This is a genomic window from Sporomusa acidovorans (assembly GCF_900101845.1).
Taxonomy (GTDB): domain Bacteria; phylum Bacillota; class Negativicutes; order Sporomusales; family Sporomusaceae; genus Sporomusa; species Sporomusa acidovorans.
The window spans coordinates 1-57671 of the sequence record NZ_FNAM01000012.1 but is presented as its reverse complement, the minus strand read 5'-3'; the positions used below and the strand labels follow the sequence as shown (position 1 = coordinate 57671).

Sequence of the window (57671 nt, the reverse complement as noted above, 5' to 3'; positions counted from 1 at the left end):
TCTCCCTACACACTTCTAATGGAATTGACATCGTCTTCGATTATGGAAAATAATCACAATAGTTTTGAATCTGGCATTTCCTTTTGATTTCAGAAATAATACGCTCTCGTTTTTTCCACGCCTCTAGCATGTTTGCTCCGATAATAATCAGAGTGGCAACCCATTCTTTTTTACCTTGTGAGTAAGTTGTTAATGCTTCATCAGCTCCAAAAAAATTTGTGCATAGGCGAAGTGGCCCTGCGCTGGATAGAATGTGTTCACCTAAAACTTCAAGGTTTTCTCCATTGACATGAATGTGTTCGTAAATCACGCCTCTGTCCTCAGTGATGACAAAGTCTCCCCATGGCCTTCCCTGCGCAAAAGTCTTACCAATAATTTCCAACATATTTTTCCCAGTAGCATGATAGACCGCCGTTGGGGTTTGACTTGGAATCCTAGCATCGATTTCTAAGACTTTTAGCTGATCCTTATGTAAAATGATCTCCACATCCATAACTCCATTCAGATTCAAAAAGCTAGCTAAGCGCAAAGCAATCTGTTCGAAGCTAGTCTTTTGTTCTTTGGAAAGAGTTGTAGAACCAAGCACTCGCTTACAGTCATACTGAGCATCAAGATGGAGCTCAGTAATGTGCAGCGCTTTATACACTCCTTGATACCCAATAACCTCAATCGAATAGGAGGGTCCCTCAAGGTATTCCTCGATTACCATATCAGAAACAATTTTTTCTGCTTTCAAACATTCGAACATCTGTGCATTATCAACCTTGATTACCCCTTCACTCCCACTTGCCCCGGATGGTTTTATAATTATTGGAAAACTACACTGTGGCCATGGTGCAGGTGCAGGGATTGAAAGTCGTTTAAATATCTCATTTGAAATAATTTTTGAGGAAGAGATAGAATACGACTTGGCATCAAAGACCAGGGGAACTTGAGAGCAATTTGAGCATCTTACCAAGCTTTCTAACGCTTTTTGGTTTTCTAACGCAGGGATAACCAGATCGAATCTTTCTGAAAATGCTAGCCATTCAACGCTATTGGTTACATCCATTATCTGGAAGTAATCACAAATTATTGAAGCCGGAACCTCAGTTGTTTTATCGACAACACTAACTTCCCATCCAGCTTTCTTTGCTAGGTATGCGGCCTCAACTCCTTGGAGTTTTCCGCCGACGATTACAACTCGCATTACTATCTCCCTTCTAGAGCTTTAGTGATGTAGTACAACCCAGTCTGTATACTCTTTTTTAGCCTCCTGGATTTGCCTATAGGATGGCATAACCTTTGTCAGACGTGCTAAGATCCACTCCATATACTCTGTTGTGCTAGCCCTTATCAGTCCAAGCCCTTCTAAAATAGGAAGTATTCTCTCCACCGTTCGATTAGCATCGTCAATATCCAATTCTTGATTTGACACTCCAGCCAAACCGGAGTTTGGCGGAATGATTGATGTAACGACATTAGCTCCGGCGTCAAGGCGATCCGCTAATCCATTAATACCATCCACATCCAGAGAAGCTGGAATTAACCGATCAGGAAAGACTAATCGCATTATTGCAAGGATTAATCGCTCTCTTGTCCTGGGTATTGACGGAACATTTTGCATAGGCGTACCCTTCTGGGGAACAAAACTCATAACTCGCACCTGATCCGCTTCCAGCCTTCTCATAGCCTGCAGCGAATCAACCACATCTCCGTCTTTTTCCCCAACTCCGGTAAGTAAGCCCTCCTCAATAAGGAAGCCCATATCCTTAGCTTCTTTTTTTCGTTTCATTCTCTCATAAAAACTTTGACCTACTCTAAGCCTCGAATATAAGTGAGGATTGTGAGTTTCTTGATAGCACGCATACCATTCAGCACCAGCTTTTTTTAACTCTCTTAATACATCTTTAGGCACGACACCCGCCGAAATCATGATAGGCATCTCGCTGCCTTCTTTTATAGCCTGTACCGTTCTTATCAAAGAATCGAATCCTGATTTGTTGTCATAGTATCGTGGGTCTTCTCCCATAGTTAAATCTAGTAAATGTATTCCAGATTTCACTAACCTATATGCTATTTCCATAATCTCCCCATGGTTTTTATGATAACGGTGTAGCGAGTGGTTAGATTTCCGATATAAGCAGAAATTACACTCATTACGACAATAGGTTGAAAAATAAATAAAACCATAGAGGAAAATTTTGTTCTCAAAATAGCGAGTCCTGAGTAATCTAGCCATTTCAAATACTCTAGAAAGTTCATTTTTCTCGGAAATTTTCAACAGATGTAAAAGCTCATCTCGCCCTAGTAATTCCTCCTTAAAAGCTTTCTCTAAAATCCTATCAAGTGTAGAAGGTTGTTGCACTATCATTGTAAAATCACCTACTTATCAAGTACATTTTATTTTTTAATAATTAGCCTTTAGATATTTAATCTTACTCCGTCTAAATAACTAAGACTTCGTCCCATACTCTGAACATTTTGAGCACCTTCCTTTACCATTAGCAAACGTTCGAGACCAAAGCCTATCCCGACCCACGGCTCAGTGATCCCCCACTTTTTATCAAGAACATGCGGTCCCATAGCGCTTGAGCCTAATTCAATACCTTTAATCACGTCTAAGGTATCTCCGTATACGACTGAATTTGTCACCTCCATCTCATAATCATCGATACCAACAGCGTCCATAACTAAGGATGCTATTTCTTCTAGACGTTGTTGCCTTTCATTGAGGGGTAAACCCAATTCAGTTATATTGAGCATTGTAAACTCATTTAGATGTAATCCCCCCTGAGATTCCTTACGATAACAGGTGCCGATTTCAAAGATGCGAATCGGCGGCTTCCATAGGCGAAGCAAGTCTTTCCATAATGTGTAGAGATTCGGGGCTAGCATCGGACGAAGACACCGCTTGGAGTCGAGCCAGAAAACTTGGGAAAAGAGTGGATGGTTATCGTCGACAGACATCTTAGCCAAAGAACCTTTAGATATAATTGTTGGAGTCATTACTTGAATGAATCCTTGAAGCGTAAGAGCTTCAATAAGTCGCTGTTCAAGTACGCTTAGCAGTGGCCGCTTAGTAAGTTTCTGAAATTGCTCCAAATGTCGCCTACCCCTGGTTACCAACTGGCTCGCCAGGTCTCGAAATTCAGAATCGCGTTCGTTTGATGATTCAAAATGTCGCTCTTGCCATATTGAGCTGGCATTAAGTTCTTTTAAACGTTGCTTTTGTATTGGTGTCCAGGTAATATTCACCTAGTTACCCCCTTGAAGTTGTTGGCGGGGAGTACGGGAGTTTCACCCGCCTACGCGAATTTAGAGTCCACGCGATCAATCCGATCCACCCCCCGTGAGCTCAGCTAACTTTCTTACATATCAGTTATGCAAAATCAGTGCCAATACTTGAATCAAAATAAAGGAGCAGTCTGATTATGACTGCTCCTTTGTTATTCTCATAGTAAAATATAAGCTAATTCCTTAAAAATTTTTTAAATAAATAATCTAAGATATCGAATACTGGTTTCAACCATTTTCATGATTTTATCTTTTATGTTGGTACAAACCCTGCTAAAAGTGAAAAAAAAGATTACAGGGTGAAAAAAACTTTTACATATTTTCTCAGTTAAGACTCATTAAATGCTAGACCCCTTCTTTTAAGATTTCTATTTTATTTATTGCTTAGACAAGTATTAACCGCGCAGCAGCTAATTGGCCATAACAGTACCTAGTTTATAAATAATCCGATATTTTTTAGATTGGTACTATTCTTGCATTAGTTTGCACTAGGACACCAAATCTCAAATTCACACATTTAAATTCACTTTTCCCGTCCGGGGTGGTAAGAATGTGTGAATTTATCTTTGGCTACCCAGTATTAATTCCCGGATTATATTGCCGTCAATTAGGAGGTGATAATTAATAAACTATTTTGGTTATGGCATACAAAATGAAGAGAGGAAGTGGAGATTATGGCAAATTTTGAGAATTTAGCCCAAAGTGTTATCTCAGGACGGGAAGGTCAAGTAAAAGAACAGGTACAGGCATTGGTTGATTCTGGTGCCAGTCCGCTAGCAATTATTAGCGAAGGATTGATTGCCGGAATGAATATAGTAGGTGCCAGTTTTAAAAAAGGTGATATGTTTGTACCAGAAGTCCTGCGTTCAGCGAAAGCTATGTCTGCTGGTATTGAGATGGTTAAGCCACTCATAGCCGACAAAGATATGCCCTCCCTTGGAACAGTTGTAATCGGCGCTGTTCAAGGCGACCTCCATGATATCGGTAAAAATCTCGTCACCATGATGCTAGAAGGTGGCGGTTTTAAAGTTATTGACTTGGGTATAGACATTTCATCTGAAAAATTTATTGTTGCTGTTAAAGAACACAATGCAAAAATTGTGGCCATGGCGGCGTTGCTCACCACTACTATGCCGGCGATGAAAGAAACCATAGATCTGCTGGCTAAAGAAGGACTGCGAGACAAAGTTAAAGTAATCATCGGCGGAGCTCCGATAACGGAAGACTTTGCAAACCAAATTGGTGCTGATGGATATGCTCCGGATGCAGCCGTTGCAGTTGATTTATGTAAGGAATGGGTCGCCTAAACGCTAAACGAATAGTCATCAAAAAGGAGTGCTATATCATGAAAAGGAATCGGCCGTCAGGTCATTGCAATTGGGTCGGTTGCGGCATTCAGTTGTTTTCTGATTTCGATGTTGAAGCCATCCATTACAATACTTTAGAAGTATGTGACTCAATACAGGTAAATTTTAAAATGAATATGTTGGGGAGGCATTGGAAATGAAGCGTAACACAAGTGCTGGATATTCCTCCTTTAAAGGAGCTAGCTTAAAGATTTTTTCCGACTCAGACTTACATTCCATTCATTTAGCCACTCTTGAAGTCCTCGAAAGAACAGGACTAAACATTACCGACGAAGAAGCTCTTGAGTATTTTGATCGTAATGGTGCTCGGGTAGATTACGAGAAAAAGGTTGTGAAGATTCCAGCTTGGATGGTTGAAGATGCTCTCAAGAGTGCACCCGCCAGCGTCTTTCTTGCCGGAAAAGATGCAAAATATGACATTATCCTTGAGGACGGAAGAGTGTATGTTTGCCCATTTGGCTTAGGCATCTTAATTGAAGACCCATATACTGGAGAACTACGTGAAACCACCAAACAAGACATTGCTGATTGTGCCAGGTTAGTCGATTACCTCGATGAATACGACTTCGTATTTGATACCATGGTTGCTAGGGATGTAGACCCCAAAGTAGCCTGTATACATGGCTTTGAAGCTCCCTTAATTAACACCAACAAACATGTATTGGCTAGTCCTGAAAATAAAACTACTGCGAAAATACTCCTTGAAATGGGTGCTGTTGCCGCTGGCGGAATGGATAAACTAAGCGACCGTCCTATAATGATGTTAGGTGGTTGTACTATAAGCCCTCTAACAATGCCCGAAAGTACCGTAGCTGCTGTTATGGAAGCCGCTAGGGCCCGCGTTCCATCGATGATTTTATCAATGGCTATGTCTGGCGGAATGGCTCCCGTAACGCTAGCCGGAGCATTAGTAGTTATGAATGCCGAAATTTTGGGGGCTCTTACTCTGTCCCAATTAGTTAATAAAGGGACGCCATTTATCTACGGAAGTTCTACAGGTACGCTTGACATGCGTCATAAGGCTGCGGCTATGCTCGGTTGCCCTGAAACAGGGCTGATCAACGCTGGAGTTGCAAGTATTGCTAGAATGTACAATATACCAACGCTTGTTGCCGGTGGATAGACTGATAGCAAATTACCTGATCTGCAAGCCGGACACGAAAAAACCCTTACAGCCCTCCTACCCATGCTAGCAGGTGCTAACATGATCTACGGACCGGGCATGTGGGAAAGCGGCATCACCATGAGTCTCGGCCAAGTAGTCTCTGATGCTGATTTCGTGCGTATGATCAAGACTGTTTTGGTTGGCGTACCAGTCAATGAAGAGACTTTAGCCATCGATGTAATCCATAGTGTCGGCATTAAAGGTCAATACTTGGGAGAAGATCATACATTCGAACACTTTAGGCAAGTTCAATCTTCTCCTCTAGTTATGGACCGTAATAATCGGCAAGACTGGCTTGCAGAAGGCGGTAAAGATATGGCGGAAAAATCCGCTATATTAGCAAGAAAAATTCTCGAAACTCATAAGCCGTCTGTCTTATCTAATGAAGCAATCGAAAAAATTCATCAGATTGTCTTAGATGCCGAAAAACAATTGTTAAAATAGTACAGTATTAACACTAGTCTTTCCATACATCGCCATTAGACGCGAGCAGGGCCTCATACTCCATGGCGAAAAAATGGATTTGACTAACTAAACTTACGGGCGTGTCGCAAAACGTTTATTGAAAAAACGTGAAGGGATACGCCCTTTTTTAAAAGAGAAGAAAAAAGCAGTTGTGAGAAAAAAACTAAGTCACAGCCGTTCCGTCAGTCGCTCGCTGCGTTAATAGAAAACTTTTTTTGGACTGCTCAAACAGGAGTAGTTTTATCTGTACGCGTTAGAGCAGTTTATGGAAGAATTACATGATTATATTGATCACTATAACAATTATCGTATTAAGCAAAGATTAAAAGGAATGAGCCCTGTAAATTACAGAACTCATTCCCTAAAATCTGCTTAGTTCAATTTTGTCTAACTTTTTGGATCAATTCAAAACGAGGTCATTTTTTTATTTCATATGTTTTTATTTTATAATGTAAATCTTGTCTAGAAATGTTCAGTTCTTTTGCTGTCCTAGATATATTTCCAGCATTTCTTAGTAAAGCATCCTTAATTAATCTTTTCTCAATCTCTCGTAAAGTTCCTGAAAAAGTATTACCCGAAGATGGCAATTCTGAGTAACTTGATGTAGACTTACAATTTATTCTTTTTCTAAAATGGAGAGGTAAGTGTTTAAATTGCAATACATTCTCTTCATTCCCGACAAAATGCATTGCGCTTTCAATAACATTCTCTAACTCCCGTACATTACCTGGCCAATGATAGCTTTCAAACAAACTAAGCAATTCGTCCGATACATCAATTGTTACTAAACCGAATTTACTACTTGCCCTTTTAACAAAATGCCTGGTTAGAAATGTAACATCACCTTGCCGCTCTCTCAGGGGGGGAATAAATACAGTTACCTTAGCTAATCGATACAGCAAATCAGAACGAAGTATTTCATCATTATCTATAGAAAAAGGATCTACGTTAGTAGCACTTATAATTCGGCAGTTCACCGGTGTTTCTTTTTTACTTCCTATTCTTCTAACAATTCTGTCCTGCAGCACTCGTAGTAATTTAGCCTGGAGAAAAAGTGGCATCGAGTTTATTTCGTCTAAGAATATTGTCCCATCCTCTGCTTGTTCAAATAGGCCAGGCATGTCGCTAGCACCAGTAAAGGCACCTTTAACCGCTCCAAACAAAACGCTCTCTAATAACGTTTCAGGAATAGCCGCACAATTTATTGCTACAAAAGGTCCTTCTGCGAAAGTACTTGAATTATGAATTCCTTGAGCGAACAGTTCTTTGCCTGTTCCCGTTTCTCCTATAAGCATCACCGGAGAATTATATCTAGCAAATCTTTGTGCTGTCCAGATAGCTTCTTTAATAGCATTACTATCTCCAATGATATCACTAAGGCAAAATTTTGCTCCGGTAGTTTTGGGATTTTCCTGGTTAGTTATCCACTTATGGACCTCTAGGGTTTTAGCTATGTATTCACCCATTGTCTCCATATTACGGCCAATCACGTACATTCCGGCAACCTTATCCTTATAAAAAAAAGGATACGCATCAAACGCTATATAGGTCTTTCTCCCATCACTTAGCGTGTACTGGTATTGTTGATCATGCAATGGAATACCTGCTTTTATCACTTTTTGGCATACATCTCCGGCAAAATAATATTCTTCGAAAGATGCATACGCTTCAGCCTGAGTTTTACCTAGAACATCATTCCTTTTTAATCCTTCTGTCTTTTCAGCCCCAGAGTTATATAAGAGTATTTCATCTTTCTCGTTTACAGCAAATACCCCTTCGTTTATCGTATCAATGATACTCCTCAACAATTGATTCTCGCGTTCTAACTCTTCTATTCTAGCAATGGCTGTTATTGTCATGGACAGCCCCCCCGAATCATTCACAGTTTGCCTATCGGCTACTACCAGCTAAAATAAGGGTTTAGACTATGCTTTAGGAAATAATTTCGGATTGTTCCTATTCTAATAGTTTATTTTTCTATATTTACAATAATTTTCCTGCAATAGTATAAGCCTTTTTATGAAATATAATTATGTTTAAAATCGGGCTAAACGTAGCATCAAAGCATTTGTTATCGGCCAAAAAGTCCTTTTTCCCTAATACGAGAAAAGTGACCTTAATAGATTTGATGGACATAGAGAATACCCCGTATAAATTCCAAGTTCTCTAAGCAGCGGCAAACGACTACTCTAGCTTTGTATTTTAACTGCCGGGACACGGAACCTGTCTCCATTCTATTCTATAAATTAACAAGATCCTGCAAAATATTGGTAAAATATAGCAAATATCTTTGCTTTGGATTGCTCCCCTCCACCCCCAAAACAGCAAAAAAACCGCGAAATTCACGGGTTTTAACTATTTCCGAATTTTGGTTGATACCTTTCTCTATCTTATTTTTTTTGTATTCCCGCATACTAGATCAACCACCACCGAAACATTAATATGTTTTTTAGCTCTTTATTACGGTATTTTTCCCTATTGCCTGTGACGACATTGCCCACATAGCAAGTGATTTTTGGTTTCAGGTGTCTACGAGCACCTGAAACATGCTAAAGCACAATAAAAGGCTCAGATATCAGCTCAATATCTGAACCTTTGTCACTTTCAGGAGTTTGGTGTAATATGAGCCGCAGCCTGCTGTTTTAACGCTATCGCCAGTTGCGCCGGACAAGACGTATTTTTTGACCCGCACTTTATTCCTTCGAGTTTGTTAATAACATCTTCCACTTTCATTCCCTCAACCAAATTGCTAATACCTTTTAGATTGCCATTACAACCACCTAAAAAAAACACATCCTTAACTATACCATCCTGAATCGCAAATTGAATTTTTCTTGAACATACACCTTTAGTTTCGTATTCGACCATTATATCCTCTACCTTATACCAAATCTGCGAGCTTGTTCTGTTATCCTATTTTGCTAATTGAAACTTCAGCTTCAAGCTTCTTCAAATATACCTTAATCTCATAATGAATGTAAATATTAATAAGTTTATTAGTTACTATGAAAAATCATAGTAACTAATATAACATCGGCAAGAAGTATCTCTATCCAGACCATTTTACCGGCACAAAGGACCTATCGCTACCGGCGCTTTATCTAATATTTTTTTTCTTAATCGGTCTCCTTTACATTAATTTTTTATGAGCAAAACAGGTCAGAGTTCAGCTTTGAAAACAGTGATCTTATCTTCGCTGGTCCAAAGAACACTCTGGGCAAAGTCCAGATGCTCCTTTGTCCAAAGCCCTGGAGTACCGCCAGTGTTAATAAAGATCGCTCCTTCTTCTGCAGGAATAACTCCACTTCTCACCATGTCCACAAACCCATGGAACCCCTTGCCCGTGTAGCAGGGGTCAAGGAAGATCGCCTCCGTTCTGGCCAATAGTTGAATGTATTCCCATGTAGAAGAGTCAGGAACATTGTATTCCACGCCAAAATAACGATTATCTACTGGACCGGGAACAATTTCGACATCATCCGGAGATGCTCTAAAGCTCATTTCGTAAGTTTGGCTGATTTCATTGATGAAATTGGCAGTGTCTTCTCTGGAGGGGTAGTTAGTCAGAACTGGAATACCAATAACCTTAAATGGAACTTTGTAGTGCATAGCGCCTGCCCAAAGACCCGCAAAAGTACCTGTTGAGCCATAGCTTACGACTAAGAATTTAGCGTCGATGTCTTGTGCTTTCATCTGACGCATAATTTCGGGCACAGCTTGTATATATCCGGCAGCACCGATCACGCCTTGACCACCTATTGGTATATTGAGTACTTTTTCTCCCTTGGCTTCCTTTTCATCGATGCTTTCCTTACCTGCTGTGCAGTGCAGTTAGCGCCGTTAACATTTTTGTGTGATTGTATTTACTGACTTTGGCATGTCATTAACTATACCGGCAGTGTTTTGAATAATGTCTGCCTGCTGAGTGGAATCGCCATTGGTCATTTTATGGGCATTATCTGTCAGTCTAATAATCGAAGCGGTAATATTGCAAAAGACTCCCATAATAATTTAAAGCTACCAGACCAATCCCCAAATAGAACCCCTATGCAAACTAACAACTTTTACGAAAACAACCTTCTCTTAATTTGTTTTTATTTATTGGCTCAATATTAATTTCAAAATCTGTGTTCTTAAAATATTTTAACGCCTTGCTCTCAATAATCTGTTTTAATTCATAAAAGGTAATCCCTGTACCCAGACTTTCAAAAGCTTTTGCCGCCGTCTTCACGCACTCATACTCTACACGAGCGGTAAGTGGATTATCGTGGTCGTCTTTGACCAACTTGACATCCACATTATCTTCCCAAATCTTATTACCTGTTACGTCTCGCAGAGACACTTTCATCGTTTCTATGGAATATTTAAAAGAAATATGGTCGACATTAAATTGCCTGATACCCAAGGTCCCTAACTCAGCCGCGAGATAGCCGCTGATTGCATCTACATTTGCCTTAGGTGTATCAATTAGCAAAATATACTCTGGTCTCCCCTTTTTAGTCATCGCGCTCACCACATGGACGTTGCCGGCTCCCTTTGCCATTAATTGCTCAATTAAGTACGGAACGTGTTCAGCGTTTACATTGTCAACTGTAGTCATCAAAAGCATATCAGCATTCCTCTCTTCAATATATAAGTTGTACGCTTCGCTAATTCACTCGCCTCAGTACTCAATGGGGTAATCAAAGATCTATAATGCTGTAACTTTATCGATCCAACCGAATTGATCAGCCACATTACCATTTTGAAGATCAGTAATGTAATTGAATAACTTCTGAGTAAACTCACCGACCTTATTTTCATTAATAACGATTTTTCTGCCCTTCCAGACAAGTTGGCCCACAGGCGAAATTACTGCCGCAGTACCCGAACCGAAAACCTCTTCTAACTCGCCTCTTTCACTGGCGTAATATACTTCGTCAATTGAAATCACCCGTTCACTTACCCCAATTCCCCATGTCTTAGCCAATTCTATGACTGAGCGGCGAGTTATTCCATCAAGTATACTACCATTAAGTTTAGGCGTAACAAGTTCCCCTTTTATTTTGAAAAAGATGTTCATTGTGCCTACTTCTTCTACGTACTTTCGTTCCACAGCATCCAACCAGAGCACCTGATCAAACCCCGCCTTTTTGGCTTCTTCCTGAGCTCTGAGACTAGCGGCGTAATTGGCCGGTGTTTTGGCTTCGCCCAAGCCACCATGCACGGTGCGGACGTAGTTATCTTCCACCTTTATGCTGACAGGATTATACTCCTGACGGCGACAGGATAATAAATAACCGATATGTGTCAGACACCTTAACTCCAACACACGGGTCGGCAGCAATAATGAACGGTCGGATATACAGTGATGTTCCCATTTTTCCTGGAACCCAATGCTTTTCCATTGCAATTAGGGCGTGCAAAAATTCGTACACAGCTTCAGTATCAATAGCGGGAATACTCATGATATGGGCTGATCGGTTAAGCCGGGTTAAGTGATCTCTAGTTCGAAAAATGACTATCTCATTTTGCTTATTGCGAAAGGCTTTCATTCCCTCAAAAATTGCTTGACCATAATGCAACGCCATCGTTGACGGAAATAAGGCAACCTCCCCATAAGGAACTATGCGGGGATTATGCCAGTCCTTCCCTGCTTGATAGTCCATAACAAACATGTGATCAGAAAAATAACGGCCAAACCCTAATGAATCTTCACACGGAATTACTTTTGGCTTTACCACTTTCGTAATCGCTAAGTTAACCATATTGTTTCCTCCTCACTTTGAGGTTCTATATAACTTCGGCATACATCTACCCTGTGTACGCTCTACATCTTGCAGCAATTTTGTCAATTCATTGATATTTATAAATAGAAGTAACCGTACTTTTCACATACCGTTACTTCTATTTAAGAAAATAGTATCCTATTGAGATATTATTCTTCAATAATCTGCAACGCAAGTTTTGCAACTCGTGTTGCAGCAGCCTTTCCTCCGGGGATACCAGCAGTAACATATGCCGCCTTTTCAGCAATCGTTGCCGCATCAACGGGAGTATACAATTTCATTGCCGCGACTACGGCAGCAGGTACAACAATATTCATAATACAAACTCCCGACAAGGCAAATTCATCAGTTACCACACCGCCCAGTGAAGCGGCCCATTCAATATCAGGACATTCCCCTTTGCATATTTTCGGTATAATGTCATGGACAAATCCATGCATCACAGCGGTCTTATCTCCAAGAGTAACACTGATATCAACCAACGGATCAAAAGCCCAGTACTTTTTCGCGAGGTTAGAGGTTCTTCTTGCTCCCGGTGCTATTTTTAGTATTTTAATTTTGACATCAGCACCTGCCATGCCGCTGAGAATAATATTGGCGTGTTTCTCAACACATGCAATACGCTCATCATCCAATGTACGGACCACTTCTTCAAGAGTTTTACCTGACGATAGTTGATCGAAAGCAAACTCCGCACGAGAATGTAGGGCTTTAGCTCTTGCTGGCTCGGTAGCATTGATTAACATACGCGTGACAGTACCATTGTGAAGTTCATTAGCTTTTCTTGCTATTGTGTTTATGCTGAACATCGCCACTTCCGGATTAAATGTGGTTGCAACGCGTTCTTCAGCAATCATTTTTGCAACTTTCTCGACATCTCCGTTATTGTCAAACAATGCTTTCATCCCGATAATAGCATAAGCCCCGACATGTCCGAGTGGTGCATTGACAGGAGTTCCAGAGAATCCCGAAAGCATTTCGGCAAAGGCAGAAAAGATTTCATCAAAGGCCATCATTCCGATTACAGAGGGTCCACCGATATCCTTAATAATTAAACCGACATCACCAATAACTTTTGCGGTGTCATATTCTTCCCCGGTGACTTTTAAGTGTATCTTTTCCGGAAGCCCCGCAGTTTTGACAGCCGACTTACCAACCAAATAAGCCGAACTTGTCCGACCGTATTGCCCGCTTTCTTCCGGCACTTCAGCATCCGGATGGATGATTTCAAGAATTGCTGCGGCTCCTAGAACAGCGGCGGTAAAAGGACGTGGTTGCATAGCAGCACCGGCCATTGCATCAAGCATCGCTTGTGTGCCGATACGCGCACCATTTTGCGCCATTTCTGGCCAGATAAAATCTTCCCCTAGCGCGCTATGCCCGTATACCGGGCCGCCAGCCACAAACATGGGTATCCTTCTGCCATCAAAGGTCGTCAACTTTCCCTCCATCATGGCCTGGTTAATTGCCATAACAGCAGGAAACCCAGAGATTTTATTATTCATTTTAGACGTAGGAACTGCGGCCACACCGCTTCGATCCACATGGGCCAACATCCGGGCGGTAGCTCCTAGTTTCCTGTTTCCGGCAGGTATGCCAACCTGGGCCTTAGAGCCTGCCAAATACATAATGCATGCTACGATTAATGCGGCGTTTGCTCCATCAGCTCCGGAGTATTTTGCTGTTTTGATCGCTTTCTCCATGATATCATCGATCGGCAGCCTGCGAGCATCGGCAAATTCAATGGACAGACTGCTGCCTTTGAGCACTTCTTCTGTAATAATGTTTGCAACAGTATGAATCGCCATATTAACCATACCATGGCCACCCGCCAACGCTTCTATCCGATCGTTGGTCAAATTAGAAATGTTAGATACAGCTGCCATTTCTGCTGCTGAAATTACTCGACTTTTTACGTCTGGGTTCACGATAAACATACAATGTCCCTCCATTTAAATTATTTGTGATACTGAAATAGACAGTTGCCTGATTATTTCTTTATTGGTCTCATTCAGTGATAATTGCAACTCCTTGTCCCGAAGGACTTCTCGCAGTGCAAGGCAGCTAGAATGCTCGGAGCGCATGCGGTCCAACCAGCTGTTTTGCAGATTAAAATTAAATAATAATACTCTTCTGAAGATATTGTACATATTAATAAAAACAGTTGCAATAATGCACTTTTTTGTTATATAATAACTTTTTGGTAAGTTACGCGACAAATTGCTGCTTTTCCCATTCGAGACAGGAAGGGAAACAAAATGGCCCGGAGCCACGACACTGTCGGCTCCGGGCTGCTGATATCATTTCTGACGTATTGATTTAAATGGGAGCAACGGAAAAAGTCGCCGCTAATTATCATAGAGATCCAAACGCTGGAGTGTACTCCCTGTTTGGAATATTGCAAATGTTATGTCGAAAGCGCCTGAACGGTGTTTTTCCGAGACGGGACAGGAGTCTAACTACTCATCGTAGTATAAACGATATGCCCCACATTCCTCGCATTTTGACATGTCGACGTCTTTTAAACCATATCCCCATTTTCGTAATTCCATCATCGCCTTCAAAATACCAAGACCGCATTCAGTAAGGGAATATTCCACTCTTGGAGGAATTTCCTGAAATATTTCACGGCGTAATAACCCATCAGCCTCCATTTCACGGAGCTGTTGAGTTAAAACTTTTGCACTAACATGGGGGATATTATCGCTGATTTGATTATATCTGACAGGCTTTCCCGACGCCAATTCTCTAAAAATCATTATCTTCCACTTCCCAGATACCATTGCAAGTATCACTTCTACTGGACATTTCCATTCTTTCGCATTCTTTGATTCCATTGATTATCCTCCTTTTGTAAGGTTCACCAGTAACATTGGACGGTATAGGGAAGATCCAAAAAGATGTTATTTATTAAGGAAGTAGCGCAATATTACAAAAGGGTTTTTGAAAAATAATTATATACATCAGCGTTGCAACAACATTTTACAGTTTTGTCAAGAAAAAAGTATCCAAAAGCCACCATATCAAGTGTTCACCGAGCCGAGCCCGTTTATCTCCCGCGCGTTTTGCCGCGCGCAGATCACTAGGTATATTGTCGATTAAAGCAAAAATAACAACACTATTCTGAATATATTTTACAATATACACAAGGATATTTTCAACATGGTTTATTACTTCCAATTAATTTTTTGCTAAATCTTGTTTAACGGATAGTTCTTTTGCTTCATTTTTTGTATAGAATTTATAGGCTATATAGACGATGAACACCCATACACCCGACACTACCAGGGACATTCGCATATCCGGCAAGATAGCTATGCATATCAGTACCACAGCCATAAAGAACAGGGCGAAATAATTGCTGTACGGATAGAAAGGCATCTTGTAGGTAAGTTTATCTACTTCACCATTTTGAATTCTAACTTTTCTAAATTTCAAATGACTCACCACAATTGAAGCCCATGCACAAATTAAGCCATATACAGTTACTGAAGAAAACAATTCAAAAGCATCTTCCGGCATGAGGTAGTTCATTATAACCCCACCAAACATTACCGTGAAAACCAGCATGACCGCATTAGCTGGCACATTTCTACTGTTAACCTTCCCCAAAAATGTCGGAGCGTTCTTTTGCAAAGATAAGTTGTAAAACGTACGGCTATTAGAAAAAACGGTAGAATTTATCTCGGATAATACAGCGGTAACAACAACTACGTTCATGATTGCAGCGGCTGCCGGAATACCCATTCTGGTAAATACCTCTACGAAAGGACTCCCTTTTGAAGTTAACGAAGTCCATGGAAAGACAGTAACCAAAACAGTTATCGCTCCGATATAGAAAATCAATATCCTCCAGAACGTAGCGTTAACAGCCTTTGGCATAGTAGTCTTTACATCTTTTGCTTCCCCGGCTGCCAGTCCAAGGTTTTCAACCCCGCCAAATGCGAACGCCACCATGACAATCGACAATATAGTTGCGCTTAATCCTTTCGGGAAAAAACCGCCATTGTCTACAAGGTTGTGAAACCCGATCGCTTGGCCCCCGTTGCCAATTCCAAAAAATATCATTGCACAGCCAAAGATTATCATCGCAACAATCGCCGCAACCTTAATGAAGGAAAACCAGAATTCAGCTTCTCCGTAAAACTTTACACCAATAACATTAACTATAAACAAAATCGTTACCGCGGCTAAGGCAGTAATCCATATAGGTAGATCAGGGAACCAAAACTGTGCATATTTTCCTAAAGCATTAAGATAAGCCGAACTTCCAGCTAGCAGAAAGACAAATGCATTCCACCCATTCAAAAATCCAACAAAGCGGTGAATATAACGATTTGAATAAGAAACATACGATCCGGATACAGGTTCTTCCACAGCCATTTCGCCTAAAGCCCTCATAATGAAGTAAATCGCTACGGCGACAATCATATACATCATGATTATTGCGGGCCCCGCTTGTTTAATAGACCAGGAAGAACCATAAAAGAGACCCGTGCCGATGCACCCCCCGATGGCTATCATTTGAATATGACGGCTTTTTAGATCTCTTTTTAAATCTTCTTTCTCGTAAGCCTGATGTTGGATTTTCTCACTCATTTTTCTTCCTCCTCCTCTTTGTATTAGCCTCAAATAAGTTTTTTTGCACTTAAATCGTAAATCTCGGCTTCTTTTCCTCCATTCTCCACAGCATTCTTTTTAAACATTTCCTGACTAAAATACATGCTTTCTTATAAAGAAGAGAGTGTTGCTATGGCTTCAATTTCAATCAGAGCATCTTTAGGCAACCTAGCTACTTCTACACAGGATCTAGCCGGGGGATTTACAGGAAAATATTTTGAATAAACCTCATTGACATAGACAAAATCATTCATATCTTTAATAAAAACGGTTGTTTTTATCACTGAATTCATGGAAGAACCGGCCGCTTCCAGTACTGCTTTAAGATTGTCCAACGCCTGGGTAGCCTGAGCCTTAATACCTTCTGCTAATTCTCCCGTTTTAGGATCAACTGGAAGCTGACCTGAAGTCATAACCATACTATCCGTTTTAATGGCTTGAGAATATGGACCAATCGCGGCTGGCGCACTCTCTGTAAACACAACAAAATTCATTATTCACATCTCCTATATTATTGTATTTTTTGAAAAATTCGCCTTGCAAACAGCTATTGATCCCCCCTTCCCAATATCCCCGTTTACTGTTTGTCCTGAAAACGACGGTAGTTTTCCTTTTTACCACCTCTATTCCCGGTTTTAAGTAGCTGCTATTTTTTCTCGGTATTAACACCATTTATTGTTTTTATAATTTTCAGTTCTTTTTTAATACTATCAACGGCCTGTTTCACAAAATTAGGATGGGTTGCCACGTTCATACGGATAAAACCACGCCATTTTTCACCAAACCATTCACCATAATCACAAGCTAAACGACATTCGTCCTGTATGAATTCCTTAATCTGATCTGGTTTTATATAAGCTCGTAAGTCCATAAATAACAGATACGTTCCTTCTAATGGGCAAACATGAATTCCCGGATATTCGGTCATTTGCTCTTTGACGTAACTATAATTGCTGTAAATTACTTTTAATAAATCCTGTCGCCAAGTTTCGCCATACGTATAGGCGGCTTCTGCAGCAGTAATCCCAAATAAATTCGTTTCAGCCTGATAATAACGTTTGATAAATGCATCATAGATTGCTCGTATCACTGGAGATTGTATAATAATGTTAGCATGTAAGCAGCTGGCAAGATTAAAGGTTTTTGAAGGAGCATTTGCAGTAATGATGTTGGATGCATACTTTCCGCGTGCTACAATCGCACTTGGAATATGCCTAAAGCCGGGAGCAATTATATCCTGATGGATTTCATCAGAAATCACCAGCACTTTATGTTTCTGACAAATATCAAGCATTCTTTCCAATTCTTCTTCTGTCCAAACCCGTCCCGCAGGATTGTGCGGAGAACAAAGAATAAACAGCTTTACATCATTATCAGTGATTAATTTTTCAAAGCGTTCATAATCAACTGTAAATATTCCATCCTTATAATCCAGGTCGCAAGTAATCAACTTCCGGCCATTGTCTTTCACGGCATTGAGAAACGGATAGTAAACTGGAGTCATAACAATAACTGACTCTTGTTCTTCTGTAAACATGTTGACGAACCAATATAATGCCGGAATAATTCCAGGTGAGAATCTCACCCACTCTTTTTCTATCCTATACCCATAATGCTCTTGTTCCCATTTATTCAAAGCATCGTAATAAGAATTGGGAACATCCGAGTAGCCGTAAACTCCATGTTCTACTCTTTTTGCTAGAGCATCAATAACTGGTTGTGGCGTCTTAAACTCCATATCGGCAACCCACATAGAAAGCAAGTTTGAATCGCCAAACTTCCTCAATAACGCATCCCATTTCTGGGAATGAGTTCCTTTTCGATCTACGTAATACTGAGCGCAAAATTCTTGTACAGTCATAGTACCCCTTTCCCTTATAATATTCATTTTAGTTAAGTTGCTTAATCATTTCGAGTACATATTACCACCAAATCGTTTAATTAGTCAATATATTTCAGAAAATTATTTATTAACTTAACTTTTTTTTAAGTTTGATTTGCCGGACATTTTTGGGCTATCGTTGATAATTTACATTATTTGTGATACACTTTTACCATATAGACATAAGGAGTAATTATGAGAAACGAAGAAGATGCATTCATAAATGCTACATATCGTCACTTAAACAATCGTCATAATAACATCTATCAGTTTGTCATAAAATATAGTGATTATATTAATGCTGCACACGATTACGGAACGGGACATATTCTTTCCATGACGGAAGTGCATACTTTGACCTACATTGAAGATAATCCCGGAACTACAGTTACAGAGTTGGCACAACACTGGAGTAAGACCAAAAGCGCCTTATCTCAAACTGTAAGCAAGTTGGTTGATAAAGGGTTAGTCTACCGTCATAAGACAGAAACAAATGCAAAAACTGTGCTGTTATATGTAACAGAAGAAGGATTAAAACTAAGCAAAGCGCATAAACTATATGATACAATTACAATTTCTAAAACACTTGAAGATCTATCCAAGTATTGTACTGCTGAAGAAATTGATGCATTCTATAAAGTCATTGGAATCTTCGCTAAGCTCTTATAACTGATTGATATCACATAAAATAAAAGGCTACTGCGAACCAAATTTGGTTTCACAGTAGCCCTATTAATTTTTAGCCTAAAGCTTACATGATGGCAAACATATTATACATTTTCATTATGCGGATATCCTCTTTCGATACACGCAATTGCTCGATTAGATCCTTATCTTCTTTCAATTGTTTCTTGGAAAAGAGCATCTTCACAGCTATTGGCATAACCGGCCGAGATGAGATTCCAAACATTAATCCCCATTTAGTCGGTGAGTCAAGGAATGAGGCAAGTACACTAATCGTGATCTGTTCAACCGGAGATGCCTGATTTTTCAAGATAATGTTGGTCAGAACATCATAATGTTCGATATACCCCCAATATGTGTTTTCACAGTTTTGATAATTTTCGTAACTGTCAATATTCATATAGAGCATCACTTTGTAACTGGATTCATCTGTTTTAGATAAAACATCGAACACACAACGAATTAATTTATTCGTTCTCCCATCATAGATATAAGAGTAAAACTGGGAAGAATTACGAAAAAATGCTGGTTTAATACCGTCAGATTGAATTTGAGCTTGGCTTGGAGGACAATAAAGTAACTGTTCCACATGAACACCTAATGCCGTTGCTATATCGTACAAAGTAACGATATCGATAACAATTTCACCTTTTTCGTATTTAGAAACAGTAGCTTTGCTCTTACATATCTTATCTGAAAGTTCTTGAATGGTAATGTCTTTGCCTTTTCGAAAATTACGGATTCTATTCCCAATTTCTACAGCAACTTCATTCATTTCACCACCCCTTTCTAGTTTCATATGAATATATTATTTGAGTAAATTAATCGTCAAATCATGCTATCTTTATATATTCTAACGCAAATTTACCCAAAATTCTACTTTAAAGAAACACTTTGATCAAATTAGTCTATTTTAACGAAACTCAATCCGTTTTGATTAATTTCATCATTTATATTTTAATAACTTATAAAGTAAAGCTACAAAATAACAAAGGGGATTAAAACTATGACTTATAATTTTGATGAAATTATTGATCGAAAGAACTCGAATGCCATGAATACTGAAGGCTTCCGTGAATATATCTTTCATGCGGATTCAACCATGAGATTCCCTTATGCGGATGATGAGTTTATAAGAATGTGGGTTGCAGATATGGAATTTGCAACACCGCAAGTCATTATTGACGCTATAAAGACCAGACTGGACCGCCGTATTTTTGGATATACCAGAGTATTTGATCCTGAATATTACAACACGTTTGTTCGTTGGACAGAAAAACGTTATCAATGGCATTTTGAAAAAGAACACTTAGTAACATCTAACGGAGTCATTCCGGCGCTTTACGAAATGGTTGGATATATCTGTAAACCGGATGAAAAAGTATTGTTTGTCACCCCGTCCTATGCATATTTTAAATATGCTGCTGACTTTAATAATCGCGAATCTATTTGTTCAAACTTAATTAATAATGATGGGTATTATACTATAGATTTTGACGATTTTGAAGCCAAAGCAAGTGACGAGAAAACTGCCTTGTGTATTTTTTGTAATCCTCATAACCCAAGTGGCCGCGTCTGGACTCCAGAAGAATTAAAACGTGTCGGTGATATTTGCATTCGTCACAATCTTTGGATTATTTCAGATGAAATCCACTGCGACCTTCTAAGAGTAGGCATGGTGCATACACCTTTAGCCAAATTGTTTCCTAATTACGACAAGCTCATTACTTGTATGGCACCAAGTAAAACATTTAACATGGCCGGATTCATGATGTCCAATATTATCATTCCAAATAGTGATTTAAGAAGTATCTGGAAGGAACGTCATTATAACTTCGATAATCCACTCAGTATCGCAGCTACTCAAGCCGCCTATGCTTATGGCGCTGATTGGCTGGATCAAATGCGCGCTTATCTAGACGAAAATTTCAAAATCACCGGTGAATATCTAGCTGAGCATCTACCAAAAGCTAAATACCGCATCTCAGAAGCTACCTATTTAGCCTGGGTTAATGTTGGGAACTATCTGCCTGATGAAAAAAGTCTCCCGCTATTTTTCGCTAACAAGGCCGGTGTTCTGCTTGAAGGTGGGAACATGTTTGTTGCCAATTCAGATGGTTATATTCGCCTCAATCTTGCCTGCCCGCGTTCAATTGTAAAAGAAGGACTCCGCCGTATCTGCGAAGCCATCAATAATCGTCGATAGTTCGCTATCTATGGAGGTAGTCCCAAAAGTTTTTTTTAACTTTGGGACTACCTCTTTCATACTCGGTAATTACTAGTCGCACTATATCCAAGCCATATTAAAACCTCCAAGTTGCCGTCTCCATTTTACGCCAACTTGGAGGTTTACACAGATTTTTTCCACAAATTTTACTTGGCCAAAAGAATAATGCAGTACGTAGTCTTTAGATTACTTTCTTTCCTATTTTATAGCAACCTGTTTAAATTCAATTTTACAGGTTGAAAAAAGCTGTCTTAACGCACAACTATTAATAGCGTCATCAATCACTCGACGCTCTATGTCTGTAAAGTTTTCCGGAATGGAATAATCATATTCAAAAATTAATTTTCCCTCTTCTTGCCAATTCATTCGGACAAATGTTTTAATATCATGTAATTCTATATTCACTTGTCCAGCATTTCGTCTTGCTGTGATGTTCATACAGGCGGCTAAAGCCGTTTCCACCAACTCAAATGGTTTCATGCCTTCCCCTGTCCCACCACTTTCCTCGGTAGTATCAATTATGATTGGCGGTTCATTTTCCAAATAACATTGAAAATTTTTTTCCATATTCTTTACCGTCTTCAAAATAAACACTTCCTTCATTTAATAATTCACAATTTATAAAAACATAATGCAAAATTCGTGCCAAATAAAATTCTATTTTAAATATCGTGGCACCTTACGCTATAATGCCTTTTTTAGCCTCTAATACCTAATTTCAAAAAATCTTATTTTAAGACATATTTTCATTATTTGTATCAATTCTGGAAATTTGTAATTCAACTCACTAGCATAATTCCCGGCTCTGGAGCAAAGAGCTCCCGCCCTGTAAGACGTGTTACCAGCTGTTATAGTGCCATTACTATGAAAATTATTAGTTACTTATAAAATTATTAATATATTTATTCTTCCGAGTTGCTTTGTTATACTTTGATTGTGGTTAAACCATAAACATAGTATATGGAGGGAATAATATGAGTGTAAAGGCATACTTGTTAATTACGATGGTAATTAACAACGCCAATCGTCCGGCAGCAGCAAAGGTCTACACAGACTATCGTCAACCCTTTTTATCACAAATCAAAGGAGCAGTTACTAAAGAGCTTCTTATCCGTGCCGAAGATGTCCAGGTTCTTCATGGTTTTGACAGCGTTGAAAATGCAAAGGCTTATCTTGATAGCGAAATGTTCAAGAATGATGTATTTGTCGGCCTAAAACCGCTATGGAGTGCCGATCCTGATGTAAAAATCTACAGCGTCGCTTAAACGATTCAGCGTCACAACAAAAAACGATTGTTGTGACGCTGAATCTCTGTACTTCATATTGTCGATAGAAGTCGTAGAAATATTAGAGCCCACGGTTTCAAAGCGGTACGGCTCGAAGAAAGCGTGCAAGAATGGTATTCCTATAACTTTGGTCATTATATTACCACCTTCTATTACAAATTGTATAAAGTAGACTAACCTTCAGGTGGGGTTTTAACCCCATCTGAAGGTTAGTCGCCCTTATCCAGGGACTTATCCGCTCTTAACTTCCAATTACAGAAGCACGGAGTCTCAGAGCGGGTTAATCTCAGGATAAATGCCAGCAATTATTTTTCCATCGTCACAGACCATCATTAATTCTACTTAACTAAAAAAGGGATGTCCGCGCACACATGTATGCGCCGTTCGGCATCCCTTTTTCCTACAAACTCTGCAATAAATACAATATATAACTATACCCTGAGAGAATGACCAGGAACACAAACATGACAGGTACAGTCCGCTTAACCAAATCAATAAACGATGTCTCAAATCTTTCGGTTACTATTGCCAGACAAATATGGGTGGGCGAAACCTGCATGGCTATATAGGTCATACACATTAAGAGTACCATCAAGGCTACTCCGCCCTCAGGTATGGCCGCAAATGCCAAAGGTATGCCTAAAGCTATGATTGCTTGCGTACCGGCAACAATAGTGCCAAGTAAAAAAACAAGCGCAAAAATGACAACAGATGGAATCGGCAGTACGGCAAAGACTTCCGGCAGTCTGTCTATGACTCCGGTATAGGTCAGAATGTCCTTAAACATCATGATGGCAATCGTGCTAGTGATTAATTTGTATTCAAACGCACTAATAAACATTGGCTTAATTTCTTCCCAGGTAAATCTGTCAATTATGAAGTTAAGGATAATAATCATGCTAACCGCAATATGAACCTGGAGTTTGAAGGTAAGGATGATGATAATTGTTGCTATAATTGTCCAGATACTGCGCAGCAAGCTTTTCACATGCGTAAGTTTCTTATTGGAGTTTGGTTGTCCGGTTTCTTTCGGAATTTTTCGCACATAATAAAAATAACCCAATAAAAACAAGACAACTGCCATTGGCAGCATACTCACTACGAAAGCCGTCATATCAACGCCAGATAACTGCAAAGCCAATATAATTGAAGCATAGGTAGGCAAGAAAGCTTCTGAGATATGCCGGAAGTAACTGGCTATAAAGGTTTTATCCTCTTTACTTATATCATTGCCGCCAGCATTATCCACGATCGGGCAGGCGATAAGAACAGCTCCCGGTGACGGCAGAAGACCGATGATAACTGGTGCCATCATGGCATTTATTCTGCGGCTGTTGAATATCCCATTCAATGACTGTTCGGCGAGAGTTAATTGCTCTCGCTTTTCAAGCATTCGCTGCAAAAAGGTAATGGAATAGAAAGATAAAACCAGCATAATGGTGTCCGGGCTAATACTGGCAGCGCCCATAATTTGTAAAGCTTGCAGGGCATTAATATCATAGAGTATGCTTGCTCCAACAGTTCCGGCTAAAATTGCAACATGCAGCGGTTTTTTAAACTTGATAGCCGCTACAATCAAAAAGAATACTACTGCGAGCTTTATTATGTCCATAGGCAAATCTCCTTGTACTGTCTTAGCAAAATCCATATCCTAATATAACAAAAGAACTTGGAAGAGTAAATATACTAGGAAATTTATTAGTAACTAATCAATTCATAGCTCACAGCTATCACATTTCCCCCAAATACAGCTGTGTCACATTAGGTATAGCAAGCTCCCAATTACCGCCTATAATGGTTTACAGCCCATTCAATCCTCATAAGTGCTTCTTTCAGTGTTTTCCGGTTACAACCAATGTTCATTCGCGTAAAATACTCTCCGCCAGGACCGAATAGATAACCATCATCAAGCGCAACTTTAGCATTTTGCAGCATAAAGGCTTTAAGTTCTTCCCCTTTCATATTAAGTTCTCTGCAATCCAGCCAAACAAGATATGTCCCTTCCGGCTTAATTACTTTAATTTTGTTTATATTACTGTCAATATAGCTGGTGAGGTATTCCAGATTACCTTGCAAATAATCCTTTAACTGTTCCAGCCATTCTGCGCCGTAATTATATGCAACTTCAGTGGCCATTTGACCAAAGATATTTGGCTTAAGTAAATGGAGTTTTTTCATATAGTTATTGTATTTGAGCCCTAGTTCTTTATTAGGTATAATTATGTTTGCCGTTTGCAATCCAGCCAGATTAAAGGTCTTGCTTGCAGCTGTGCAAACAATTGCATTTTGGGCAAACTCCTCAGAGATACTAGCAAAAGCGGTGTTCCTAACTCCCTTCAAAGTTAAATCTGCGTGAATTTCATCAGAAACAACAAGAACCCCGTGCTTGAAGCAGATCTCGCCTAATTTTGTCAGTTCCTCTTTTGACCATACCCTGCCAACCGGATTATGGGGACTACATAAAATTAAAAGTTTAACCTTATTGGTGGAAAGCTTTTGTTCTAAATCTTCATAGTCCATGGTATATCTGCCATCCTCAAATTTGAGACAATTTAAGACTACCCGCCGATTGTTATTAACAATACTGTTTGTAAAAGGATAGTAAACCGGAGATTGAATCGCAATACAGTCTCCTTCTTCGGTAAACACTTGCACAAGATAATTCAAGGCAGGAATAATGCCAGGAGCATAATGTATGTTTTCTTGTTTTATCGTCCAATTAAAACGTCGCTTCATCCATCCAATAACTGCATCGTAATAGGATTGAGTGCACATCGGGTAACCAAAAATACCATGCTCAACTCTCTTTTTTAACTCATCAATAACCTCTTGTGGTGATCTAAAATCCATATCCGCTACCCACATTGGCAGAGCGCCTTTAGCTTGTTCTCCTAAAAAGACATACGCACCGTCCCATTTGAGGGATGCTGTGTTTAAGCGGTTAACCGGTTGATCAAAATCATATTTCAATATCATTTCCCCCTTATGTAAAGTATCGATTTAGAGCGAATTATGCCGCTATTAGCAATATAGTTTGGTACTAAGTGGCACCATTTTTGTGCAGGATGGGGTCTACTTCGCTACTAGCACAAACACCCTTCGATTATCTGCTGCGCCACAGAAGAATGCCCGATTGCGAACAAAGATTTTATTCAAGCGGCGCAGTTTTGCCGCAAGGTGAACACAATACTAAAAACTTTCGTCTTTTCCAATTTCTTTCAGATTCATCCGATTGCCAACTATATTTACGTATGCAATTGAAAAAGCAACGGCCACGCTTAAACCCATCTGTAAATTGGTCGGCAGCCCTTTGAATAAGTAGAAAATCTGCCCAACCGTCGCTATCAGTGATACCAAAATTACAGGATACAATAAGCTCGGCTTTAGATGGAAAAGTGCCTTAGCATATTGCTCGGGATACTTTTTCGGCAATGAGAAGCATCCTACTATCGGAATTAGATTTACCAACAGTAAAAAACCAAAACCGATTCTTGCCAAGTCTCCCAAAGAAATTCCGCTCAGGACAGTGACCACTCCTATGAAATAAAGAAAAGAAAGCGCATAATGCGGAGTACCGAACCTCTCGTTTACCTCTCCCAGTTTCTTGGGTAGCCACCCGTCTCGGCTCGACACGATCAACCCCTTTGTTACCCATTGGAAAACACCATTGAGTAGCGTACCCATGGATACGACCACCCCCGCCATCATGAAATAGTAATAAGCCGTTGGCGGCAAAACGCTCTTGCCCACGAGGCTTAAAGGCTTGTTAGCGACTTGGTCGAGCGGCAGTGTCCCTGACGCTACAAAAGCAATTATCATGTAAATTAGCGTGGCTCCGATGGTACCGGCAATAATCCCCAGAGGAATGTCCCTGGAGGGGTTTTTCATTTCACCACCTAATTCAACCACATAGAGAGCTCCATAACTAGCAAAAGCCACGACGCCGATCGCCTGCAGCATCCCGTCCATTCCTTTAGGCAGCAACGCTTCCATCGACGCAAAGGAAGAAACATCCACCGAGCTAATCCCCCACAACGCAAATACCAATAACCCGGAAACCTTCAAGACAACCAACCACTTCTGCGTAGTAGCCGCCGATTTTATCCCAACCATGTTAAGCACATAGAAAAAGGTCATCATCAGAATCGCCGAAATTTTTATTGGCGCGTTTGGATACATGCTTTGCAGGTACTGAGCAAAAGATAGAGAATACAAACCGACTGTGACTTTGGAAAAAATAACGCCGATCTGCCACAAAAATGCCCATTTAGGCCCCACCAGCAATTTGGAATACGTATATCCGGCTCCGGTCACTGGAAGAGCGGAAGCTAACTGAGCCAATGGCATAATTGCAATGATATTAACAAGACCAGATATCAAAAATGCGAGTACAACGCCTTTCCCTGTTAAACCAATGCCCACACCGGTAAGAATAAGAACCCCCGCTCCGACAATACTTCCCAATACAAATCCAAGAACATCAGATAATCCTAATACTTTTTTTAATTTGGCAGTTTGCATTTCAGCCATGCCTTACCCTCCTATTTCTTTATTGGGAAATCGTTTTATATTGTGTAAACCTAAATCCAAAGTATCCCCTCCTACATTCCATCCTTGTTCGCTCGTTTAGAAAACATTGCAAATATCATGCCAATTCTCTCAATTTCAAATTTTCCTTTTTCGTTACAGAAGGCTAACAAACTGAAAAAAGCCGTAGCTGCTAATGTTGTGTCTTTTTTGCAAGAAAAGTAAGCACGTGGCATTATTTGCTTAATCTACTATCGTAGTGTATTTATTCGATATGAGCTGCATTCCGCATTATATCAAAAGGGTTAATTCGGTGTTTTGTTTCACCCAATTAACCCTTTACAGTACTACACATCAAACTCCATTTAGTTTTTTTTTCAAATACGGGATTAACTTAAGACCTTGCTCTGTCAATCTGGTTCCGCCACGCCCTTTTAGGATATCTATTATGCCACATTCTTCTAGAACGATAAGAATTGTTCTGATTTCCTGCTCCGATAAAAATACCCCTTGTTTGCATGCAGCCTGAGCAATACTTCTTCGCCCTGTTCTATTTCTATTAAGATAACATCTTTCCAGTTCTGTAAGAACAAAGAAATAGCCAGACTTATTCTTTTCTGCTGCTCTTTCAAGCTCTTCATTAAGTTCTCGATTATCGATACCAATTGTACTAGATACGCTATTACTTGATTGCAAAATAGCCAATACATCATCGGCGCCTATTATGTCCTTGTTCAGTTGCCCTAAATATTCAACATAGTTATGAAGTTCGCGGATATTGCCTTCCCAATCATGGTTTTGAAAAACCTCCATTGCTTCAGGCGTTAAAGTAAAGTTAAAATTTAAATTTCTGGATATATGCCTAAACAATAAAGGTATGTCATCGATTCTTTCTCTGAGCGAAGGAGTACTCAACGGAAGAACATTCAAACGATAATACAGATCTTTTCTAAATTCTCCATCTCGAACTTTTCTTTTTAAATCACAGTTGGTTGCCGAAATGATCCTCACATCAACTTTAATAACGACGTCGCCTGCTATACGAACAATCTCTTTTTCCTGAATAGTCCGTAATAGCCTTACTTGTAGTTGGGGCGCCATGTCTCCAATTTCATCCAAAAAAAGAGTTCCCAAATGAGCCATTTCAAAATAACCCATTTTGCCACCTTTTTTGGCGCCAGTAAAAGCCCCTTCTTCATACCCAAAAAGTTCACTCTCCAACAAATTCTCAGGAAGTGCAGCGCAGTTTACAGCAATAAACGGATATTTACTGCGAGGAGACGCATTGTGTATTGCCTGCGCTAATAACTCTTTACCTGTTCCACTTTCGCCTGTAATTAGAACCGACGAAGAGGATTGAGCCATTCTCTGAGCCAGTTCTTTCAAATTCTTAGTTACTTTGCTTTCACCGACGATATGCTCGAAGGAATACTTAGCCACATGTCCTTTGCCCACTGCTTGAATTCTGATCCGATGCTGCTGTTTTTCTGTATCGGCATATTTTTTTAACATCACTATAACGCCAAGTCGCTCTTCAACATTCGAGTACGGAAGAGCCGAAACAACAATATCAACACCATTTATCTTAACAAGCCGGTTCTTTATCGGCTGCCAATTTTCAATTACTTCCTGGAATAAAGCCTGCTGAGTTAACTCGTAAAGGTAACTTCCAACCACCTGATTTCGCTTATAGCCAAGGATTTTTTCCGCAGCCTCATTACATAAATACACAATCCCATCGGGATATACACCGATGAGACCGTCATCTACAATTTGCTGTAGCATGTCCAACTGATCAGTCAGGCGACTGGTCGCCCCTAAGAGATTTTTGATACCATAACTCACCGGGACAATTTGATTGAAATACTCTTGAATGGTATCTTTGAGCAACAGATGACCCATGTCCATTTTCACCGCAATATCAACAACAGTATTCATATCTAGCACGCGATTACCTATGTTAATTACTTCTTTGACGTTTCTCGGAACAAACCGTTCCTCATCAGGTGTGATTGCTATATCAAGTACGGGCGGATCTTTTATTCCCGGATAAACCGGAGTTAATTCGATGTGGTCAATCCCCGCTTGATACAATAAAGCTATCGTTTCTCTGGCCCGATCAGCGCTGATATTTACAAGCATAACCTTGGAGCCTCTGGGTATCTTTTTTATTCTCTCAAGAGCCTCCTTCAATATCGTTATGCTAATCATCACAATATCACTATTATTTTTGATATATTTTTTACATTCCAGATACATATCATAGTGTGATACCAAAATAAGATCAGCCTCTATTTCCCGCAGGCTATCATTAGCGAAAGAATAGGTGTCAATCTGCAGCATATTGTCAAATAGAAAATTGAGTTGTTGGCGATAAAATTCACCCACAATTGAAGAATAATAAGTTACAATCGCAACTCTTTTTTTCATCATTTAACACCACCGTAAATTATCCGTTCATTTTTAAATGCATGAAACACTGAAATAAATGCCCCTCTTCCTATCCGCGCTTCATCCAATTGCTGACTAAGCCAAGTTGCTGCAGTTTCGGAAAATAGCGAGGCTGCTACTGAAGAACTAACGGCAGAAGCCTAATAAAATGCTGCCATCAGTGCTAAACTTGGTTGGATGCAGTAAATTCATCCTTGAATACTACAGCTAAATATATAAACTTCTCCTCACTTCTAGTAATAGCAAACCACATTAGATTGAAAAAAATGGGTAGCCTAAATAAAAGTCTCTCCTTTTTTACTAGCATCAAAAAGGTAAAAACGCTGAACCTGCCACATACAACAGCGAGCGTCCCGCAAATGCACCAACTAACACAAGGGCAAAAATCACAGCACGAAAACTAAACTTTCCTGTTGTTGCATTTTCACTGTGCCAATACGTAAAAGCCAGCCCCATTGGCAACAGGCAAGCAAACATAACATGTATAAAAATACAGAGCATATATTCGCTAGTTACCGTCTGTGAAACGTGGTGAAGCTGCGCATCAATAAACTGATCTCCAGTACTCTGTCCCATAATAAACAGCTCTTTTTTCCACCAAAGATAACCATATAAAAAAGCCGATCCGGCAAACACTGAGCCCATCAGATTCTCTCGGCTAAGCCACGAACTACCAATATTTGAAAGGGCATACATGCCATTCATTGGCGCATTTTACACTTTCTTTATTTCTCCAAGATACAGGCGTGTCACATTAGGTATATCAATCTCCCAAGTACCGGCCCCATAACCAATTTTACGGCTAATAAATCCTTCGGGCATTGAACCAAAACCACTCCCCAATATTGCCAGAATCGCAGCTCCGGTAGGAGTTACCAATTCTTTGGCAATCGCCCCTTGGTAGTAAGGAATGCCATTTAAAAGCTCAGCAGTAGCCGGCGCAGGGACTGGAATAAGACCATGACAACATTTTATAAAACCACTGCCAACATGCAGACGTGATGTATATATCCTCTCTACACCTAAATAATCAAACGCGCATGCAACACCGACGATGTCAACAATTGAATCTATAGCACCCACTTCATGGAAATGAATCTCATCTACCGGTACACCATGCACTTTGGCCTCTGCATAAGCCAAACGGGTAAATATTTGTTTACTATTTTCTTTAACAGCAGATCCAAGCCCAGATTGATCAATGATCGTTGTTATATCAGTAAGATTACGGTGATGGTGCCCATGCTCATCGACCCTAACATCTACGTACAATGCACAAATGTCACCCCTATTTACCCGTGTTACCTTAATTTCATATCCACTTATCGGTAATTTCGCTAACTCCGAACGAAGCAGTTCCTCCGGCATTCCTACGTCAATTAAAGCTCCAAGCAGCATATTACCGCTGATGCCTGCAAAACAATCAAGATATATCACGTTACATTTCTCAGTCATACGGCTAATCACCTCATTTTATTAATAATACTAGCCATTCGACCTGCACCAAAGCCGTTATCAATATTGACAACAGCCACTCCAGCAGCACAGCTATTAAGCATACTTAACAATGCAGCAAGGCCACCAAAGTTTGCACCATAACCGATGCTTGTAGGCACGGCAATCACAGGTTTCGCTGCCATTCCGCCAACTACACTTGCCAGCGCCCCTTCCATACCGGCCACTACGATTAGAACGTTAGCCTGCTCAATTAACTGCCTCTGAGCAAGCAGACGGTGAATACCGGCGACACCGACATCATACACTCGTTTGACTTTATTACCCATAATTTCAGCCGTAATAGCAGCCTCTTCGGCTACCGGAATATCACTCGTGCTGGCGCTCATGACCAGAATGAACCGCTCATTATCCACCGGAGGCTTTTGCCGCTCAATAGTGATTAATCTTGCCATTTCATGATACTGAGCGTCAGGCAAACTTTCTTTTACGGCATTATACATCTCTCTGGTAGCCCTTGTTGCTAAAATGCTGCTGTTATAATCAGCTAATTTATTAATAATAGCATGTACTTGTTCTATCGTTTTCCCTTGACAAAAAACTACTTCGGCATACCCTTGCCTAATCAACCGGTGATGGTCAAGCTTAGCAAAATCCATATCCTCATAAGGCAATATTTTAAGTTTCTCAAGTACCTCTTCTATCGTTAGTCTGCCTGCCTTAAATTCTCCGAGCAGATTACTTACATAATCTATGTCCACTTTTACACCTCATTCATCATCTCATTCATACTTCCGGTACGGTATCCACTCAAATCAATCGTTACATATGTAAATCCCAATTCCTTTATACCTGCCACTAAGTCTGTCAGAACCTCTATCCTGGTTAAAAGAGGTATTACTTCTGGCTGTACCTCAATTCTAGCCAACGCACCATGATGGCGAACCCGTATCTTACCGGAACAATAACTGCGCACTAGCTTCTCGGCTTGCTCAATTTGCAGCAAGCGCTGCGCAGTAATCGGCAAGCCATAGGTCAAACGTGACACCAGGCAGGCAGTACTTGGCTTGTCCCACGTAGGCAGCCCCCATTGTCGTGATACCAATCTAATTTCTTCTTTAGTAAAACCAGCTTCCAAAAGAGGACTTCTTACTACTGGTAATTCAGCTATGGCTTTCATACCTGGACGAAAATCCTCTAAATCATCGTTGTTACTTCCCTCAGCCACAAAGCCGTACCCATGCTCCTTAGCCCAAACAGCCAGTGCGGAAAAACGTTCCTTTTTGCAGTAATAACACCGCTGATAGGTATTAGAAACAAAGTCAGCATTATTCATCTCTCCGCCTGGTAGAAAGATATGTTTTATCCCAATCGCTTTGGCGATAGCCTGCGCGTCATTTTTTTCCCATGCAGCAAATGACTCTGAGTAGGCGGTTACTGCAACAGCTTTATTGCTAAGTAGTTTATGGGCGGCCGCCGCTAAAAATGTGCTGTCTACGCCTCCAGAAAATGAAATTACGACACTCCCCATCGACAAAAGAAGTTCATTCAGTTTGTTTATTTTTTCTTGTACTATAGGCATTGCATCAACCTCTACCTTTAGACTTTGCTACGAAATCTTCTTCTTTAACCACGCTTGACGTTGATCAATCGGTCAAATACTAATTAAACAAAACCATAGTCTTACTTAGCCGACAGTTGCTCATCCTGGATATATTTCATCAGCAATTCAGCAGTAGTTCCGGTAATTTTAAGACAAGTATCTCGCTGTTCTTGACTACCAAATTCATGAGGGTTTAACACTCGGCAGCAAGCAGCTCCAAACTTGTCATTGAAAACGCTGTGGAAGTTCTTGGCACTGTCATAAATGGGGCCGCGGCTTGTTCCGGCCTTGTAACATACCCAGAACCATAGTGGCTCCTGAGAGCGTACCACACATGCAACCAGCATGCCCTAGACCACCACCAAAACCGGAAGACATTTTTAGTGCTTCATCAGATACATTAAGCTGATAAAAATCGCGGAAAGCCCGCACAACCCGACGCCCGCCCTCATGGAAAGACCCTAAACGCTGTTTCTGTTTTGTAGCTATAATCTCACCATTTTCCCCCATAACATTGATATTACAGCCAATAGCCTCATAAAGAAGGTCAACCACTTTCTGGGCCACGTCCGATGGAATCTGTTTTTCCCTTTCCATGTACCATCCTCCAATGCAAAAAAAGAGAACTGTCCAACGGCAGTTCTCTTTCATTTATCAAAAATTACTTATGACTTTATGCCGTCTTTATCATCTTTATTTAAACTAAAATTACAAATTCGCTTCCAATAATTTAGATGACCGGCCCGCGCATATAAATATCCATGTTCTTTTTCCCCATTCTCGGGTTTATATTGGTGGGCTCGTTTTCCAAAACACCCCCAGTCGTTCTTCCGATATATGGGCCTCAATTTGCCCTCGCCATAAGGAATGCTAATTACTGTCATGTTTTTCTCCCCTATCACCGGCATTGCCAGTACACGATATTATCCAATCTGGTTGTCCTACCTTCTCTTGTTCTTAGGCTATTAATTAAAATCATTCATTAATCGTAACGAAATCCTCGATATTTCCTTGGCTGCTTCTGCAAGACCAGGAATGCCTGCCGTGAGCGTTGCAGCTCCTTTCTCTGCTCGTTTCCCAGCCTCTTCCCAGCTTGCAACACCGAGAACGGTCGCCATAGCTGCCGGTACAATGGCATTGAGCGTACAGACAGAAGCACAGGTCAGCTCACCTACTACTGGTGTGACAATCGATACCGGCAATGCTAATTCAGCCTTCTTATTTAAAACAACATCAGGCACTACCTTATGGACAAAGCCTTCCAGTACTACCTTTTCTCCGTCAATGGTTACTTCTGCATCAATATTAGGATCAAAGCTCCAATACCGCCGGCAGAAGGGATGATTTCTCCGCGCACAAGGTTCCATCTTCGTAATATGAACGGCAATGTCTTTGCCAAACCGTTGTGACAAAACTTCACCGGCTCTTTTTTCAACTCCAGCTTTTCTTTCACGATCCAACTCAAGACATATGTCTTCCAGCTTCCTGCCTGCTTTCAATTCGTTGTAGGCTCTTTTGGCCCTGACATATACCGCATTACTAAAGATCCCTTCAGTAGCTACGATCATGGCCTGGGTAACTAAGCCCCGCCTTACCTGCTCACCTTTATGGGCAATTAGGTTGATACAAATAGTGGCAACCTCAGGATCAAGCCAGCCCCTGGACTTAACTTTTTTTAGCACATCAGCGGCGGCATATATATCACCGTTATTCTCCACCAAAGCATTCATTGTGATTACCGTATCACTTGACAGATGACCAATGGGCGAATTATGAGGTCCTGCGCCAGATCCGGCTCCAAGTTGAGGTCCCTCGACGAAGGATGCCAGAATATCATTGAGGCAAATCATGCCGACTACTGTCGGCGATCCAACATCTTTCAGAATCATGCCGATGTCGCCAATAACAACAGCCGTATCATACTCTTTGCCGGTGCCACGCAGATGCAGCTTTTCCGGAAGACCGGCAGCTTTTGCAGCTCCCTTGCCTACTAAATAGCCAACTCCTGTCCTGTTATAATCGCCATATTTCTCATCAATGGCTCCATCGGGATTGACAATTTCCAGCACAGCCGCTGCAGCCAATAAGGCACACATTACCGGACTAGGAGCGACACCTACGCCGCGATACGCTTTCTTCATGCCTTCTACGGCAATCTTTGTGCCATTAAACGCCAAGTCTACATAGGTATAATCCTCCCCTAACGCACCGTGGCCATATGTTGTGCTGCCAGAGACGAATGGGGGAATATCTGCCCCGTCTACTTGTACCAATTCACCTTTTTCCATGGCTTCATATAACGCTTTGACAGCTGCAAAGCCGGAAACCTTGCAGTTGCGTTTCCCTGTGGGAATAGTCGACACTCCTGAACGGTCTGCCCCAGCTACGATGCGAGCCATAGCACCCAGCTTGCGGTTTCCTGCCGGTACACCGGCACGTGATTTCGTCCCGACAAGGTTTAATAATACGGCTGTAATCAATGCAGCGTTAACAGCGTCAGCACCTGCCTCCTTGGCAGCCGCCACACCGACTTTCAACACATTGTCCAAAGGCATATAGGCAAAGTTTGGGTTGTCGATCTTTATGCTAGCTCCGTTAAGTATCTCCCGGACAAGAGCATTAGCGACAGCGGCAACTGTAACATTTAGCATTCCATGGCCTTTAGTTAATGCCTCCAACCGATCATTGGTTACGTAAAATCTGTTTGCTTTAATGGCGCTCATAACTGATAATATTTCTTTTTCCACAAACTACCACCTCTTCTTATTAACAAATACCATTCATGCGGAAGCAACTAACTAACATCTAAACTTTGCATAGTTGCCTCTAGGCAAACAATGGTTATTTTATTTATTCAATATTCTTGTTTATCTGACTTAGGTAACGGTTCTACCTTGATTTCAAAACCTGTTTTCTTGAAGCATTTCAGAGCATTACTTTCAACCCTCTCTCTTAACTCATGAAAGGTTATTCCCGAACCTGCTTTTTCAATAGATTCTGCCGCTGCTTTCAAACACTCATATTCCACACGGGCAGCAAGAGGAATACCAGAACCGTCTTTAGTCAGTTTGATATCTATATTGTCTTCCCATATTACTGTGCCTTTCTCGTCTGTTAGAGATGCTTTCATTGTTTCTATAGATGACCTAAAGGAAATATGGTCGGCATTAATTCGTCTAATACCTAAAGTTCCTAATTCAACGGCGAGATAACTACTAATTATGTATTCATTTGCTTCAGGTGTATCAATTAATAAAATATACTCTTGCCTGCCCTTCTTGGTCATCGCATTTATTACATGGACATTACCTGCCCCCTTCTTCATCAATTGGTCGATTAGATATGGAACATGGTCGGTATTTATATTATCAATATGAGTCATGAGAAGCATATAAAGTCATCACCTTTTATTACAAATTGACATAAATACTAGCAAATACTTTAAACTGGTATTCTATGTGATTCAAAGCTTCCTTAACCTCTAAAATTCAAAATCATTTTAGCACAAGCCAGTCAGGATGCATCGTCATACTCACGATTGCCATAAACGACAATACATACTACAGGTGTATTATGAGCTTTAATTGTATTAAGCCATTTAGTTACAAGAGCAGGTATTCTGCCAACATAAACTGGAACAGCAACTACAAGTAATTGATTAGCCAATATGTGTAGTTGTTGTTTTCTTATATTTGGCTTAGTAATGTCCATCAATTCTACAGAGCTTTGATTAATTCCGCGTGCAATACCCTGAATAATTGTTTTTGTTGTCCCCGTAGGGGAAAAATAAATTAGATTCATTGATTTTACTTTCATAAGATTTCCTCCACTCATTAGGTAAAATTGTCGTATTCAGGTCTTTCCACAGAATCGCTGCTGCAATCGCTTCACTAATCAGCTCTTGGCCAATGCCGGGAAGATCCGATTAAGGAATGAGTTTCAATGATGCCTATCCAAATTCAAATCCGTCGGCTTCCGGTATGGCAACTCAGTTAACTGCGATCTTTCGGTTGATTATATCGCAGGAAAATCTTATTCATTCACTTTTTTGGGGAGAGGACATGATAAGAAATTTAGCTGTTTCCTATCATGTCCTGTTTCAAATTGTTGCCTGATTGCTCTAAATACCTTATTTCACAGTCACTTTTTCACTGTTGGCAAAGGCATATTCAGAGATTTCATTGCCAAGACCCGGCAGTTCAGGAATACTGTACTCACCATTGACCGGTTGATAGTCATGAACAGCAAGTCTCTTGTTCCAAGAACTCAAGTTGAATACGTGATGTTCATGGATAACAAAGTTTGGAATCACTGCTTCTAGATGAAGAGCTGCCGCAGTGGAAAGGGGACTGGCGCAAACATGGGCCTGCACGCCAATATCATAGACATGAGCCATATCGCAGATTTTCTTTCCTTCTGTTATGCCGCCGCAGTTTCCAAGATCCGGTTGAATCAGTTGGATGGATTGATCTTCAAAGTAAGGTGCATACTGCCATCTGGAGTAGATGCGTTCACCGCTGGCGATAGGCATTTGCAGCGACTCGCGGATATACTTGGCAGTTTTAGGATTCGGGGTATTCGGTTCTTCATAATAGAAGATATTGTATTTCTGTACGACACGTCCCAACTGTATTGCGCTCTGGGCATCTAGGAACGAATGGTTTTCCATGATAATGTCCACGTTCTCTCCCGCAGCCTCTCTGACTGCGGCAACGCGCGACTCGACAAGTTTTACATAATAAGGTTTTAGCAGGCCGGTTCTATCCTCTTCATCAAACTGCTTGCCATCCTCTCTAAACGTAAAGAAGTCTACCTTGACGCAGTCATATCCTTCAGCCATGGCTTTCTTAGTGTTATTGTAATAATCTTCTGGCGTTATAGCTGGTGTAATACCTTCGCCCCATCCAAACTGGAGCTGACTGGCATAGGTTCTCAGTTTGTCTCTCTTCTTACCGCCCAGAAGCTTGTATACTGGTACATCGAAGTATTTGCCCTTTATATCCCAAAGGGCGATGTCTATGGCACTCATTCCAGCAAATATGATGGGGCCGCCGTTCTGTCCCCAAAAAGTCCTCTTATACATAATTTCCCAAATTTTTTCATTATCCAAAGGATCCAGACCAATAAGCATAGCAGCCAGATCTTTGACCATCCCGAAAGCAGCTGGAGCTCCTGAAATATACGCAACCGCTGCTTCGCCGTCTCCATAGATTCCTTCATCGGTATAAATGCGGCAGAGGACTGGTCTCCAAGGAATTAAAGATGTTGGCTCCTTATGTACTTGCATAACGTCAATTTTGGTAATTATCATTTTCTTTTCACCTTTTCTTATATTTAAAATATTTCATTGACCCATTTCCTATTTTCTTTGCCTAGCAGGACTTGCACTAACACTAACTCCGAAAAGCTTAGCAGAACTCTACTGATTCAATCATCGCCCCGATCTAGTCGCTAAATTTCTCTATCTTACTCTTGCCCTTACTAGGAATGCGCATTGTTACGACCAGGACGGTAGATACCAGGCATAAGAATACTGAAAAAAAGAGAGTTCCATTTAATCCAAACTCCTTAGCTATATAGCCGTTGGCAATATTTCCAATAAAGCCTCCTAGGCTGGAACTGGAGTTGATTACTGCTACGCCAACCGCTATAGCCGCCGGCGGCAGTGTCATGCTTGGCAAAGCCCAGAATGGTCCGTAATAGCTGAATGCTCCTACGCCAAACAGCGCCAGTCCGATTAACTTCACTACTAGATTATTGGCCAGTGCCATTATTACGAAAGCGAAGGCAAACACCAAACAGGCAATTCCAGTATGATACTTTCGCTCCTGTTGCTTGTCCGAGTGAGCTCCCCATATCGGCATTACGATCGAAGCGCAAATAAAGGGCATTGCCATGATAACACCTACCTGAGCATCAGAAAAATTGCTGGAAAAGGTCTTCACGATTGTCGGCATCCAGGACGTACCTGCCTGTTGCGCAGCTTGCACAAAGCCATAAATTCCAGCCAAGCGCCATAAGGTTCCGTTCGTTATAATCTGTTTTACGCCTAAACGATCAACCGCCCCTTTGCCCTTCTTGTCGGCTTCGATTTCGTTGATTAGCCAATCTTGTTCCGCTGGGGTAAGCCATTTCGCTTCTTTTGGCGAATTGGTCATTGCGAAAACTGCAACGATTCCTAACAATAATGTAGGTATGCCCTCAACGGCAAACAGCCACCGCCAACCTTCATATCCCATCCAGTTAGCATTCTGTACAATCCAGCCGGAAATTGGCGATGCAACAGCTGAAGATACCGACGCCGCCACCATAAAAACTGCTGTGACTTTTCCTAGTTCCCTTGATGGAAACCAGCAGGAAAAATAATAGATCATTCCCGGAAAAAAGCCGGATTCGAACACGCCCAGCAATAATCGGCAAATTGTCAGTTGCGTAACATCTTTGACAAAAAATGTTGCTACCGTTACTGCGCCCCACGCGATTAAGATGAATCCTATCCACCGGTTGGCCCGGGAACGCTCAAGGATCATGTTTGCCGGTACTTGAAAAAGCAAATAAGTTATAAAAAACATGGACGCCACAGTGCCGAAATCGACCGGGGAAATATTTAGTGACTTGTTCATTTGTAATGCGGCATAGCCAATATTCAGTCGATCTACGACATTAAAAAAATACAACAAAAACGCCAATGATAGAATTCTCCACTTCACCTTGCCCAATATCCGTGAAGCTGTTTGAGAATCAATTGCTAATCCAACAGTTTCGTTGGAAGTTACAGGATTCATCGTCTTCTCCCCCAAATTTTAGATTGATTAACATCAACTGTTCGAAGGTCCTGTTGTATGTAAATTTTTTCTTATCCCCCTCCTTTATTTGCCAATCCTTTAACCTAGGTTAAACAAATACATTACCCCTGCTAGTTGGAAAATAGTTATAACTACATCTTTAAAATACAGTCCGGCATGCCGATAATAAACCGAAACCGTTGGACCGTTGTTAGTTGTCGGTTGTCGGTTGTTATACAAGTTAAATATAGCAGTCATTTTTACTCTTGTCAATATCTCATTATTCTCTAAAAATCAAATTTTTTAAAAATTATGCCACTATTGACTGTCCCAAAGTACGTTCATCATATTAATATATACACATTTCGCTTCCTCGAACTTTCTTGCTTTGATAGCGTTAACGATTTCCTTATGGTAATCGAAAATATCTTTTACTGTTTTTATGCCATTTAGACTAGCGGCTATATTAGTTCGCAAATAGTTTTGGATTAACCCGGCCGCTTGTTCAAAAAACATAATAAATAGGGTATTTTTTCCCATCTTGCAAATTTCAAGATGAAATTCATAGTCGTAACGGGCCAGTTCATCGATGTTTTCCGCCCGAAGAAATTTTTTTGTTTTTTCCTCGAGTATTATAATTTCTTCGTCAGTTGCCTTGTTAATAGCGAGTTGTAGCATAGGCAATTCAAAATACATTCGAAATTCATTGAGATCAAAAACCATATCCTGATCGATAACAAACTCAGATACCTCACTAAGATAACTTTTGAAATCAAATTTTTTTACAAACGTTCCTTCTCCCACTCTGGTTTCGGTTAATCCTAGGGTATTCAATTTCTGCAGTACCATGCGTACCGACATTCTACTTACGCCAAATTGTTCGGCCAGTTCATTCTCAGACGGCAATTTATGCCCTGGCTCCCACTCTTTTGAAGTAATATAGTCTTTCAAAACTTCATAAATCTGATCCGTAACACTTTCTTTTGCTAGCTTTTGTATAACTTTCCGCTTTAGTACTGACATTTTCCCACTCCTCATTGTCTAGGAACCCAAGATGACGGTTGTCACTCAACATGCTAACAGTTGCTTCTAGGTTTGTCAAATACTAAATTGCTCCGTCTCCTACACCCAATGTCCACTTTCTTATACGGCCACATTTTTAGAGACTAGTCATAAGGCTAGAAAAACATAAACTGGATACATTGATAAACAAAGCAGCTTTGGTTTTCCAAGTCAGCGGACACTCTTAAGGTTTGACATAGAAAAACGGCGAATCTCTAAATCCGCCGCCTCCCAAATCTCCCGCGCCGCTCAAGTCGCACCTCTGCGTTGCCTCATCCTGCGCAGGGGCAAAGCAGTACTAGTATGCGCATTCAATTGTCATATTATTCCATTCACACAAATTGTGATACAATCCCCAAATTCCAGAGTCACTTTCAATATACCTAGATTAAATTCCATCTCCATTTTCTGATAATACCTCCTGTTATTTTCCTGATATATGCGTAAGCATCTGGTACTAATTTAGTTACCGTCAATCAGCACTGCTACACATCCAAGCGTGTACGAATTCGCCGTTGCATTGGCATTTATAATGCGCTCATCTCACGCAAATGTTCCTGCATTAGAGTACCGGCCATATCGCTATTTTGCTCTCTAATCGCTTGAAAAATCTGTTTATGAGAAGTTTATGCAGTATCTTGCCTACTGACTTCTTGAAGGGCCTCTCCTGCCGAATATCTCAGCAGCTCCATCAAAAAGTCGTTTACCTTAATAAGCACTTATTGCCAGCATATTGTCGTCTGTAAGCTTACCTTCATCCCATTTTCCATCTTTCTAGATAAATAAAATCTTCTTCATTACACCATCACATGATCAGCCTCAATCCTAAAATAGGAAGAAGAGCGATTAAATAGTAAGCCCATCTTCTTCGTGAAATCCACGGGCCTCTACCATTTACCGTTCTTCTTCCTAAAATCAAACGACCTCTCAAAAAATATGTGCTGAACCCTTTATACGCCCATTTTACCAAAATCATGAAATTAGGAAAGTCGGGAAACGATAAAAAAGAAGCTATGATACCGTATTGACTAAACTCAAAGATGTCAAAGTGACGTGTTTACTAATAAATTCTTGACTTCAATATACTTTACTTTTATAATAAATACAAATATTAATAAATTTATTAGTACTATCAAAAATCATAGTAATGGAGTTTAACATATGTATCAACATAAATTAGAAAAAGAAATTCTCTGCCCACTTGAGTATGGCCTTGACATATTTGGCGGCAAATGGAAGTCAAGAATCATCTGCATATTAGCATCAAATGGTACTATGCGCTATAGCGCTATCCGTAATGAGTTATCCAATATCACAGATGCCGTTCTGGCCGCCATGCTTAAAGAGATGATTTCCGACGAAATGATCACTCGAAAACAATATAATGAAATGCCTCCGAAAACAGAATACTCATTAACCGATAAGGGACGCTCAGTCTTGCCAATACTTCAAACCATTTGCGAATGGTCAAGAAGATTCAAGAAAACCGAAATAAAAAAAACCTTAGCCCCTTGTAAAACCTGCGACCAGATATAGTTGTTGATCTTAAAGGGCTTTCACACTAAGAAATTAGTGTGATGGCCTTCTTTCTTTATCAAGGGTAGCTTAGGCAAATTTCTTTGCTACGAATAAGCTCCTACGCCGTTACCGCAAGCAAAGCTTGCCCCGGCTGTGGAAATTGCCGCTTGGAAGCAACTTAATAAGCAGCAAAGAAAGGGATAGAGAGTACGGACCGCGCTAACGTTTTTCTTATTGCATCAAAAAACAATCCCCGGGCTTCGAAAAGCCCGAGGTAAGGGGAAATCTTGGATCTGCAGATAATTTTGTGTAAATCGGATTCCCTTATGACAAGAAATAGTGACTTTGTTAAAAGTAAATTTATTCATTGCTCCTTGATAACGCTCTTCCCTGGTCGGGACGGAAGTATGCACGCGTTAGCGTGAATGCTTCTGTCTTGCCCAGGGAATTGTACTTTAAAGAGGCAATTATCCTGCGTAACGATCCTATTTCACTGTTACCATAATAGACTCTTTGATCGCTTCTTCCGTTAGCTCTTGCCCGATTCCGGGAAGATCAGGCACCTCATACGACCCGTTCTTCGGTAAATATTGATATTTACATTTATTGATATTTGATTCTATGGCAAAGAATCTGTGTTCCTCATGAATCTCGAAGTTAGGGATGGCGGCCTCGACGTGCAGTGCGGCAGCGTTGGAAATCGGTCCACCGCAAACATGAACTTGCACAGTCACGTCGTAGATATGCGCCATATCGCAGATTTTCTTGGCCTCAGTTAATCCGCCGCACGTGCAAATATCAGGCTGAATGACGGCAATCGATCCGTCCTCAAGGAACGGCCGGTAGCCCCATCTGGTGTAAATCCGTTCCCCGGCGGCAATAGGGATCTTTACGTTATCGGCTACTTTTTTCATTTGCTTGGGATTAAGCGGCATAACCGGCTCTTCATAATAATGTATTTTTAATTCTTCAATCATTCTGCCGTACTGAATAGCGGCAGTAGTATCAGTTAGCGCATGGTTTTCGACAATTATATCCACATCGGGTCCTACAGCTTTCCTGATCGCCTTGAGGCGATTATAGCCCACTCGCACTACCTGATCGCTAAGAACACCATTCAGCTTATGCTTATTCCAATTCCCTTGCATATCCATAGCAATCGCATCAACCTTTATCGCATCGTAGCCCTCGGCAACGGCAGCCATTGCGGCTTCGGCATATTGCGACGGTTCCGTAAGCATTTGCTTATCCTTACCTAGCCCCCAGCCAAATTGTAACTGACTGGCATACGCTCTTATCTTATCCCGCGTTTTTCCGCCCAAAAGCTGATAGACCGGCATGTTGTACGCTTTACCTTTTATGTCCCACAGGGCAATATCGATACCGCTCATCCCGGCGGAAACAACCGTGCCGCCTCCCTGGCCCCAGAAGGTTTTCTTCTGCATCGTATTCCAGATGAGCTCGTTCTTCATCGGGTCCATGCCAATCAAAAGTTTTGCCAGATCCTTAGCCATGCCAAACCCTGCCGACCCTCCGAGTCCGTAAGCCATCCCAACTTCGCCGAACCCTGAGATTCCTTCGTCCGTGTTTATGCGAACAACTATCGGACTAAATTTATTAATTGCGGTCGCAAACTCCGTTGGCACTTCAAAAACGTCAATACTGGTAATTTTCATCTCTACTACCTCCTGATTTTTGTAATTTTTATTTATGGAACTTTAATACTTTTGATATACCAAAACAGCTGCTGACACCGAGCCAATCAGCCCCACTGCTACCAGCGCATATAACCCGGCCGAGTAATTGCCTAAACTAATAACGAAGCCGAGAAACATTGGTGATAAAGCTGCCGTTCCTGTAGAAATTCCATTCATTACTCCGCCTGCAGTCCCCAGTGTTTTGGCAGGCACCAATCCTTGCAACAGCGTCCAGGCCGCCGGTATTGCCATTACATTGGAAGCTGTTGCGCAGGTTAAAAACAATGCCGCCGGATATTTCCCGGAAACAGAGGCGGCAAAGTACATAGATACCGCTGCCACGAACATGCAGCCGGCAAGAAGCGGCGCATTTTTGCCGGTACGATCAGTAATCCAACCGGCAAAGACTTTTAATATAACGCCAAGTACAAAAGGCAATGAAGCCAGCCAACCCATTTCCGTCCACGTAAAGCCGCGTGCCGACTTTAGATACGTAGGCAACCAGGATAGCATTGCCCAGGCGATAATATTCATCATCATGTACCAACAGACAAGCAGCCAATAGCGATAATTGCCGGCGAAGGTCATAAAGCGCTGCTTAAAAGTATCTTTAGTAGCTTCCTGGCCTTGCTGTTCTGTGGCTAACCCTTCCTCAATATGCTTAAGTTCCAGGGCATTAACCTTTTTATGTGTACGAGGGGTATCTGTTGTCCGAAACCAAAACAGATATAACGGAATCAAAGTAATTACCAGTGCAACCCAGAAACCGTCCCGCCAGCCCCAAGTGCCAACAACGTAAGCAAAAAAAGGCATAGCCACAGCCGGTGCGAGCGATTGACCAATAGACCATGCCGCGTTAGACCGGCCGCGTTCCTGTGGCGGAATCCAGTTTTTAACGAATACGCTCTGCAGCGGATAATAAAGACCTTCCCCCATCCCCAGTATGACCCGGGCAACAAGCATGGTCGTGAAGGTAGTGGCAATGCCGCCGACAAATAGGGATAATGCCCAGATAGCCACACAGAGAGACATGGCTTTGCGCGGTCCCAGATAATCGCCTATCGGAGCTAACACAAAATTAGAGATTCCGTAAACTGCCAAAAACACTGACATTAGCATGCCGATTTTAACAGGTTGACCTTTGATCCCCATATCAACTAAAAACGCTTCATTTGCGACTAACACAGAAATATTAACCCGATCCAAAAAGCATACGAATAAACCAATGCATAATATGGCTACTAAAAAAAGTCTTTGCTTTGTCGGCTTTTCTGGCATTATCTCAGCTTTAATTGACTCTATTGGACTTGACATAACTTATCCGCCTCCACTTGTAATTTATTGAGCACTTGGATAACCCATTCGGTGATCCTCTCACGGAACACTGTGTCAACTTGTCCTCCCTATCCTGGCTCCTCTCTGTAATTAATTTAGTTGATTAATTACTACAGGTCCCTACCCCGTGGTACGCTTTCTTCTTACCCTCTACGGCAATCTTTGTGCCATTAAGTGCTAGGTCAACATAGGTAAAATCCTCCCCTAACGCACCGTGACCATATGTTGTGCTGCCAGAGACGAATGAGGGAATATCTGCCCCGTCTACTTGTACCAATTCACCTTTTTCCATGGCTTCATATAACGCTTTGACAGCTGCAAAGCCGGAAACCTTGCAGTTGCGTTTCCCTGTAGGAATAGTCGACACTCCTGCGCGGTCTGCCCCAGCTACGATACGAGCCATAGCACCCAGCTTGCGGTTTCCTGCCGGTACACCGGCACGAGATTTCGTCCCGACAAGGTTTAGGAGTACCGCTACGATCAAGGCGGCATTGGCAGCGTCGGCACCTGCCTCCTTTGCAGCCCCCACACCGACTTTTAGTACATTGTCCAAAGGCATATAGGCAAAGTTTGGGTTGTCAATCTTTATACTAGCTCCGTTAAGACCCTACTCAACGACCCTACACTTATTGCAATGTCCTATTGTGCAGAACCACTAAACCAGCATAAAATTATTGAAAATTGTTATTTTTCCGATTCCTTTATTAACGTGCTTATTGGCTTTTATATTAATTTCAAAACCTGTTTTCTTAAAATATTTTAAAGCATTGCTTTCAATCATTTCTTTTAACTCATGAAATGTAATCCCTGATCCTTCTTTTTCAATAGCCTTTGCCGCATTTTTTAAGCACTCGTACTCAACTCGTACAGCAATGGGGATACCTAAATTATCTTTGATCACCTTGACATCCACATTACTTTCCCACAATACTCTATGCTCCGTATTTATTAGCGAGACTTTCATTGTTTCTAACGATGACTTAAAAGAAATATGATCGGTATTAATTCGCCTAATACCTCGTTCCGCCAGCGCCCTTCTTCATCAATTGTTCAATCAAATATGGCACATGGTCGGCATTTATATTATCAACATGAGTCATAAGAAGCATATTAAACATCGCCTTTCTACTATAAATTCACTCAAATGCCAGCTTCTACGTTATATATTGTTATCTTTGCGCTTTCCATGTCCACCATACCTTATTAAAACACCTTCATATGTTTTCTACGTTGCAATATCTTTTTCACGACAACAATCGCCATAAATAAGATAGCCATCATTTTTTTCTGACCCGCATTGTTTTTGCTGTTTCGTAAACGATATTCTGGCGTAACCAATTTCACTTAACATTGATAAACCGTGCCTCCTTTCCTCAGATTATCAGTGCTATACCCTCTCACCGCCTTTCGAGTTAGTGCAATTGACCATTTATACTAATTAATTTATCGGTATAATCTTATATTATTTATTGTGATATCTTATATGATTATTATAATTATCTTATATTATTTTTTGATGTATTTCAACATATTTTTTTAATATTTCTTTTTTTCTTATAAAACTGCAAAAAAAGACTTATGCGTTTCGAATCTTTTTATTCGTTCAAACAACAAAAAAGCCGAGGACTTATGTCCTCGGCACTTGGATAGTGTTATTTATTCTATACTTTTATTTAGTTGTTTTGCTTTGCTTAATAGCCTTAAGCATTCTCAGACTATGCAGACGAGCAAATTCTTCAATTTTTTCTGGTGGAGCCGACTCTCTAAATAACCGAATTAGCTCCTTATGTTCTTGGACCGATTCTTTGGCACGGCGTGGAACGAACGTAAAAATCGCTTTGCGAATTTGCGCCATGCGCTGACGCACTTGTTCTAAGCGTTCAATGAGATATGTATTGTTGGATTTTTCGTAAATTTTTTCATGAAATTGACTATTTAACTCACCAAACTTCTCGAAATCAAAATCATCCAATGCGTTCTGCATGTCTTGATTTATTCTTTCAAGTTCATCAATATCTTGCCATGTCATTTTTCCGGCTGCCAAGAAGGTTGCTCCGCCATCCAGGAATGACTGCACCCAATGAGTATCTTCGTGGTCAGATGCATTCAGCATTTGTACGATAGCTCCACTGTATGGAATAATTTGAACCAGACCATCCGCTTCTAATCGACGAATGGCCTCCCTAACGGGTATTATACTAAAATTTAATTCAGCCGCAACACGATCCATGACGATTTTATCGCCTGGTCCATAAGTACCATCAATAATCCGTGAGCGAATAAACTCATAAGCTTGCCGTGTTTTCATCATTCGCGGGCTTTCAGTTTCTGTATTGTTATTACTATTGCATTTAATCATAATGTTATATTATAAATTAAATCATATATAATTTCAACTAGATGCTACCTGTTATGATAATTCATAGAATAGCATTACCGCTTTTACCCTATTCAGGCTGTCTTAGCTCATCATGCTCCTTAACTGATTCTTTTGCCCGGCAGCACGAACATAAAAATAGATTTGCGAATTTGCCTCAAACGCTGGCGAACCAAGAAAATCAGCTTCTAAATTGAATTTCTTCCCTAATCGGCCTAAGACTAGGTAATGTTAAACTTACTAATAAATTTATTATTATTGATATATTGGGACTCGTTTGCTATTATATGATATAAAATAATGAAGAAAGTAGTGTATTATGAAGATGGCTTACCAACTTATTGTACAGGCTGGTAAGCGTTTTGTTATTATGCCATCTGTAAATTGGCGGTCGAATAGCATTTTGGCCTTCCTCTTTTTAGAGAAAGGTTTTCGTCGGATGAGCGATGTGATTTTTATGAATTACGTTGTGACATATACCCCCCCTGGTAAGAGGGGATAAAGGCAATGATAATATATAGACAGTATCAAAAACTCTGGAGGAAAATAAATGCTTACAATATCAATTTGTTTTGGAAGTAAATGCCAGTTACGTGGTGCCTCAGATGTTTTAAATGCATTTATGGTATTGATAGAACGTTATAAGATTAAGAGCGAGATAGATATCGATGGAGACTTCTGCCAAGGGAAATGTACCGAAGGGGTAGTTATCAAATTAAATGATGAAGTTATAACTAACGTCACTAAAGATAAAGTTCATAGGATTCTTGTGGAAAAAGTCTTAAAGGATATTATCATGTCTCCATTAAATAAATCGTAGCTAACCAGGCCCCAGCTTCACCAATATCCATCTTCCTGGAAACCTGCCTGAAATTTAAAGGCAACATCTTTAAAAATTAATTAAATCTCCAATGAAGCATAAAAGAGGCCGCCTCAATTTTTTATTGCGATAGCCTCTTTAGTACAACCTGGGTCTAAAGACTTATAAAGACAGGTTCTTCACAGTTTACGCCCCCCTAGTATGATTTTTTGTGTTTGCGAGACACACATAAATCATACCAGGGTTTGTTTATTTCTCAAAGTTCATTTCACATATTACAGGAATGCTTTTGTAAGGATTGTCCGTACATTGGACAATCCTTACAACCTCCCTAAAAGATGTTATATATTAAGGAAGTTGTTATAAAATGATCGAACGGATGTCAATTTTCTTAAGTAGAGTTACACCATAAGTGGGCTTTATGCCTTCTTGGCATCGCTCATAGCATTATACCTTTTTTCTGTACTAACAGTCACAAGCCCATTATCTAACGTTAAGAGAAATAAACCTGCTATGGCAATAGAAACAGCCATACCGATATATGCCCCCTGAAATGAGCCTGTCATATCTTTAATATAACCGGTAAAGTACGGTCCAGCCCAGCCACTGGTGCAGCCGATTGAGTTAATTAAACTTGTCGCTGCAGCGGCAGCTGAACCGGATAAAAACGTCGTAGGATAGGACCACCAGACCCCTAGTCCAATATATAAGCCTAATGCACTCACGGTGACAAGTGCAAGACTAAACCAGGGATCAGTAACGAACGGCCCAGCGGCCATCGCAATTGCCCCCATGAATAACGGCAAGGCCATGTGCCACCGTTTTTCCCCCGATTTGGAAGATGACATCCCCCACAGAATGAAACCAATAAAGGCTATTGTCATCGGTATTGCAATAAGCCAACCCATTTGTGAGTTGGACCAGCCGGATACCGATTTAAGGACGGTAGGCATCCAAAAATTGAACCCCCAAAAACCGGTCATCCATAAAAAGAAGATTCCACATAGTTTCAGAACTTTTTTATCTTTACAAGATTCCCAAACCGTAAATTTCCGGACTGCATTTTTCGCGGTGATTTCCTGTTCATATTCTGTGGTCAGCAGTTGCTTCTCTTCCGGAGATAGCCAATTTGCATCCTTCGGCCAGTCCGGCAGACAATATAAATAACCAATACCTAATGCAATAGCAGGAAAAGCTTCGAGCAAAAATAAAGATTGCCATCCCTTGAGTCCCAAAACTGAAACATCTAGCAGCCAACCGGCAAGGGGTGCGCCAATGACCCCTGATAGGAGCATTGACGACAAAAAAAGTGACATAGCTGCCGGTCTTTCCTTGGTATTAAACCAGCGAGGCATAATAATAGCATAAACCACAGGGAAGAAACTGGCTTCACATGCCCCCAACAAGAAGCGCAGGATATAAAACTGCATGGCATTCTGCATAAACGCCATGAAAGCTAATACCGCTCCCCAAACGACCAATATTATAGCCAGCCATACGCGGGGGCTTTTGCGCTCTGCAATGAGTGCCCCTGGAACTCCAAAAAGCATATAACCAAAAAAGAGAATACCGGCTCCCATTCCAAATTGTTCGGCGGAAAATCCCATATCTTTGTTCATTGTCAACGCTGCAAAGGCAACATTGACTCGATCAAGGTAGGCCATGATCGATCCAATAAACAACGGGAAAATAATATAGAAGTACTTTCTTGCCTGTAAGTTTTTTAACATTTATGAACCTCCTTACTATATATTAGGATCTATCGAAACTATCAGTTGCGAACGAGCGAGTGTTACCCCGGTTTTATACGAATTTTCAGGAATATGAAACAACAAAATCAGTTCTTCAGCATAAGAGGCCAGGAAATTACGAGCTGTATACAGACATTACCCCTTTGGGCGCAAGTCGTTTTACAATGCATTTTACAACTTATCCTTTAAACTAACAAAGCACAGAGATCATCCGCGGTCACGCCGTAGATATATTGTTCGATGGATACCTGTCCTAAAATCTCCATAATAGCCGCTTTTTCATGAAGGCAGCCGCGTAGAGTATCAGCTAGTTTTGCGATGTCCTCAAGGCCAAAGAAATCTCCAAAAATTTTAATTTGATCAATTTTGCCTTCGCTGATTTCCATACGGACATCCACAAAACCATGGGCAAACTTTTTGCAGTTTTTCCATGAATATTGAGGCGAAACACCGTATTGCCACTTCCAGGAAGCATATTTATTACGAGCTAATTCACGGACAGCCTCCGCTTGCTGCATACTCAGCGTATACGGCCTTAAGTCTGGTACAACCTGCAAAAAATACTCTTGCAGGGCCGTGCAGAATTCTTCTACGCTTATCCTTTCCTCTAAATGCTGTAAAATAGTAGTAACACGGTTGCGAACTGATTTCACTCCCTTACCTTCTATTTTTGCGGGATTGGGGCGTAGCACATCAGCAAGCACAGCTAAATCGGATGAAAATAGGATGCATCCGTGATGCAGAAGCCTTCCATTCACTACAGCTTGTGCATTTCCGCAGATCTTCCGTTCTTCTATACATAAATCATTTCTGCCAGAAAGAGTTGCCGTGATTCCCAGTGTTTTAAGAAATGCAATAATCGGCTGTGTAAATTTTCTGTAATCACCAAATTCATCTTGGACATAAGGTATGATTAAGGTGTAATTTACATTTCCAAGATCGTGATAGACTGCTCCGCCACCTGTTAAGCGGCGAGCCACCATCACATTTTCGCGCTGTATATAATCTAAATTGATTTCTTCTACGGTATTCTGGTTTTTGCCAACAACGACTGTCGGCTTATCTCGCCAAAGGCACAGAATATCTTCTTGAAAATTCGTTAACAAATATTCTTCCAACGCCAGATTATAGTAAGGATCAAGTGAGTTGTTGTGTACCAGCAACAAAAACAACACCCCTCCCGTAACAAGTGTTAGGAAACATCTCCTATTTCAGATAATCGTTCTTGTGCAAATGAATTGACGCATTCGTCAAGCCCGACGCACATTCAAAAATGGTTTCGCTAGTGGTGGGATGAGGGAAGATAACACTTGCAATATCCTTATCTGTCAAGCCAAAGCGGATTGCAAAAGATAATATGTTGATAGCAGTATCTGCATCTGGACCTACAATGCTTGCACCAATAATTTTTTTGCTGGTACTATCCTGCACCAATTTTACAAAGCCTTTTGTCTCATTCATGATCAGCGCTTTGCCATTCGCATAGTAAGGAAATTTTGCAACACGGAACGCGATCCGCTGTCTTTCGCATTCGGCTTCCGTCATGCCAACGGCGGCCGCTTCCGGGTTGGTGAAAACTACATTCGGCACGACGGAATAGTCCATTTTTTCCGCTTGTCCTAAAATATTGTTGATGGCACAAAAGCCTTGATGTGAGGCAACATGAGCAAGCTGGATCACATTCGTAACATCACCTATCGCGTAGATATGCGGAACATTGGTCTGCATGAATTCATTCACTTCAATGCCGCGTTTTTTTTCACACAGCTTTACACCCGCTTTTTCTAGCTGCAAATTGTCTAGATTCGGCTCTCGTCCAATGGAAATCAGCACTCTTTCACTAACCAGCCTAAAGACCTCTTCCCCCTGCTGATAGGTTACGATGGCCTGCCCGTCGACACTCTGCTCGATGCTCATCACTTTGGAAGAGGTATGTATCTGTACCCCTCTACTTTGTAAAAGCTCTTGTATCTCCCCTGAGACATCTTTATCCAACATTGCGAGGACACGATCCAAGAATTCGACGACATGCACTTTTACACCCAGGCTGACCAGAATAGAAGCGAACTCCATGCCGATGACCCCGCCGCCAACAATTGTGATGGAAGACGGAAGCTTCTCCAAATCGAGTACTGATTGGCTGTTCAATACAACGGGAAGATCTGCTCCTGAAATTTGCAGTTGGGAAATCTTAGAGCCTGTGGCAATAATAATGTTTTTAGCGGTTACGTGATATATTGCACCGGGTGCTGCGACATCAACCTGTTTTTCAGAACAGAAAGAACCCACACCATTCAGAATTTTGACACCATGTTCACGCAATAGCGAATCAACGCCGCGCCTCAATTGATCCCGCACCTCATTTTTGCGGCGGATAACCTTTGCAAAATTTACATCGGCTTCCTGTACATGAATACCGTATCGTTCGCTTTCCGAAATCTCGTGAAATAGCTGGGCAGTTTTGACAAATGCTTTGGTAGGAATGCAGCCTTCGTTAAGGCATGTGCCTCCGACCTCACCTTTTTCAACAACTATGGTTTCGATGCCGCATTGAGCTGCGCGAATCGCTGCGACATACCCGCCAGGACCCGCACCGATTATCAATAGTTCGCAGTTCATATCTGTTTCTTTTATAATGTCGGCACTAGTTTCATTTGCTGCCTCGGTAAAGACATCATTTACCTCAAACAGGATATCGTCTGCGTTTACCTTGTCACCTTGCGTAACAAGAACCTTTTGAACCGTTCCGTCCTTCGATGCGATAACGGGAATAACACCTTTCTGTGCTTCATACTCCATTAGCTTGTCCCCGGATTTTACACGGTCGCCTGGTTTTACAAAAACCATACCCACTGTGACAGGAGATGGTCCCATAATAAACCCAATTTTAATTTCCATAATATAATTAATACTCCCGTAAAAAATAATGTTCTAACATCCCCCCCCTGCCGGCAGTACTCCGGCAGGGGTTCATAGTGCAAAAATTGCTAGGTGATTATTAAAGCATCGTCAATTCGAGACCGTCCATAGTTGTACCGTCACGAAGAGTGGAACCGACTGGACATTTCATTTCTGCATGCTCAATCAGTTGGCGGATGCGTTGCTCCGATACGGGACTCTTGACAAAGAAGTGGTAGCGAATATTTTGATAACCCGTCGTCATTGCCGCATTGGGAACCATCATGCCATCGGTATTAATGTCGCCTTCAACGTCCACCCGGATATCATCAATCTGAATGCCTTGCATCGAAGCATAAATAAAGGTTGTAATTGCTAAGCATGAACCAAGGCTTGCCAAAAGCATTTCAATGGGAGTAAGGCCAAGGTTGGTTCCACCGGATTCTAACGGTTCGTCGATATAGGTTTTGATGCCGCGGGCCTCAACTTCCATACAAACTGCTTTATTTTGCCGTATAGATACTTTACGGGTTTTCATTGGCACAATAATCAGCTCCTTATAAAATTAACATTCGTTTTTTCTCATGGTCCCAAGGTTTGGCAAAAAGCATAGCTTTCAAAATGTAGGCAACCATCAATATTACTACCAAACTGCCGGCAGGCAATCAGCAGAAAGCATATTTCTTTTGCTCGGGGCTGGCCGTAAGAGGATTTATATCTCCTTCTTTGGGAACGATGCAGATAATAACGAGCTGCTCTTTATCGGAAGTGTTCCAGAAAGTGTGATGGATATTACTGGGAACATGCATCCAGTAACCACTGGCAATGTCATACTCAGTGTCCCCGACGATAAATTTTCCTTTGCCACCGATACACAAAGCCTGGTGCTCCCAAGGATGATGGTTGTCCGGCGCCACAGCCCCTGGATTTAATTTGAAGCAGCGCATAACATGGCTATCCCAGAAGTGGCCTGGTCCGAAAATGATGCGCTTCTCAGCCCCCTTAATAAATTCTGAGCAGTCGATTAGGGGCAAATCATCGATCTTACCAACATACTTGATATTTTCCATACAAAAGACCTCCATTTTTTAGACAAATGCAAAACAGGCCCTCCCCAAAGCAAATTTATAGAAATTCTTTTGATCCGACCACAATAGTCCTGCATTTGACTTTTATTACGAATTAAATATATAATGTAGCTAAATCTTTAACAAGTACGCACTTTTTTGTGACTAGATACGCACTTTTTTGTAACTAGATTATTTTCATCAGTTGGGAGGATCAACATGAATTCTGAAAGTTGTCCCATCAAAACCACCCTGTCTATGATCAGCGGCAAATGGAAGCTTACCATCATTAAGGAACTCCTAACTTACGAGAGTGTACGTTTCGGAGAACTCATGCGATCCATTCCCCACATATCCCAAAAAGTCTTGACAGATCAGCTGCGTGAGCTTGAGGACGACGGACTTATCGTGCGAACAGACTATCATGAAAATCCCCCTAGAGTGGAATACTCACTAACCAAACTGGGTGTCAGTATGGTTAGCATTATGAAAGAGATCCGTCGTTGGGGAATGTTTCACCTTTTGAATAACGAGAAAAGGCACGTCCGCTGCTTGAAATGCAAGCAGTGTCAGACAAATCCCCATGGATGCTGATATTTGCTCGCAACGTGTTCGAACAAATCAAAATAGAAGACGTATGGCCTACCTATACAAAAAGCAAAACAGACGATTCTACTTTCCCGAATCGTCTGTTTTGCTTTTTAATTAAAACTACAGGTGCACCGCCATCAGCAAAAACCACATTTCTTTTGAGCGGGACTGGCGGTAAGTGGATTTACATCTCCCTCTTTGGGAACAATGCAGATAATAACTAGCTGCTCTTTATCCGAAGTGTTCCAGAAGGTGTGTTCACAGTTACTGGGAACATGCATCCAATAACCGCTGGCAATGTCATACTCTGTGTCCCCGACCATAAATTTCCCTTCTCCACCGATGCAGAGAGCTTGGTGCTCCCAAGGATGCTGATTGGGCGGTGCCACGGAATAGGGCTCTAACTTAAAGCACCGCATTACATAGGTATCCCAAAATTGGCCCGGGCCGAAAATGATGCGCTTCTCAGCTCCTAAAATGAAGTCGGAGCAGTCGATTAGCGGTAAATCATCAATCTTGCCAACATACTTGACATTTTGCATTCATAAGCCTCCTAAAATTTTATTGGTAACTACATAAGGTAGCGGCTCCGTTCCTGCTAACATAAGTCTGACCTGCAAAACGCTCTTGCCTGTAACAGCCCATTATAATTTAATATATGATTTTAATTCCTAATTTACAAGTAGGTACTTTTTAGTTACTGGATTCTTTGTTAGCCAACGTTGGTCCTTTGGTAGATCAGCAGCAAGATACCAAATTGGTAAAAAACTGCTAAACAAGTATCCATATTACACTTTTTAGCCAATTCAAACATTAAAAGCTTATTTAGTTTTGATTTAGCCGTACTTAGTGTTTCACCAAGCAGATCTTGTATCTTGCTAATTTGTCGCTGATACGTTTCAATCCATTATCCGGAGTGTTGTGTCTGATTTTATTTGCATAAATACCTGTGCAGCTACGACTGCAAAAAAATAATATCTTCCTTCTTTTTGCTGCCTGCGTACTTCTTTATCCGGCTTCTCGAATTCTACACCATAAATGACAAATTACTTTCATAAAACAAAACCTCCACCTGAGATATAATATATTTCCATTACATCTCAGGTGGAGGGAAGATTCATTTGGTGGAGGCGATCCGTAACCAGACAAATCCCATATCCTATTCCACAATCTGGAATTCGGCTAATTCAGTTCCTTGCCCTTAGTCCAAAGTTCGTTCTCGCTCAAGTCAACATCATCATTCCAGCTAATTCCGAATCCTCCGCCGTCAACCTGCACGGCTTTGAAAAAGCCTCTATCGCGTAAAATGCCAAAGCGCTCGTTGTTCAATCTAGGCTTGGATCATACAACTTCGTTACTCCATTGTCAAACGTAACCCGCAGAACGTAATCATTGCAAGCCTGAACCTGTCTGACACGCGGCACCCTAGACATATTTCCTGCATTCCTCTCGCCTTTCAAAATCTGTCAACCGATTTCATTTTCTGCATGTTTACGTAAGATTGCAAGCAAATCCCTGGCTTGTGTCAAAAGATCTTCAGCCATTTGCTCATTCATTTCCAAGAAAGCTTCGTAATCAGCCTTTTGTCTCCATTCAAACAGCCGATTGTACACCATACCCGCCTCTACAGGTAATGCACCCGTTTTTACAAAATCTCTATGCAAACTAGCCCTAACAGCGGAATGCTTTCCGTAACTTAACTGACGCAACGCAAGCAGCGCACTCATAGCGTAAAACGAGGCGTAGTACAACCTACTGACACAAGCCGACCATTGCCGATGCTCGAACAGAAGCGTCGCGCTTTCTTCTGCCTCGTGCGACTTGCCCAGCCAGTAACGCGCTAACTCTTTCACATTCCCTTCTGCGGTCATACGGCAATTCCCTCTCTGGCAATTGCCTGATGAAGTGGCAGCAACGACCAAACGGGAGATTCCCATTTTTCCTTTGGAACAACCACTACGCTAATGTTGGTATCATACTCCATGTTAACAAAGAAAGCTATATCAAATATAGAAGTTTCCTCTGAATAGGAAAGTGACTCTTCTGTAAGGATTAGTACATCCAGATCAGACTCCTCGGTTGCCTCGCCACGAGCTACCGATCCAAAAACAACGACCTGTTCAACTGCCGTTTTCTCTTTTACACGTTTTTTTAGTTCAGCCAGTGCAACATGCTCATTGTCCTTAGCCTTCAGTAAATCCATAGTCACTCCACACACCCCCTGCGCCAACGCAATTGAATGGTTAACACTCTTTCATTTATATCTATTATAACAAAACTCACTACTTTATCATACATTTTAGTCAACTATCATAAGCTGATTTCTTCCAACAGCGCCAATACCGTTTTTGAAATCATCCCATGCTCAACCACATCATCATTGTCGCCAAGCAGGCGATAGTAGATCGTCTCGCCTTGCACTGCGTACTGCAGCAAATAGTCTGCTCCATCTTCCATTTCAGCATCAATCCATTCATCATCAGGAACACTGTCTACATCACCAAAATAGGTACGCGAATCCGTCCCGACAATCTCGCAATCCTGCTTGCTGACGTAGTGTGCTGACGGGTCGCCTACATTCACACGGTAGGCATCCTTTCTTTCACTCAACACGGCAAATTCCTGACCTACCTTGCTCGCATTGGTACTATGTCAAGAAAAAGTACAAATTAAAACGAGTGGTTAACCCCAGATTATTACATAAAATTGACTATTTTATGCACCTACTTTTGATTTTATAATGTACTCTTTTTCATATTGATTAGGTGATTTATATTCACAATGACTGTGAATACGTACAGTGTTGTAAAAAGTTTCTATATATTCAAATACAAGTTTATATGCTTGCTCATAATTCCTAATTCTAAAACGATTTAGCCATTCGCGTTTAATCAAGGAATGAAAGGATTCTATGCAGGCATTATCCCAGGGATAAGCCTTTTTTGAATAGCTTTTCCGCATTTTTTCGGTTGCTTCACGGTATTTGTCTGATAC

59 protein-coding genes and 3 pseudogenes are annotated in these 57671 nt (G+C 41.0%); 12 read left to right on the top strand and 50 right to left on the bottom strand.

Features of this window, described 5'->3' with window-relative positions; translation table 11 throughout:
• Window positions 1-40: 40 nt before the first annotated feature.
• The 3 genes from pylC to pylSc are packed head-to-tail and all read right to left on the bottom strand — an operon-like array spanning window position 41 to window position 3237.
• Window positions 41-1189, bottom strand: a complete 1149-nt coding sequence (pylC, locus tag BLR65_RS10390; protein WP_093794127.1) for a 3-methylornithine--L-lysine ligase PylC — start codon at window positions 1187-1189, stop codon at window positions 41-43.
• 21 nt (window positions 1190-1210) lie between these two features.
• Window positions 1211-2353 carry a methylornithine synthase PylB gene (pylB, locus tag BLR65_RS10385; RefSeq protein ID WP_093794126.1) on the bottom strand — a complete coding sequence of 381 codons (1143 nt, stop codon included), beginning with the start codon at window positions 2351-2353 and terminating at the stop codon, window positions 1211-1213.
• Between the two features lie 50 nt (window positions 2354-2403).
• On the bottom strand, window positions 2404-3237 hold the full coding sequence (gene pylSc, locus BLR65_RS10380; protein ID WP_176772727.1) for a pyrrolysine--tRNA(Pyl) ligase large subunit: 834 nt from the start codon (window positions 3235-3237) through the stop codon (window positions 2404-2406).
• Between the two features lie 713 nt (window positions 3238-3950).
• Between pylSc and BLR65_RS10375 the strand changes: the two genes are divergently transcribed.
• From BLR65_RS10375 to BLR65_RS10360, 4 genes and pseudogenes are all read left to right on the top strand, one after another.
• Window positions 3951-4583 (top strand): cobalamin B12-binding domain-containing protein, encoded by a 633-nt coding sequence (locus BLR65_RS10375; RefSeq protein ID WP_093794125.1) that lies wholly within the window; start codon window positions 3951-3953, stop codon window positions 4581-4583.
• 38 nt (window positions 4584-4621) lie between these two features.
• The gene (locus BLR65_RS29695) at window positions 4622-4783 is read left to right on the top strand and encodes a hypothetical protein (protein ID WP_169716911.1); all 162 of its coding nucleotides are present in this window, start codon (window positions 4622-4624) and stop codon (window positions 4781-4783) included.
• Window positions 4780-6252 (top strand): annotated as a pseudogene (mttB, locus tag BLR65_RS10370) ([trimethylamine--corrinoid protein] Co-methyltransferase). The gene BLR65_RS29695 and the pseudogene mttB overlap by 4 nt, the downstream one beginning before the upstream one ends.
• Before the next feature lie 286 nt (window positions 6253-6538).
• Window positions 6539-6649, top strand: coding sequence for an IS3 family transposase (locus BLR65_RS10360; protein WP_093794122.1), 111 nt, complete (start codon window positions 6539-6541; stop codon window positions 6647-6649).
• A gap of 40 nt (window positions 6650-6689) precedes the next feature.
• Here BLR65_RS10360 and BLR65_RS10355 read toward each other — a convergent pair whose 3' ends face one another.
• The 11 genes from BLR65_RS10355 to BLR65_RS10300 form a co-directional block, all read right to left on the bottom strand.
• A complete protein-coding gene (locus BLR65_RS10355; protein ID WP_093794121.1) occupies window positions 6690-8132 on the bottom strand; it encodes a sigma-54 interaction domain-containing protein in 1443 nt (480 codons plus the stop codon).
• Between the two features lie 745 nt (window positions 8133-8877).
• Entirely contained in the window at window positions 8878-9141 is a 264-nt protein-coding gene (locus BLR65_RS10350; protein ID WP_093794120.1) for a TIGR03905 family TSCPD domain-containing protein, read from the bottom strand.
• 291 nt (window positions 9142-9432) lie between these two features.
• Window positions 9433-10077 (bottom strand): pyridoxal-phosphate dependent enzyme, encoded by a 645-nt coding sequence (locus BLR65_RS10345; protein ID WP_281241518.1) that lies wholly within the window; start codon window positions 10075-10077, stop codon window positions 9433-9435.
• 250 nt (window positions 10078-10327) lie between these two features.
• Window positions 10328-10882 (bottom strand): nickel pincer cofactor biosynthesis protein LarC2, encoded by a 555-nt coding sequence (larC2, locus tag BLR65_RS10340; protein WP_093794118.1) that lies wholly within the window; start codon window positions 10880-10882, stop codon window positions 10328-10330.
• Window positions 10883-10963: 81 nt separating this feature from the next.
• Window positions 10964-11503 (bottom strand): aminotransferase class IV, encoded by a 540-nt coding sequence (locus BLR65_RS31770; RefSeq protein WP_425441015.1) that lies wholly within the window; start codon window positions 11501-11503, stop codon window positions 10964-10966.
• Between the two features lie 16 nt (window positions 11504-11519).
• On the bottom strand, window positions 11520-12020 hold the full coding sequence (locus BLR65_RS31765) for a branched-chain amino acid aminotransferase family protein (protein WP_425441014.1): 501 nt from the start codon (window positions 12018-12020) through the stop codon (window positions 11520-11522).
• 170 nt (window positions 12021-12190) lie between these two features.
• Window positions 12191-13978: a hypothetical protein gene (locus BLR65_RS10330; protein ID WP_093794117.1), complete on the bottom strand. Its 1788-nt coding sequence runs from the start codon at window positions 13976-13978 to the stop codon at window positions 12191-12193.
• 522 nt (window positions 13979-14500) lie between these two features.
• Complete coding sequence (locus BLR65_RS10320) at window positions 14501-14878, bottom strand: winged helix-turn-helix transcriptional regulator (protein WP_093794115.1); 378 nt, start codon at window positions 14876-14878, stop codon at window positions 14501-14503.
• 343 nt (window positions 14879-15221) lie between these two features.
• Window positions 15222-16640, bottom strand: coding sequence for an amino acid permease (locus BLR65_RS10310; protein ID WP_093794113.1), 1419 nt, complete (start codon window positions 16638-16640; stop codon window positions 15222-15224).
• Between the two features lie 131 nt (window positions 16641-16771).
• A complete protein-coding gene (locus BLR65_RS10305; protein WP_093794112.1) occupies window positions 16772-17155 on the bottom strand; it encodes a RidA family protein in 384 nt (127 codons plus the stop codon).
• A 152-nt stretch (window positions 17156-17307) separates the two neighbouring features.
• Complete coding sequence (locus tag BLR65_RS10300; protein ID WP_093794111.1) at window positions 17308-18522, bottom strand: MalY/PatB family protein; 1215 nt, start codon at window positions 18520-18522, stop codon at window positions 17308-17310.
• Between the two features lie 216 nt (window positions 18523-18738).
• Between BLR65_RS10300 and BLR65_RS10295 the strand changes: the two genes are divergently transcribed.
• Window positions 18739-19212, top strand: a complete 474-nt coding sequence (locus BLR65_RS10295) for a MarR family winged helix-turn-helix transcriptional regulator (protein ID WP_093794110.1) — start codon at window positions 18739-18741, stop codon at window positions 19210-19212.
• An 82-nt stretch (window positions 19213-19294) separates the two neighbouring features.
• Here BLR65_RS10295 and BLR65_RS10290 read toward each other — a convergent pair whose 3' ends face one another.
• Complete coding sequence (locus tag BLR65_RS10290; protein WP_093794109.1) at window positions 19295-20002, bottom strand: helix-turn-helix domain-containing protein; 708 nt, start codon at window positions 20000-20002, stop codon at window positions 19295-19297.
• Between the two features lie 231 nt (window positions 20003-20233).
• Between BLR65_RS10290 and BLR65_RS10285 the strand changes: the two genes are divergently transcribed.
• Complete coding sequence (locus tag BLR65_RS10285; RefSeq protein ID WP_093794108.1) at window positions 20234-21433, top strand: MalY/PatB family protein; 1200 nt, start codon at window positions 20234-20236, stop codon at window positions 21431-21433.
• A gap of 219 nt (window positions 21434-21652) precedes the next feature.
• Here BLR65_RS10285 and BLR65_RS10280 read toward each other — a convergent pair whose 3' ends face one another.
• A complete protein-coding gene (locus BLR65_RS10280; RefSeq protein ID WP_169716910.1) occupies window positions 21653-22039 on the bottom strand; it encodes an OsmC family protein in 387 nt (128 codons plus the stop codon).
• Window positions 22040-22428: 389 nt separating this feature from the next.
• Here BLR65_RS10280 and BLR65_RS10275 point away from each other — a divergent pair, with 389 nt between their 5' ends.
• The gene (locus BLR65_RS10275) at window positions 22429-22719 is read left to right on the top strand and encodes a hypothetical protein (protein ID WP_093794106.1); all 291 of its coding nucleotides are present in this window, start codon (window positions 22429-22431) and stop codon (window positions 22717-22719) included.
• Between the two features lie 421 nt (window positions 22720-23140).
• Here the strand turns inward: BLR65_RS10275 and BLR65_RS10270 are convergent, their stop codons facing one another.
• The 13 genes and pseudogenes from BLR65_RS10270 to BLR65_RS10210 all read right to left on the bottom strand — a co-directional run bounded on the left by BLR65_RS10270 (window position 23141) and on the right by BLR65_RS10210 (window position 36592).
• On the bottom strand, window positions 23141-24352 hold the full coding sequence (locus BLR65_RS10270; RefSeq protein ID WP_176772725.1) for a DUF401 family protein: 1212 nt from the start codon (window positions 24350-24352) through the stop codon (window positions 23141-23143).
• 170 nt (window positions 24353-24522) lie between these two features.
• Window positions 24523-25710 carry a MalY/PatB family protein gene (locus tag BLR65_RS10265; RefSeq protein WP_093794104.1) on the bottom strand — a complete coding sequence of 396 codons (1188 nt, stop codon included), beginning with the start codon at window positions 25708-25710 and terminating at the stop codon, window positions 24523-24525.
• Window positions 25711-25929: 219 nt separating this feature from the next.
• Window positions 25930-27270 (bottom strand): APC family permease, encoded by a 1341-nt coding sequence (locus BLR65_RS10260; RefSeq protein ID WP_093794103.1) that lies wholly within the window; start codon window positions 27268-27270, stop codon window positions 25930-25932.
• Between the two features lie 351 nt (window positions 27271-27621).
• Window positions 27622-29700: a sigma-54 interaction domain-containing protein gene (locus BLR65_RS31375; RefSeq protein ID WP_093794102.1), complete on the bottom strand. Its 2079-nt coding sequence runs from the start codon at window positions 29698-29700 to the stop codon at window positions 27622-27624.
• Window positions 29701-30024: 324 nt separating this feature from the next.
• The gene (locus tag BLR65_RS10250; protein ID WP_093794101.1) at window positions 30025-30423 is read right to left on the bottom strand and encodes a hypothetical protein; all 399 of its coding nucleotides are present in this window, start codon (window positions 30421-30423) and stop codon (window positions 30025-30027) included.
• Window positions 30424-30432: 9 nt separating this feature from the next.
• Window positions 30433-31173, bottom strand: a complete 741-nt coding sequence (gene larC / locus BLR65_RS10245; protein ID WP_093794100.1) for a nickel pincer cofactor biosynthesis protein LarC — start codon at window positions 31171-31173, stop codon at window positions 30433-30435.
• Between the two features lie 8 nt (window positions 31174-31181).
• Window positions 31182-31934 carry a nickel pincer cofactor biosynthesis protein LarB gene (gene larB / locus BLR65_RS10240; protein WP_093794099.1) on the bottom strand — a complete coding sequence of 251 codons (753 nt, stop codon included), beginning with the start codon at window positions 31932-31934 and terminating at the stop codon, window positions 31182-31184.
• Between the two features lie 2 nt (window positions 31935-31936).
• Entirely contained in the window at window positions 31937-32755 is an 819-nt protein-coding gene (gene larE, locus BLR65_RS10235; RefSeq protein WP_093794098.1) for an ATP-dependent sacrificial sulfur transferase LarE, read from the bottom strand.
• A gap of 101 nt (window positions 32756-32856) precedes the next feature.
• Window positions 32857-33373 (bottom strand): annotated as a pseudogene (locus BLR65_RS10230) (C-GCAxxG-C-C family (seleno)protein).
• Between the two features lie 68 nt (window positions 33374-33441).
• Window positions 33442-33660: a hypothetical protein gene (locus BLR65_RS10225; protein WP_093794096.1), complete on the bottom strand. Its 219-nt coding sequence runs from the start codon at window positions 33658-33660 to the stop codon at window positions 33442-33444.
• A gap of 81 nt (window positions 33661-33741) precedes the next feature.
• On the bottom strand, window positions 33742-35523 hold the full coding sequence (locus BLR65_RS10220; protein WP_093794095.1) for a hypothetical protein: 1782 nt from the start codon (window positions 35521-35523) through the stop codon (window positions 33742-33744).
• Window positions 35524-35630: 107 nt separating this feature from the next.
• Window positions 35631-36158, bottom strand: a complete 528-nt coding sequence (larC, locus tag BLR65_RS10215) for a nickel insertion protein (RefSeq protein ID WP_176772724.1) — start codon at window positions 36156-36158, stop codon at window positions 35631-35633.
• A 131-nt stretch (window positions 36159-36289) separates the two neighbouring features.
• Window positions 36290-36592, bottom strand: a complete 303-nt coding sequence (locus BLR65_RS10210; RefSeq protein ID WP_211285162.1) for a flavodoxin family protein — start codon at window positions 36590-36592, stop codon at window positions 36290-36292.
• 116 nt (window positions 36593-36708) lie between these two features.
• Here BLR65_RS10210 and BLR65_RS10205 point away from each other — a divergent pair, with 116 nt between their 5' ends.
• Complete coding sequence (locus BLR65_RS10205; RefSeq protein ID WP_093794093.1) at window positions 36709-36891, top strand: hypothetical protein; 183 nt, start codon at window positions 36709-36711, stop codon at window positions 36889-36891.
• Window positions 36892-36905: 14 nt separating this feature from the next.
• On the opposite strand, the gene BLR65_RS10200 is transcribed toward BLR65_RS10205, so the two are convergent.
• From BLR65_RS10200 to BLR65_RS31760, 4 genes are all read right to left on the bottom strand, one after another.
• Complete coding sequence (locus tag BLR65_RS10200) at window positions 36906-38087, bottom strand: mandelate racemase/muconate lactonizing enzyme family protein (protein WP_093794092.1); 1182 nt, start codon at window positions 38085-38087, stop codon at window positions 36906-36908.
• A gap of 133 nt (window positions 38088-38220) precedes the next feature.
• Window positions 38221-39561, bottom strand: coding sequence for an MFS transporter (locus tag BLR65_RS10195; protein ID WP_093794091.1), 1341 nt, complete (start codon window positions 39559-39561; stop codon window positions 38221-38223).
• A gap of 318 nt (window positions 39562-39879) precedes the next feature.
• Entirely contained in the window at window positions 39880-40584 is a 705-nt protein-coding gene (locus BLR65_RS10190) for a FadR/GntR family transcriptional regulator (RefSeq protein ID WP_169716907.1), read from the bottom strand.
• A gap of 566 nt (window positions 40585-41150) precedes the next feature.
• A complete protein-coding gene (locus BLR65_RS31760; protein WP_373657772.1) occupies window positions 41151-41234 on the bottom strand; it encodes a hypothetical protein in 84 nt (27 codons plus the stop codon).
• 223 nt (window positions 41235-41457) lie between these two features.
• Here BLR65_RS31760 and BLR65_RS30845 point away from each other — a divergent pair.
• Window positions 41458-41636 (top strand): annotated as a pseudogene (locus tag BLR65_RS30845) (IS110 family transposase); the annotation flags it as partial.
• 148 nt (window positions 41637-41784) lie between these two features.
• On the top strand, window positions 41785-42159 hold the full coding sequence (locus tag BLR65_RS10185) for a winged helix-turn-helix transcriptional regulator (RefSeq protein WP_093794089.1): 375 nt from the start codon (window positions 41785-41787) through the stop codon (window positions 42157-42159).
• Between the two features lie 467 nt (window positions 42160-42626).
• Here the strand turns inward: BLR65_RS10185 and BLR65_RS10180 are convergent, their stop codons facing one another.
• The 6 genes from BLR65_RS10180 to BLR65_RS10160 all read right to left on the bottom strand — a co-directional run bounded on the left by BLR65_RS10180 (window position 42627) and on the right by BLR65_RS10160 (window position 47532).
• A complete protein-coding gene (locus tag BLR65_RS10180) occupies window positions 42627-43817 on the bottom strand; it encodes a mandelate racemase/muconate lactonizing enzyme family protein (RefSeq protein WP_093794088.1) in 1191 nt (396 codons plus the stop codon).
• A gap of 42 nt (window positions 43818-43859) precedes the next feature.
• A complete protein-coding gene (locus BLR65_RS10175) occupies window positions 43860-45152 on the bottom strand; it encodes an MFS transporter (protein WP_211285161.1) in 1293 nt (430 codons plus the stop codon).
• A gap of 124 nt (window positions 45153-45276) precedes the next feature.
• Window positions 45277-45732: a hypothetical protein gene (locus BLR65_RS10170; protein ID WP_093794087.1), complete on the bottom strand. Its 456-nt coding sequence runs from the start codon at window positions 45730-45732 to the stop codon at window positions 45277-45279.
• Window positions 45733-45828: 96 nt separating this feature from the next.
• Window positions 45829-46074, bottom strand: coding sequence for a hypothetical protein (locus BLR65_RS10165; protein ID WP_143122551.1), 246 nt, complete (start codon window positions 46072-46074; stop codon window positions 45829-45831).
• Between the two features lie 324 nt (window positions 46075-46398).
• On the bottom strand, window positions 46399-46524 hold the full coding sequence (locus BLR65_RS31370; RefSeq protein WP_281241515.1) for a hypothetical protein: 126 nt from the start codon (window positions 46522-46524) through the stop codon (window positions 46399-46401).
• Between the two features lie 318 nt (window positions 46525-46842).
• Window positions 46843-47532, bottom strand: a complete 690-nt coding sequence (locus tag BLR65_RS10160; RefSeq protein ID WP_218130629.1) for a GntR family transcriptional regulator — start codon at window positions 47530-47532, stop codon at window positions 46843-46845.
• A 568-nt stretch (window positions 47533-48100) separates the two neighbouring features.
• Here BLR65_RS10160 and BLR65_RS10155 point away from each other — a divergent pair.
• Window positions 48101-48370: an NAD(P)H-dependent oxidoreductase subunit E gene (locus BLR65_RS10155; RefSeq protein ID WP_093794084.1), complete on the top strand. Its 270-nt coding sequence runs from the start codon at window positions 48101-48103 to the stop codon at window positions 48368-48370.
• A gap of 419 nt (window positions 48371-48789) precedes the next feature.
• Here the strand turns inward: BLR65_RS10155 and BLR65_RS10150 are convergent, their stop codons facing one another.
• From BLR65_RS10150 to BLR65_RS10130, 5 genes are all read right to left on the bottom strand, one after another.
• Window positions 48790-50100, bottom strand: coding sequence for an MFS transporter (locus BLR65_RS10150; protein WP_093794083.1), 1311 nt, complete (start codon window positions 50098-50100; stop codon window positions 48790-48792).
• A gap of 206 nt (window positions 50101-50306) precedes the next feature.
• A complete protein-coding gene (lplA, locus tag BLR65_RS10145) occupies window positions 50307-51287 on the bottom strand; it encodes a lipoate--protein ligase (RefSeq protein WP_169716906.1) in 981 nt (326 codons plus the stop codon).
• Window positions 51288-51327: 40 nt separating this feature from the next.
• A complete protein-coding gene (gene lpdA, locus BLR65_RS10140) occupies window positions 51328-53019 on the bottom strand; it encodes a dihydrolipoyl dehydrogenase (protein WP_093794081.1) in 1692 nt (563 codons plus the stop codon).
• A 100-nt stretch (window positions 53020-53119) separates the two neighbouring features.
• Window positions 53120-53557, bottom strand: coding sequence for an OsmC family protein (locus BLR65_RS10135; protein WP_245692692.1), 438 nt, complete (start codon window positions 53555-53557; stop codon window positions 53120-53122).
• A gap of 127 nt (window positions 53558-53684) precedes the next feature.
• Complete coding sequence (locus BLR65_RS10130) at window positions 53685-54089, bottom strand: cupin domain-containing protein (protein WP_169716905.1); 405 nt, start codon at window positions 54087-54089, stop codon at window positions 53685-53687.
• A 216-nt stretch (window positions 54090-54305) separates the two neighbouring features.
• On the opposite strand from BLR65_RS10130, the gene BLR65_RS10125 reads away from it, so the two are divergent.
• A complete protein-coding gene (locus BLR65_RS10125) occupies window positions 54306-54680 on the top strand; it encodes a winged helix-turn-helix transcriptional regulator (protein WP_093794078.1) in 375 nt (124 codons plus the stop codon).
• 134 nt (window positions 54681-54814) lie between these two features.
• Here the strand turns inward: BLR65_RS10125 and BLR65_RS10120 are convergent, their stop codons facing one another.
• From BLR65_RS10120 to BLR65_RS10095, 6 genes are all read right to left on the bottom strand, one after another.
• Window positions 54815-55219: a cupin domain-containing protein gene (locus BLR65_RS10120; RefSeq protein ID WP_093794077.1), complete on the bottom strand. Its 405-nt coding sequence runs from the start codon at window positions 55217-55219 to the stop codon at window positions 54815-54817.
• Between the two features lie 640 nt (window positions 55220-55859).
• Window positions 55860-56006, bottom strand: coding sequence for a DUF2442 domain-containing protein (locus BLR65_RS30425; protein ID WP_211285160.1), 147 nt, complete (start codon window positions 56004-56006; stop codon window positions 55860-55862).
• Between the two features lie 137 nt (window positions 56007-56143).
• Window positions 56144-56548 (bottom strand): HEPN domain-containing protein, encoded by a 405-nt coding sequence (locus BLR65_RS10110; protein ID WP_093794076.1) that lies wholly within the window; start codon window positions 56546-56548, stop codon window positions 56144-56146.
• Complete coding sequence (locus BLR65_RS10105; protein WP_245692691.1) at window positions 56545-56880, bottom strand: nucleotidyltransferase family protein; 336 nt, start codon at window positions 56878-56880, stop codon at window positions 56545-56547. The genes BLR65_RS10110 and BLR65_RS10105 overlap by 4 nt, the downstream gene beginning before the upstream one ends.
• Before the next feature lie 107 nt (window positions 56881-56987).
• Window positions 56988-57260 carry a hypothetical protein gene (locus tag BLR65_RS10100; protein ID WP_143122550.1) on the bottom strand — a complete coding sequence of 91 codons (273 nt, stop codon included), beginning with the start codon at window positions 57258-57260 and terminating at the stop codon, window positions 56988-56990.
• A 132-nt stretch (window positions 57261-57392) separates the two neighbouring features.
• Window positions 57393-57671 (bottom strand): integrase core domain-containing protein (locus tag BLR65_RS10095; protein ID WP_143122549.1); only part of this gene is annotated, 279 nt, incomplete at its 5' end.

Bases quoted from the DNA above. Each gene is read 5' to 3' on its own strand.
- pylC (WP_093794127.1), bottom strand. From the start codon at position 1,189: ATGCGAGTTGTAATCGTCGGCGGAAAACTCCAAGGAGTTGAGGCCGCA.
- pylB (WP_093794126.1), bottom strand. From the start codon at position 2,353: ATGATAGTGCAACAACCTTCTACACTTGATAGGATTTTAGAGAAAGCT.
- BLR65_RS10375 (WP_093794125.1), top strand. From the start codon at position 3,951: ATGGCAAATTTTGAGAATTTAGCCCAAAGTGTTATCTCAGGACGGGAA.
- BLR65_RS29695 (WP_169716911.1), top strand. From the start codon at position 4,622: ATGAAAAGGAATCGGCCGTCAGGTCATTGCAATTGGGTCGGTTGCGGC.
- BLR65_RS10360 (WP_093794122.1), top strand. From the start codon at position 6,539: ATGGAAGAATTACATGATTATATTGATCACTATAACAATTATCGTATT.
- BLR65_RS10355 (WP_093794121.1), bottom strand. From the start codon at position 8,132: ATGACAATAACAGCCATTGCTAGAATAGAAGAGTTAGAACGCGAGAAT.
- BLR65_RS10350 (WP_093794120.1), bottom strand. From the start codon at position 9,141: ATGGTCGAATACGAAACTAAAGGTGTATGTTCAAGAAAAATTCAATTT.
- larC2 (WP_093794118.1), bottom strand. From the start codon at position 10,882: ATGCTTTTGATGACTACAGTTGACAATGTAAACGCTGAACACGTTCCG.
- BLR65_RS31765 (WP_425441014.1), bottom strand. From the start codon at position 12,020: ATGGTTAACTTAGCGATTACGAAAGTGGTAAAGCCAAAAGTAATTCCG.
- BLR65_RS10330 (WP_093794117.1), bottom strand. From the start codon at position 13,978: ATGTTTATCGTGAACCCAGACGTAAAAAGTCGAGTAATTTCAGCAGCA.
- BLR65_RS10320 (WP_093794115.1), bottom strand. From the start codon at position 14,878: ATGGAATCAAAGAATGCGAAAGAATGGAAATGTCCAGTAGAAGTGATA.
- BLR65_RS10310 (WP_093794113.1), bottom strand. From the start codon at position 16,640: ATGAGTGAGAAAATCCAACATCAGGCTTACGAGAAAGAAGATTTAAAA.
- BLR65_RS10305 (WP_093794112.1), bottom strand. From the start codon at position 17,155: ATGAATTTTGTTGTGTTTACAGAGAGTGCGCCAGCCGCGATTGGTCCA.
- BLR65_RS10300 (WP_093794111.1), bottom strand. From the start codon at position 18,522: ATGACTGTACAAGAATTTTGCGCTCAGTATTACGTAGATCGAAAAGGA.
- BLR65_RS10295 (WP_093794110.1), top strand. From the start codon at position 18,739: ATGAGAAACGAAGAAGATGCATTCATAAATGCTACATATCGTCACTTA.
- BLR65_RS10290 (WP_093794109.1), bottom strand. From the start codon at position 20,002: ATGAATGAAGTTGCTGTAGAAATTGGGAATAGAATCCGTAATTTTCGA.
- BLR65_RS10285 (WP_093794108.1), top strand. From the start codon at position 20,234: ATGACTTATAATTTTGATGAAATTATTGATCGAAAGAACTCGAATGCC.
- BLR65_RS10275 (WP_093794106.1), top strand. From the start codon at position 22,429: ATGAGTGTAAAGGCATACTTGTTAATTACGATGGTAATTAACAACGCC.
- BLR65_RS10270 (WP_176772725.1), bottom strand. From the start codon at position 24,352: ATGGACATAATAAAGCTCGCAGTAGTATTCTTTTTGATTGTAGCGGCT.
- BLR65_RS10260 (WP_093794103.1), bottom strand. From the start codon at position 27,270: ATGGCTGAAATGCAAACTGCCAAATTAAAAAAAGTATTAGGATTATCT.
- BLR65_RS31375 (WP_093794102.1), bottom strand. From the start codon at position 29,700: ATGATGAAAAAAAGAGTTGCGATTGTAACTTATTATTCTTCAATTGTG.
- BLR65_RS10250 (WP_093794101.1), bottom strand. From the start codon at position 30,423: ATGAATGGCATGTATGCCCTTTCAAATATTGGTAGTTCGTGGCTTAGC.
- larC (WP_093794100.1), bottom strand. From the start codon at position 31,173: ATGACTGAGAAATGTAACGTGATATATCTTGATTGTTTTGCAGGCATC.
- larE (WP_093794098.1), bottom strand. From the start codon at position 32,755: ATGCCTATAGTACAAGAAAAAATAAACAAACTGAATGAACTTCTTTTG.
- BLR65_RS10225 (WP_093794096.1), bottom strand. From the start codon at position 33,660: ATGACAGTAATTAGCATTCCTTATGGCGAGGGCAAATTGAGGCCCATA.
- larC (WP_176772724.1), bottom strand. From the start codon at position 36,158: ATGACTCATATTGATAATATAAATACCGACCATGTTCCATATCTAATC.
- BLR65_RS10210 (WP_211285162.1), bottom strand. From the start codon at position 36,592: ATGAAAGTAAAATCAATGAATCTAATTTATTTTTCCCCTACGGGGACA.
- BLR65_RS10205 (WP_093794093.1), top strand. From the start codon at position 36,709: ATGAGTTTCAATGATGCCTATCCAAATTCAAATCCGTCGGCTTCCGGT.
- BLR65_RS10200 (WP_093794092.1), bottom strand. From the start codon at position 38,087: ATGATAATTACCAAAATTGACGTTATGCAAGTACATAAGGAGCCAACA.
- BLR65_RS10195 (WP_093794091.1), bottom strand. From the start codon at position 39,561: ATGAATCCTGTAACTTCCAACGAAACTGTTGGATTAGCAATTGATTCT.
- BLR65_RS10190 (WP_169716907.1), bottom strand. From the start codon at position 40,584: ATGTCAGTACTAAAGCGGAAAGTTATACAAAAGCTAGCAAAAGAAAGT.
- BLR65_RS10185 (WP_093794089.1), top strand. From the start codon at position 41,785: ATGTATCAACATAAATTAGAAAAAGAAATTCTCTGCCCACTTGAGTAT.
- BLR65_RS10180 (WP_093794088.1), bottom strand. From the start codon at position 43,817: ATGAAAATTACCAGTATTGACGTTTTTGAAGTGCCAACGGAGTTTGCG.
- BLR65_RS10175 (WP_211285161.1), bottom strand. From the start codon at position 45,152: ATGTCAAGTCCAATAGAGTCAATTAAAGCTGAGATAATGCCAGAAAAG.
- BLR65_RS10170 (WP_093794087.1), bottom strand. From the start codon at position 45,732: ATGCCTTTGGACAATGTACTAAAAGTCGGTGTGGGGGCTGCAAAGGAG.
- BLR65_RS31370 (WP_281241515.1), bottom strand. From the start codon at position 46,524: ATGTTAAGTGAAATTGGTTACGCCAGAATATCGTTTACGAAACAGCAA.
- BLR65_RS10160 (WP_218130629.1), bottom strand. From the start codon at position 47,532: ATGATTAAATGCAATAGTAATAACAATACAGAAACTGAAAGCCCGCGA.
- BLR65_RS10155 (WP_093794084.1), top strand. From the start codon at position 48,101: ATGCTTACAATATCAATTTGTTTTGGAAGTAAATGCCAGTTACGTGGT.
- BLR65_RS10150 (WP_093794083.1), bottom strand. From the start codon at position 50,100: ATGTTAAAAAACTTACAGGCAAGAAAGTACTTCTATATTATTTTCCCG.
- lpdA (WP_093794081.1), bottom strand. From the start codon at position 53,019: ATGGAAATTAAAATTGGGTTTATTATGGGACCATCTCCTGTCACAGTG.
- BLR65_RS10135 (WP_245692692.1), bottom strand. From the start codon at position 53,557: ATGAAAACCCGTAAAGTATCTATACGGCAAAATAAAGCAGTTTGTATG.
- BLR65_RS10130 (WP_169716905.1), bottom strand. From the start codon at position 54,089: ATGGAAAATATCAAGTATGTTGGTAAGATCGATGATTTGCCCCTAATC.
- BLR65_RS10125 (WP_093794078.1), top strand. From the start codon at position 54,306: ATGAATTCTGAAAGTTGTCCCATCAAAACCACCCTGTCTATGATCAGC.
- BLR65_RS10120 (WP_093794077.1), bottom strand. From the start codon at position 55,219: ATGCAAAATGTCAAGTATGTTGGCAAGATTGATGATTTACCGCTAATC.
- BLR65_RS10110 (WP_093794076.1), bottom strand. From the start codon at position 56,548: ATGACCGCAGAAGGGAATGTGAAAGAGTTAGCGCGTTACTGGCTGGGC.
- BLR65_RS10105 (WP_245692691.1), bottom strand. From the start codon at position 56,880: ATGGATTTACTGAAGGCTAAGGACAATGAGCATGTTGCACTGGCTGAA.